Below are 57671 nucleotides of genomic sequence, written 5' to 3' on the forward strand. Positions count from 1 at the left end.
GATAACCAAGACGCAGCCCAGCTTCTTTTTACCTTTTGGTTTGGCTAAAACAGCTTTCATTTCTCCCTCAACGCCCGGATAGCTAATGTTTTCAACTTCAATATCATCGCCTGTGAAATCGGCCGCTGCTACATAATTGTTTTCGAGCAGGGGCAAAATGGTTGCCGCTAAAGCGGTACTGCCGGCAAGAATGGCCAGCTTTTTCATGAAATCTTTTCTGTTTATCTGACTGTGGGTGTACGCATCGTACAGGTTGATTATTTTCTGGTCCATCTTGTTGGTTTTGAATAACTATACAAGATAAATAAGCCTTCTGGAATTTGAGCAAGCCTTGCCTAAAAGTTACAATACAGCGCTTCCCATTTTTTGATGAACCCAACACGTTGTTTTACATACCGTGGCGTTAAAAAAATGTTCGACCAGTCGTCGTAATTATCGTAAAAGAATTTCAAAAAGAAGATATGGAAACAAATGCCCAGATAGGGGATTGCAGCTAATTCATCGCTGCTTAAAGGCCTTACCTGCTGATAAGCTCGTAAAAAGACATCAAAATCTTTTTCAGCCTGCTCTTTAGTGGTTAACTGATTAATCTGGTGGAAAAAGTAATGGTTCAGGAACGACATGTGGTCGTTAATCAGGAAACCCTCGCCGGCAAAATCGAAATCAAAAAAGGTAATCCTTCCCCTTTCATCAAAATGAAAATTCTTTGGGAAGAAATCGTAATGGCAATAACCGGTACTAAATTTAGCAGTATCGAAAGTTTCGAATTTTTTTACCACCTTACCTGCAACCTGGCTCAGGTATTCATATTCCTCGGGCATGGTTTCAAAATGCGGTGCCAAAACCCTCAGCGGTTCAAATAAAGTGGTTTCGAAATTAAATACAGGTCGCGGGTTTTTAAGTTTTACTACCGAAGTAGTTTCGTGGAGTTTGGCAATGTCTTTACCTAACTGGATGAGTTGTTCATTTTCCAGCTCATGAATAACCATTCCTTCTGCAAAGGAGAATAAAACACCATTCCTTAATCCCTCAATGGCATTAAATTGTTGAATTTGCTTACCCTCGCGATCTGTAAAAGGGTAAGAAACCGAATTGCCATTGGCTTTCAGTAAATTAAGGAGCTCAACTTCTGCCTCAATTTCGTTTCTTTTCCGGTGCGCATCGCGGTAAATTTTAAAGATATATTTCTGCTTTTCATTTTCCAGAATATAAGTATCACTAACATTTCTAATCAGCAAGCGGCAGGTTGTGGCCTGATCGAGATCGTATGCCTCAATTAAATAATCTTTTAAAGCTGCGGCAGATAAGGTGGAGTATTGTGCAGGGAAAACGTTTTGCATAAAATGGCGTTGGGATTTTCAAATATAAATTTTCAAAGCGAGATCTAAATCATTAATTAAGATTACCTTACCAAACTTAGGCACGTTGTTATAAGATTAAACCAATCTGGTGGAAAAAATATTTGATTGCCTTATCGATAGTTTTATCGAAGATAAAGTAGGAATTGCCGAGAATTTCCTAAACGTTTCATTAGCTGCCCACCTTAAAAATAACCTGACCAGGTTATTCGAAAATAAAGCACTTTTAAATGCTGGTGTTGGTAATAGTGCAGTTATCAATCAGGATAAATTAATCAGGAGCGATGTAATTTACTGGTTAGACAGAAAACATCAGAACAAACATGAAAATGATTTCTTTGATTTGATGGACGAATTTGTGGAGTATTTGAACCGGACCTGTTATACTGGAATTACAGGTTATGAGTTTCATTACACGCTTTATGAGTCGGGTACATTTTATAAAAAACATATCGATCAGTTTCAAAACAATGGGAGTCGCCAATATTCGATGATTATGTATTTGAACGCCGATTGGAGGATAGAAGATGGTGGAGAATTACGCATTTATCACCAGGATGAAGAACAGGATATTGCGCCTAACAATGGTAAAAGTGTTTTCTTTAAAAGTTCAGATTTGGCGCATGAGGTTTTGCTTACCTATAAACAGCGCATGAGCATTACAGGCTGGCTTAAAATCGGTTAACGTTTAATCTTTAATATCGAGCAACTGTTTAATAATGCTCTTATAGTTTTTGCCAACTGATACCCTTTGTCCGTTTTTAAGAACGATGGTATTTCCTTCCAGATAACTGGCGTATTTTTTATTCAGGATGAAGGATTTATGGATCCGGATGAAATCATCGGCTGGCAGTTGCTCTTCAAAACTGCCCAATGTTCTGGGGGTGAGTAAATATTTGTGATCTTTCCAAACTTTCACATAATTCCCTAAACTTTCTAAAAATTGTATTTCATCCAGCTGCAACAAAATATGCTTTTTATCTGCTTTGATTGAAATTTGTCCATTGCGCTGCTGATCTGGGTTTATGGTTTCAACAGGAGCGCCAGATTGTTTTTTTAATTGTTGAAAGTTTAAAGCACGGTTAACAGCCATTAAAAAACGCTCTAACTTGAAAGGCTTTAACAGGTAATCGCAAACGGCAAGATCGAAACTCGCTAAGGCATATTCTTCATAAGCCGAAGTAATAATAACCTGTGGTTTGTGCTGCAGGGCACGCAGAAAATCGAGGCCGTTTAATTTGGGCATTCTGATGTCGAGAAAAATCAGGTCTACTTCCTGTTTACTTAAAAAATCCAATGCTTCTGTAGCCCGATAACAGTGCGCAGCAATTTCTACAAACGGAATATCTTTGGCATAAGCCACAATGATTTCGTGCGCAAGGGGTTCATCATCTACAATTAAGCAACGTAAACTCATGTAAATTGGAGTTTTAATTCGGCCTTAAAGATATTGCCAATCGTGCTAATATCCAAAGTATGCTTACCGGGATAAAGCAGTTCGAGCCTTTTCCGCAGGTTATCTATCCCAATCCCGCTATTGGGCCCTATCTCTTCAGGATCGAAAGAGTTTTCTGCACAAAAAGTTAAGGTTTGTGTGTTGCTGATTAATGATAATTTTAGGCTTGCTTCTCCATCGGCAGGCTCAATGCCATGTTTAAAAGCATTTTCGATAAACACAACCAGTAAAAGCGGGGCAATTTCAACCTGATCGTTGCTAACCTGCTTTACAAATTCAAAATGTAGTGTTTTGCGCAACCTGATTTGCTGCAACTGGATATAATCCGTAATGTAATCCAGTTCCTGTGCCAGTTTAACCGTTTTTTCTTTCCCTTTGTAAATGGTGTAGCGCATCAGTTCCGATAACTGTAGTATGCTTTCGGGCGTTTTATCCGATTTTTGCAGGCTCAGGGCGTACAGATTATTCAGGGTATTGAAAAAGAAATGCGGATTGAGCTGCTGTTTCAATAAATCGAGTTCGTTTTGCGATTTTTCTTTTTCTAAAGAAAGGATAATGTTATTCTGTTTGCCCCATTGCAGGGCCAATACCACGGGTAAACTGATAAGCATTATGGCAAAAGCACCAAAGGCATTTTCCAGTTCGAAAGGATTGGCTTCGAATATGCTTCTGCCAAATACAGTATTAATGGGTAATAAAATAAGGAGTTGTGCCAGCAAGGGATAAAGTAGGGCAACGGTAGCCGATACGCTTAACAAATAGATTAGCAAGCCTTTTTCTTTCAATATTTTAGGAACAAGCCAACGGCTATTGATGAAAAAAAGGAGGTAACCACACAAATACATAATTAAAAACTGAGAGAAAAAGCTCAGGAAAGCCCCAAAATTGTGTAGCAATTGCCTGATATTAAATTCAAAACCAATAAGCCAGAAGCCTTCTCTTTGATAAACCGGATTGTTTAAACTCGATACCGCCATTATAGAAATACTTAATGCGATTAAAACGATAGAAATAAGTACGGCGTTTTCCAAACCAATTTTCTTTATCCATTTGATATGTTGCACTTTTTTCTGATAATATTGGTTAAGGATGAGCAAAAGCTCGAGTGTTAATGCACCAATAGCTGTAGTAAGCTTATCCGATAAATCGACCGGTTCGGTTTGAAACTGAGTGGCCAGCAACGTAAAAACGGGCAAAAGTATCAAAAAGCAACCGCACCAGTAAAGGATGTACTTTTTGTTGGAGAGTTTTTCCTTTAAAGCCTGTTTAAAAAAAGAAAACATAAGTACAGGCAATAAGCAAAAGCCCAAAGTTAAAATGCAGGTAGCATAAGTAAGCCAAACAGCTGTATGCTGATCGTAGCAGTTGCATATGGCTACCCAAAGTAACAGCCCTGTAAATATGAAAAAGTCCTGGTGTTTATAGTTGGGATTGAAATTTTTTGTATTGGGCATGGTTACGATATAGAAAAGCCTGTTAAAATTAGAAAAGACATTGAAACCATTAAAATATTAATGACGAAGGGCTGGTTTTTGGTGATGAAAGGAAGGAAAGGCATAAAATCAGGTCTAAAGGATGGCTCCTCGTTCTTTCGTCATCACTTTTGTTGCCTTCATCACTTAAATGTGGAAATCAATTTTGGTGAGGTTAATTTGCGGCCATTCTGAAGTTAAAATTCTATGGTACGACTTAAAATACAGCAACTTATAAAAACTTATGGCAATGGCGTAAAAGCACTTGATGAGGTAAGTTTAAATATCCCTAACGGCATGTTTGGTTTATTAGGCCCAAACGGTGCCGGCAAATCGTCGCTTATGCGCACCCTGGCTACCTTGCAGCTGCCCGATAGCGGACAAATCCATTTTGATGGAAACGATGTGTTGCAGAACCCACAGGAAATGCGCAATAAACTGGGCTACTTGCCGCAGGATTTTGGCGTTTATCCTAAAATTTCGGCTGTTGATTTATTAACGCACCTGGCTGTTTTAAAAGGACTGCCCAATACTAACGATCGTAAAGAACAGGTGCTGTCGTTATTGCAGCAAACCAATTTATTCGAGGTGAGAAAAAGATCGGTGGGAACCTTTTCAGGTGGTATGAGACAACGTTTCGGCATTGCACAGGCGCTGTTAGGTAATCCGCAATTGATAATTGTTGATGAGCCGACAGCAGGATTAGACCCACAGGAACGTAACCGTTTTCATGATTTGTTAAGTGAAATAGGCACTGAAAGGGTGGTGATTCTTTCTACACATATTGTAGAAGACGTGAACGACCTATGCCCCGAGATGGCTGTAATGGCCGATGGGAAGCTGATTTTGCAGGGAAAACCTGCCGATCTGACTAAAAACCTGGGCGGAAAAATCTGGAGAAGGGTGATTACCAAAGCCGACCTCGATCAGTATGCTACAGCTTTCGATGTGATTTCGACCCGGATTATTGCCGGCCAGTTAAATGTTTTTGTATTATCGGCTCAACTACCTACAGCAGGATTTGAGCCGGTTTACCCCGGCCTTGAAGAAGTTTATTTTACAGCTTTATTTGGGATAAAAGGCAAAAGGGAGGCTGTAGTATGATTGCTGCATTACTGAAATTTGAACTGAAGTATCATTTTAACCAGATGGCCTTCAAAATAGGGGCAATTCTGTTTCTGGTTTTGGGTATGGTTTGCGTAGCCAAGGGAGGTTTTGGTACCGATGAGGTACACAAGAACTCTCCTTATGTAATTACCAATATCATAGCCTTACTCTCCTTGTTTTCTATATTTTCGAGCACGCTTTTTAGTGCCAACGTAGTGCTTAGAGATGCCATGTACAAAATTGAATCGGTTATATTTACCACTGCTATTACCAAACCTGTATATTTTGTGGTAAGGCTTTTGGGCTTACTTATTGCGGTTTTTACCTTACTGCTCCTGGTTGCCATTGGCATTTTTATCGGTACTTTCTTTGTGGGGGGCGATCAGCTGGGTGCTTTTAATATTGGCTATTTTTTGCATGCGCTTTTGGTGTTTGCTTTACCAAATGTTATTTTTTCGGCTGGTGCCTTGTATTGCACCAGCTTGTTAACCAAAAACGTGCGGGCCATTTACGTAGTGGGTGTGCTGATTTACATTTTGTACATGCTGGCTTCTATATTTGGAAACTCGCCCTTACTGGCTACATCTGCCTTAAAAGGCACCACACCCGATGCTTTGTCTATTCTTTTAGATCCATTTGGCCTGGCTTCGTTTTTCGGCGAAACCAGAACTTGGACAAGTGCACAGCGTAACGGGCAACTCTTTCCTTTAACCGGATTATTTCTGCTTAACAGGTTATTGTGGTTTACTTTTTCGGCTATACTGATGTGGCTAACGTACTGCATTTTTAACTTCAGGGTGCAGCGGCAAAAACAGGCAAAACAGCAAACAATCCCGACGGCAAAGGCTACTCTAATTCCCTTTAAACATTTAGAAGTTAAGCCAAATGGTTTGGGTTATCAACTGACGGCTTTAAAAGCACAATTTAAGCTCGAAATGATCAATCTGTTTAAGAACATTCCGGTTATGGTGATGCTTTTGCTTTGGGTGTTTCTTTTCGGAGTAGAACTGAAAGATGAACTTTTTAGCGGCGTGTACGGCATTCACAGCTATCCTGCAACCGGAATTATTGTAGAAGAAATACGGTCAATTAAATTTGCATTGATACTGATTATCTTTTATGCTGCAGAGAGTATAGCCAGAGAAAAATCGGTTGGTATCCACTCGTTAATTTACAGCACTCCTGTGCGCAGTTGGGTAATGTGGGCAGCTAAAAGTATGAGCCTTTTTGCATTGGTTTTTATCCTTGTTTCTTTAAATATAGGCATCGGCATTACTTTACAGCTAAGTCATGGTTATTTTCATATCGAATTGCCCCTTTACTTTTCTTTATATTATTACAGTGCGTTTCCCTTAATACTCTTTGTAGTGCTTATTGTGTTTATTCAAAATTTGAGCAGCAATAAATATGTAGGCATGATGCTGAGCATGGTTACTGTTTTTATCATGCTTTATGCCGATCGTTTTGGGCTGGAGCATTACCTTTTCCGTTTTGCAACTGTACCAGATTTGCTGCATTCGTACTTTAACGGGTTTGGATATTATGCAACTGCATTTAACTGGTATATGTTGTATTGGGCGGCCTTTGTAACCATTATTGCATTGCTAACCATTGGAATGTGGCAGAATAAGTGCGAAATAAAAGCTAAAAACAGGCTGAAGTCGGTAGGTCTGGTACTTAAGCAGCATAAATGGATCGCTATTTTCGCTTTGCTAACCTGGATTTCAGGTGGTGCATATATCTATTATGAAAGTAATGTAGTTAGCAGGTACCAAAATGCCAAAACCTGGTTAAACTGGCAACTGGCTTACGAGCAGCAATACAAAGCACTGGCCAATATGCCGCAACCTGTTATTAAATCAGTTAAAACCATTGTCGATTTATATCCGGATGAAGGGAAATATACTGTTAAAGGTACTTACCGCTTAAAAAATGAAACAGAGAAACCAATTTCGAAAATATGGATTAGCCTGAACCCCCAGGTAAATTTGTTTGCTGTTGATATTGCCGGAGCGAAGAAAGGCGAGGTAGATGAAAAATTTAAGCAACAGTTTATTACTTTAAACAGCCCTTTGTTACTGGGCGATACCATTAAGATGAGTTTTATCCTCACTGTTTTCAGAAATGGTTTTACTCCTTTTGATAAAGAAAATTCGATAGTAAAGAATGGTAGCTACATTGAACTGGAGAAATTTGTACCACATCTGGGCTACAGTTATAATTTTGAAAGCGATGATAAGCGCTCCCGCAAACAATATGGCTTGACAGAAAAACCCGTTGAGCAAACATTTAGCAGGAACTACGAACTGATTGATTTTGAAACAACCATTTCTACCAATCACGATCAGCAGGTACTTACAGTTGGTGAATTACAAAAAAGCTGGCTTGCCAATAACCGGCGCTATTTCAGCTATAAAACACCCTTGCCTGTAAATTTTATGTTTGCGTTAAGTTCGGCACAGTATGAAGTTAAACAAGAGCAGTACAAAGGTGTTGCCTTAAGTATTTATTATCAGCAAGGGCAGGAATATAACCTAAGGCAAATGTTTAAGGGAATTAAAGATGCATTGGATTACGGAAATGAACATTTTGCAAAGTATCCCCTAAAACAACTTACCCTTGCCGAAATTCCACAATACAAAGGGGCGGCAACGGCTTATCCGGGGATTATCTTTAGTGCAGAGAACATTAATTTTCTGGGTAATTTTAGTCAACAGGGCACTATAGATCACAGTTATGCCATTGCCGGACACGAAACCGCGCACCAATGGTGGGCCAATAAATTGGCTCCGTTTGGTGGACCTGGCTATGCTATGCTTACCGAATCGCTGGCTAAATACACCGAAAATGTATTAATGGAAAAAGCTTTTGGTAAAATGTACCTGCGGCAATATCTCGATTATGATAACCGCCTCTATTTCTTAAACCGCAACAATACCGAAAAAGAATTGCCATTGGCAAAAACACTGGATCAGGCTTATGTAAACTACCAGAAGGGCGGCATAAACATGTACGCGGTTAAGGAGTTAATGGGCGAACAGAAATTCAACGCAGTATTGAAACAGCTGATTGCTGATCATGCCTATCCAAAACCAAAAGCTTCGGCTTCAGACCTGGTTAATGCCTTATTAAAAGAAGCTTTACCTGCACAAAAGAAATTTATCGACGATTGTTTCAACCAGGTGGTAACCTATGATCTTGGCTTGAAAGTACAACAATGCACTTTACTTAAAAATGGAAAGTATCAACTCGAACTTTTGGTAAATGCCGAACGTTTAAGTGCCGGCCCTAAACAATTGCCCGATCTGGAAGTTGAAATTGGTTGTTTTAATCAGCCTGAGCAAGATTGGAGGGTAGAAACCAGGCCTTTTTCTTTGCAGAAGTATCACATTAGCCAAAACCAAACCAGGCTAATACTAATTGTTGACCGTAAACCTAAAACGGTGGCCATAGACCCTTACCGGTATTTGCTTGATGCAGATAAAAGTGATCATGCGGTGGAAGTGAAGTAATACAGGATTCAGCCAGCTGTTAGATAGAAACTCTGTCCTTAGTGTTAAGCGCAGCGTCACTACGGATTATTGAAAGAATGAGTTTTTAAACTCAATAAAAGAACGAGTCAGAGACTCTTTTCTATTCATCATCCGTAGAGCCCTTCGGAACTCTACGGACAGCAAGGGAACTTTACAGACAGGTTGGTCTGCAATTGTTGTGGCAACTTTTACGCACATCAGAAAACTGCCACAAAAATCCTTAGCACCTTTAGGAGCTCTTCGGATAAATACAGACGATTAGATAAATCTAGGTAGTTCTAAAATGCTTGGGTGTACATTGCATCTGGCGTTTAAAAAAGATGTTGAAATTGGCCGGATATTCAAAGCCCAGACAGTAAGCAATTTGTGCGATGTTCCATTCGGTATGTTTCAGCAAGGCTACAGCTTCTGTTGTTACCCGTCTCGAAATATGTTCGGAGGTAGTTTTGCCGGTAACTTCTTTTACGGCATGGTTTAAATGGTTTACATGCACCAGTAATCGGCAGGCAAAATCGTGTGCTGTTTTTAATTCGAGTATTTGCTCGGTAGAGCCAATAGGAAACTGTCTTTCCAGTAATTCGATAAATAAGGCAGTTAAGCGTACCGAGGCGTTATTTTGTTTCAGTAATTCGCCTTGTGGTTTTACTTTTAAAGCTTCGTGAACAATGAGTTGTACATAATTTCTCAGCAAATCATATTTGTGGATGTAATCACCATCCATCTCTTTCATCATTTTTAAGAAAATGTCGGTCAATACGACTTCCTGCTCTTCGTTGATGTGGATAACCGGACTATCGTTAATGCGCCAGAGTAACGAATCGCGCAGGGTTTCGTTGCGGTTATGGATAAAGTTTTCGGTAAACAGGCAAAAGTAGCCCGCAGGCTTTGGCGAAGTGCTTTCCCAGGAGTATGGAATATTGGGGTTGGTAAACAACAAGGCACGCCCCTTTATTTCAATCTCGGCATCGGGGTAATGTAATATCCCATTGCCAATAATTAAAGAAATCTTATAAAAATCTCTCCGGCTAAAAACCGAAGGCACATTGGTACAAACTGTAGTTCGGTTAAAAACGTTAAAGTGCCCAATGTCGTTAATCATCCCTAAGCTAGGCGTAGGAATTTCGGGACGGTTGATTTTTAGTTTATTGTAAAAATCCTCCAGGGTTTCGTTTTTCTGGAGGGTAGAAAGCTCCTGGTTTTTGGTTAACATACTGTAAGTGCTTATATCGTAAAGTTATGGTTTAATCGCCATTCCTTCGTGCATTTCTTCTGTAGGTTCTGCAACTAATTTGTCACCTTCAGCCAAATCGCCAAATACCTCAACACGGTCGTCTGTTTCGCGGCCTTTTTTAACCTCAACTTTTACTGCTTTATTGTTTTGCACTTTTAACACAAATAAACCTTCGCTGGTATCTAACAATGCTTTTTTGTTGATGATAAAAGTACTGGCATTGGCTGGTATCGGAATGCTTACTTCGGCTACCATGCCCGGTAACAATATTTTGCTGGCATTGGGTACGTCCATTTCAATACGTTCGGCGCGCAAGCGTAAATCTAAAGCTCCCGATAAGCGTTTCACTTTTGCTTTAAATATTTGGCTGGGTAAAGACTTAACAGTAAAACTGATTTCGTCGCCCGCTTTCAGGTAACCCGTATAAATTTCGGGGATTGATACCGCTAAACGCAGGTTTTTCTGATCCTGCAAAGTAAAAATAGGCAAATCAGAACCTTTGCCCGATGGACCTACATAAGCCCCTAAATTTACATTCCTGGCAGAAATAATACCGCTAAACGGTGCACGGATGGTAAGGTAATCCTGTACAGAACCAACCTCTTTATAAGCTGCCTTTGCAGCCTCGAGCTGCGCCAAATCGGCGTTCTTTTTCGCCATGGCCTGATCGAGATCGTTGGTAGAAATGGTCCCCGGTGTTTTACTGGTTTCGTACAAACGGTTATAGTTGGCCTTGCTGGCAGTGTAAATGGCTTCCTGGGCTTTAACACGCGATTGGCTGGCCGAAAGTTGCGAGTTCAATTCGGGCGCATCGAGGGTCATTAACAGCTGGCCTTTGCTTACCTCCGAACCGATATCTACCTTTAGTGTACGCACAAAACTGCTTACTTTGGCATATAAATCTACCTGTTGCAATGCAATTAATTCGCCCGGTAAGCTCAGTTTAGTAGATAATTTTTCTTTTTTAAGGTCGAATGTGGCAATAACCGGGGCTTGTTCTTTTTTTACTTCTCCCTTTGATTCGGCATGGCCACAACCATAAATAGCCGTGAGTAACAGGAAACCTGCACTTAATAAACCTGTTGAAAATAGCTTGGTATTCATTTGTGATGATTTTATTCGTTTTCTTCTAAACCTTTAATGTAATGGATGCTGTCTTTATCTTCCGGATCGAGCGACATCGAATCGGTAGTTTGCTTGCCTTGTACCCAGGCAAAAACCAGTGGTAAAATAATAAGTACAGCAAATGTTGAAGCCAGCAAACCGCCAATTACCGCCCTGCCCAGTGGCGAAACTGCCCCGCCGCCTTCTCCGTGGCCAATAGCCATCGGTAACATACCCGCAATCATGGCAATACTCGTCATAATGATGGGACGCAAACGTAAGGCTGCGGCTTCGCGGGCTGATTGGAGCGCATTTCCATTGTGTTTTCTCAACTGTTCTGCATTGGTAATCAGTAATACCGCATTGGCAATAGATACCCCAACCGACATGATAATACCCATGTACGACTGCAGGTTTAGGGTAGAGCCTGTAATGGTTAAGAGCAATAAAGAACCCAAAATAACTGCAGGTACCGTGGCTAAAATTACCAGGGGCACTTTAAACGACTGGAAATTGGCTGCCAGCATTAAAAATATCACTACAATGGCCACAAACAAGCCCGATTGTAAACTATCCAGCGTATCGGTAAGTACTTTGCTCATGCCAATGGCAGCAACATTTAAACCTCTTGGCAGTTCGCCTACACCTTTAATCGCTTTTTCTACATCTTTGGTGGCAGTGCCCAAATCAGTATGGTAAAGGTTTGCAGTAACCGATAAGAAAGGCATAGCGCCAATATTGTCGTTTTCGCCGGCAGTAGTATCGGGTGTAATCTTCGCTACATCGCTCAATACAGGTCTGGCCGAATTTTTCAATAAAGGTATTTCCCCAATATCATCTTTACTGGCCATCTGGTTTAAGGGCACCTGCACCTGAACATTGTAAGGTAAAGCCGCTTTTTCATCCAGCCAGATATTTTTATCGGTGTAACGCGATGATGAAGTAGAGGCAATCAGCGACCTCGAAATGTCGGCCATATCAATCCCAATTTGTGCCGCACGGGTTCTGTCGATTTCGATATTCAATGAAGGGTATTTAATGGGTTGTGCAATCTGAACATCGCGCATGTAAGAAATTTCTTTCAGCTCGGCCACAATTTTATTGGCGTATTGCGCATTCAGCTTTTTGTTTTTGCCCGAAATACGCACCTCTACCGGTGTAGGAGAGCCCTGGCTCAATACTTTATCAGTCAGTTCTATCGGTTCGAATGATAATTTAACATCGGGTAACAGTTGTTTAATTTTTGTCCTGAACTGGTCCTTAAAATCATCCATATCAGCTTCGTAATCTTTTAAGCTTACCTGAAATACAGCTTCGTGCGGGCCAGCCATGAACTGATAAATCGGGTTTACCGAAAACTGTGCAGGGTGTTGCCCCACAAAAACCGAAGATATGCTTACATGTTCTGCACCAACCATTTTTTTAAGTTCGGCCAAAACTACGTTGGCTTTTTCTTCGGTACGCTCCAAACGCGTTCCATCGGGTGCGCGCAAACGCAACTGGAACTGGCTCGAGTTAACGCGTGGTAAAACATCGCGACCTATATTAACCAGTAAAAGGGCTGCTAAACCAATAATAACCATCAGATAAGTTAACACGACAGGTTTCTTATATGGCAATATACGGTCGATAAAGCGCATAAAACGATTACGGAAACGATCGAAAACCCCAATTTTGCCATTGCCACTAAAATCTTCGCGCTCCACCAATACCCTTTTTTGGTTTAGGGTATCTTTTTCCGATTCGAGGGTAATGCCGGTAGCTTTAAAATCAGCTTCATCCTGCGTAATGCCCGGATGGTGTTCGTTACCTTTTTTCGGGTGCGCAATCATCAGCCAGTTGGCCATAATGGGGACAAAAGTTTGCGAAAGCAAGAACGAAACAATCATCGAAAATCCAATGGCCAGTGCCAGGGGTAAAAATAAAGCCCCCGGTATGCCCGACATGGTTAAAGCTGGTGCAAAAACAGCGAGGATACAAAACAGGATCAGTAATTTAGGGAAAGCAATTTCCTTACAGGCATCCCAAATGGCCAGCGCTTTGGGTTTTCCCATATCAAAATGTTGATGTATATTTTCTATCGTAACGGTCGATTCATCTACCAGGATACCAATGGCTAAAGCCAGTCCGCTTAGTGTCATGATGTTGATGGTTTGCCCGAATAATTTCAGGAACAAAACGCCGGCAATAATGGATGTTGGGATGGTGAGGATTACAATCAGTGCCGCACGCTTATCGCCAAGGAAGAGTAAAACCATCAAACCCGTTAAAATTGCGCCGATAGCACCTTCGCTGATCAGACTTTTTACTGCATTAATTACATAAACCGACTGATCGAACTCGTACGAAAGCTTTACATCCTCAGGTAAGGTATTTTGAATGTTGGGTAAGTTTTTCTTTAAGTTTTTTACCACATCCCAGGTAGAGGCATCGCCTGATTTTGCAATACTTAAGTACACTGAGCGCTTACCATTAACTAAAGCATAGCCGGCCACCAAATCGGCACCATCTTTAACGGTAGCTACATCGCGGAGCTGTAAATTCTGTACACTGCCTTTAAACAGGGGAATGTTCTCAAAATCTTTAACTTTTTTAATGGTATAGTTGGTAGGTGTAAGGTAGTTTTTATCGCCAATGCGCACATTACCTGATGGAGCAGTTTGGTTATTGAGGCGGATGGCTTCAACCACCTGATCGACCGTTAAGTTGTGCGAACGCAGTAATGAGGGATTAACATTAATTTCTATCGTACGCGGACTACCACCAAAAGGGGCTGGAGACAGCAAGCCCGGAATAGATGAGAAGCTGGGGCGCACATAAGTGTTGGCCAAATCCTGCAGTTCGTTGTTGGTGCGGATAGGGCTGCTCAACACCAGCTGACCAACAGGAAGCGAAGAGGCATCGAAACGGATTACGAAAGGCGGTTGCGAACCCGGCGGGAAAATGGCCTGTGCCCGCGTAGAGAGCGCGCTCAGCTCGGCTGCGGCCTGGGCCATATTGGTGCCTTCGTAATAGGTAAGTTTCATGAGCATTAAGCCTTGCGTATTTTTGGTTTCGATACTTTTGATACCGTTGGCAAAAAGCAGGATGTTTACATACTGCTTGCCGAAATATGCTTCCATTTGATCGGGCGTATAACCACCAAAAGGGTGGGCAATGTAAATTACCGGCAGGTTCATTTGCGGCAGGATATCAACCTTAACCTGGTTGATGGCTCCTATACCAAAAAAGAACAGCCCGGCAACTAAAACCAGTATGGAAATGGGTTTGCGGAGTGCGAAACGTATTAAATTCATGTATTGGGGCAGATTAAAATTCGTTGATAAATAGGTCGTAGTTGCCAAGAGCTGCCGATTTTAACAGCAAAGCCTGCCAAACATTGGTATAGGCAATATCGCGGTCGGTTTCGGCGCGGTTGAGTGTAAAAAGTGCCTGGGTTAAATCAACCATGGTGGTTAAGCCATTCTTATATAAGGTGCTTTTTTGCAGGTAGGCATCCGAAGCGGCCTTTACCTGTACAGGTGCTTCGCGGTAATTGGCCATGGCATTGGTGAGTTTGGTTTCTGCCAGTGCCAGCTGGGCTTTTAATTGCTGATCGACCAGGTTGTATTCTGCTTTTAAGCCCTCGCTAATGTATGCCTGCGCGCGTACCTGGGGACGGTTTTTAAGCAAGGTAGAGAGGTTCCACGTTATTCCTATGCCAATCAAATAGTTACCCCTGGTTGGGTTGATCCCATCCAAATAGCTCGATGAAAAGGCAGTCTGATCTAAAGCATAACCCGAACTAAAACCCGAACCACGGCCCTGCATTACACCAAATAAAGAAAGGGTAGGGTAATAAAGTTTCTTAAAATAATTGCCCTGTTCCTCACTTACCGCGATCCGGTTTTGGTAAAACTTTAAAAGCGGGTGGGCACTGTTAATGCTATCGCCTAGCAGATTTTTTGGAATGCGTGTAATCGATGCAGTATCTAAATCGTAAGTGGTGGCGGTTAGCCCCATTAAAACGCCTAAGCGGTTGGCTTGTTCCTGCTCTAAATCTTTGGCCTTGGTTAAGGCAATTTTAGCATTCGAAACTTCGGCTTTGGCCAGCGATGAATCTACTCCGGCAATCAAGCCGTTTTTAGCCCTGATTATAGCCGTATTTTGAAAGGTAATGGCACGGTCTAAATTCTTTTGCTGCGATTTGGTTAAGCGTTGTGCAGCCAGTAAATTAAGGTATGCTGCAGAAACGCGGATTTCCTGCTGAAATTTTTCCTGCTCCAGGTCGTTTTTATCCCGGTTGTAGGTAGCACTGGCAATTTTTACCCTTTCCTTAATTTTTCCGAAGGTGAAGAAATCCCAGTTAATGTTGGCCAGGTAAAGTGCACCAAAGGCCGCATTCCAGTTTTGCTTATCGAGCGCGGGCCCTGCCGATGCTGTACCCAAACCACCAAAGCCATACTGTGGGCCATTTTGGCCGTTAATGGTGCCGTAATCTTGCTGCGCACTAAGACTAAAATTGGGTAGGTATTCTCTTTTGGCTAGCTGGATGATTGATTTGGATGCATTTGCATAACTATCTTTAGCTTTAATGGTGCCGTAATTGGTTAAGGCCGTATTAACAGCCTGTTTTAAGCTGAGTGTTTGGGCATTTGCACCCGTGTACACATTAATAAATAGGAATAACGATAGTAGAAATAAAGATATACGATACATAGTGTATAATTTACACGGCAAATGTAAATTATGGTCACAATATCAAAGTATTCGGTTCAAATCAAAAATTATGCGAATCAAATAATAATCGAATTGTTACTGTAGGATTATTTTGGGATGATAAATTGCGTAAAAATGGCATATTCCTTACAGATCGGGTTAACCTGTAAGGAATATAGCTGAGCATTAAGATTCTTCGGTATATTTTTTAAAATTATCCAGAATGGCTTGCCAGCCGCCACGTTGCATTTCAATCGGGTTGGTACCTTCCGGATCGAAAGTTTCGGTAACTCTGGTACCTTCGCTTAGTGCATCGAAAATGATGCTTACCTTGCGGCCATCGCCCAGGGTGTATTCTATTTTTTTAAGCAAATCAACGGTGGTATAAGTACCTCCGAAATCAAAGCTCATGCTGCCATCTTTAGCGGCCATGGTGCTTTTAAATTCGCCACCAACCCTTAAATCGTTATCGGCATAAGGCGTATGCCAATCGGGCGAAGCAAAACTCCATTTGGTAATGTGTTCAGGATTGGTCCAAAAGTCCCAAACTTTTTCAACAGGACTATTTACAGTGGTTTCTACAGTAATTGCATTGTTTTCCATTTTTTTTTGGTTTAAATTGTTAATCAAAGTTATTGTAACTTTTACAACCTGAAAAGTGCAATTGCGACAAATATAAGGGGTGAAATACCCCCGCACTGATTAGGCCGCCTAATTGGCGTTTACCAAAAAGTAAGCAATACGGCAGGCATAACCCGCTGATTTTTGGTTATGATACTCGCTAATGCGTACACTTAATTTGTGTTCGCCACCACCCAGCTCATCGCCAAGCAGCAAATACCAGGGTAAATGCAGGCTTGTACTCCATTGACTAAACAAATCGATCGTTTTTTCTGCTCCATTATCAATGCGGTAATGCAGCATACCCGCGTCGGGACCTGATAGAACAGCAATACCCACAGCATTGCCTTTAAAAATTAAATCGAAAGTACTGTTTCGGGTAGTGCTTTCGAGCACGGGGATATTTACAAAACCAGGCCGTGTTTCCAGGGCATCATTTGGTTTCCAGCTTTTGTTGATGTTAAAGGTGTTTAAATTTTCGGCGGCAGTAACGTTAACGTATTGGCCTTTGGTATAGGCAAACTTATCCAAAATTTTAGGGCTGCCACCAGTAGCTTTCTTAGCGGTATTTTTCTGGTTTTCTTCCAGATAGGTTTTAATGGTGTTAAAGTACAGCTGCTGCCCAAAGGGCGAAGGGTGCAAGTTTTTGAAATCACCAGCCCAGCTAAATTCTTTGTTGGCAATGCGTTTATCTACTTCTAGTGCAAGGTTAATAAATGGCAGGTGGTAATATTCGGCTAAATCGCTGTGTACTTTTACCTCTGTTGGTACCTTGCCTTTATCGAAATCATCATTTTTATCTTCGTCGGCAAAAGCCATCAATACGATATTGGTTTTTGAGTTTTTGCTCAATGTATGTCTGATAATGCCTTCTAATGCACGGCGCTGTGTCTTTTCTGCAGTTTGGTTTACATGGTCGTTAACCGCCGACTCGATAAACAGGAGGTCTATTTTTCCACTGTCCAGCACATCGCGCTGAAGGCGGAAACTATGCGGCAAACTACCCAACGACGGGATACCAGCATTGATAAATTTAAATTTGCTTTGCGGGTAGGTTTTAGACAGGTAATTGCAAACCATTGCGCGCCAGCCTTCCATATTGGTAATCGATCCGCCTAAAAAAGCAACGGTTACAGGTTCGCTTTTTTGAAGTTTTTCAGCGAAATTGTTGCTGTAGCCATTAAAAGTAATGAAGTTGGCAGCTTGCAGCTTATTTTGTGCAATACTTTTAGTCATAATTGTGGTTACCAGCATGGTAACACAAAGAAAAGAGGTCAGTTTCATTTTTGATTAGAAATAAACCAAAAGTAATAAAATTAACACCTGGCAAAGAATGTAGCTTAATTTTATAAATTTAGCATCATATTATAACCTCATTAAAAATAACGCATGAAAAATAGCTTTTTAGTAGCCATTTGTTTATTCCTGTTTACCTGTGTTGCTAACGCCGCCGAAGTAGATACTGCTGTAACGTATAGCAAATCGATGAAAAAAAATATTAAGGCCGTGGTTATTAAACCAGATAGCTATAAAAGCGGAAAATCGTACCCTGTGGTTTACCTGTTACATGGTGCCGGAGGCAGTTATGCCGAATGGGTTAAAAAAGTGCCGGGAATTAAAAACCTGGCCGATCAATACCAGTTTATCATTGTATGCCCCGATGGTAATGTAACCAGCTGGTATTTCGATAGCCCGGTAGACCCAGAATGGAAATACGAAACCTATGTGGCTACCGAGCTGGTGAGCTACATTGATGAGCACTATAAAACCATTGCCGAAAAGAAGGGTAGGGCCATAACCGGTTTAAGTATGGGCGGCCATGGTGCATTTTACCTGGCCATTAAGCATCAGGATGTATATGGGGCTGTGGGGAGCATGAGCGGTGGGGTAGATATTAAACCTTTCCCTAACGGATGGAATATTTCGAAAAGATTGGGTAAACAGGATGAGTTTCCGGAACGCTGGAAACAGAATAGTGTAATTGATATGATTTATCTGATTAAGCCCGGATCGCTTGCTATAGCGTTTGAATGTGGGTAGACGATTTTTTCTATAAAGCCAATATACGCCTGCACGATGAATTGCTGTACAACAACATTCCACACGATTTTACCACCAGGCCCGGTGTACACAATTGGGATTACTGGGCAAATGCAATTAAATTTCAAAGTGTTTTTTTAAGTAATTATTTTAACCCGAAACCTTAAACCGGTTGCGGGCTGCCGGTTCGAATAATTAATCCGTTTTGTTGTTGATAAACAGTGTTTTATAAGTTGTATTGCTGCTGAAAGTGCTGTTGTGTGGCCAAAATCATACGTTTCGAATTGAAATTGATACATGATTTACCCAAAAAATTAACTTTTAGATTACATGAAAAATACAGACTTACCATATTTTTGACCGTTCGCGTAATCTTATTTATAAAGCGGGAAACAAAGATTTAAAACAAAAATGAAATACTTAGTCAAAGAAATAAGTGAGGGAAACTGCGATATCACTTTATTGCCAGAAAACTTAAATGACCGAAATCTTTTAGCCGAAACAGCCAAACACCTTCAGGGCGATTATCAGGAAGCTATTCAAACACACTATGAGCACGCATTAAAAAACGAAGTTCACAACGGTGCAGCTTTTGTTTCGTTAAACAACGAGCAAAGCAATTATCCGAAAAGAGTAAATGTAAATTACCAGATCATTTTAAGCTAAGCAGCTTAATTTGTTGTAAAAGGCTTTCTTTAATGGTAAAGAAAGCCTTTTTTGTTTTTAAATATAAGGTAAGCTAAGGCAATTGAAGTACCTGGCCGTTTACCTGAAAATCGTTAAGCCCCACCAGTAAATTACCACTGGTTGCCGTGGCACCATAGGCATATAACCTGAAAGTAACGGCTGTATTGATATTGGTAAGAGCTGCTGCATTGAACGATATGAGCGTAGGCGTCGTGGTACCGCTAATGCTAACCGGTGCAGAAATGTTGCTGGCATAATTATCTACACTGGAGCGCAGTACAAACTGATTGGGGTGCGTAGTGCTGCCCCTAAGTACCGTAAACTTAATATCGCTAAAATTAAAATAATAACCACTTTTTGGCTCTAAACGGAATTCGTAATATTCGGTAAGATCGAGCACGGTTGGTGTACTGGCCGATGATGCATTTGCCCAGCCACCCAACAAATAACGTCCGCTTGGGCCAGGGGTACTGCCCGACATGCCCGATGCAGCGAGCGTAGACCGCGAAAAATCAGACCAGGGCGTACCCACCACATTATCGGCAGGGTTTGGCGCCGGACTTGTGCTGTTAACATATACAATGTTTTGCGGGTCCTGATACTTAATATAAGGATGCTGGTAAATGTTGCTGGTGTTGTTATAACTGGCAGGCAGGCTTACGGTACCCGCTTTGGTATAGGGGCCATCCAAATAAGCCGGGTTAGCATCCGGAACACTGTTTCCCCAAATCAGGCCATTACTGGTAGGCGGGTAGTTCAGGTTAATAATCCGTAAATCATCGTGGTATACAATACGTGTAAGGTTAGGTGGCACTACGTAAACACCCCATTTAACATAACCAACGTTTCCGCTGCCTACATCGCCGGTAAAAGTAACGGCATTGTTCCTTTCATTGGCTAAGGTAAAATCTGTTTGCCCGGGCAATTTCATGTAAATTTTCATAGATCCGGTTGCAGTAGTGGCCCATTTTACATCTACCCTGAACTGTATCCACTGGTTTACCGATGGGCGTATATCGCTAAGGATGTCTACCATAGTTTTGGTATTATCCATATTGCCATAAACCACGCGCATTGCATTCCGTTGCGTGCGGATTTGGAGTGGAACGGCTTCGCCTCCCGACATTTTTAGCTGAAAAATATTGGTTTCATTAGTGGGGTCGCCAGTATTCCAGGCTGTCCAGTCTTTTAATAGTACACTAAACTCATACCGGCGTTCCTCGCCAGGCAAATAGCAGCTTACAGGTACACCATTGCTTGCTGCTTCGCTGCGCCAGTTGCCATCAGAGTAATAGGTAGAATCGCCATAGGTTACTTTGTGTGCAATGGCATAATTTCCGGTAGCGCCTGATGATACAATGTATGCCGCATCGGCCGCTGTGGCATTGGTAGCTGTTAGGCCGGTAATGCCCGAGTTAAGTGTGCCGCTTTCGTAATTGATGTTTAAAATGGTATCGCCGTAGCCATAGCTTGCGGGAGCGCTTCCACTCATTCTGGAAATTGGTTTAAACGTTGTCGTGCTTTTTTCGCTTTGGATTTTACTGCACGCACCCGCTAAAAATAATACGGCAATAGCCATATACTTTTTAAAATAGACTGTTTTTTTTCTCATATGTTTTTTGGTTAGTAAGGCTTGGTTGTAATTTTTTATATCATCTTATTTTTTTTATCTGTAAATAAAAAGAGGTAACATATAACCATTACCTCTTAACTTTAATCACTATGGAGTGGTGTTGCCACCGTTCAGTTTTGCTTTTAGTACACTTGTTTTGCCGTTAATGCTAACTGAGATATTGATGTTGCCATTTATATAATCGTTACCGGCATTTTCTTTAACCTTTATTTCTGGTGCTTTGCTGCCATTGTACGGATAAACTATGCTTATAAATTGCTGTGTTTTATCGTCGCTTTTTGGTTTTTCGAATACAAATGCCGGACGTTTAATTTCTTTACCATATTCGTAAGAAACTTTTCCCTCCTCCTCGTGTAAAGTAATTTTATCAGTATTAAGCGATTGGATTAACAGGTTATTGCCGTCGGTATAAGTGGTAAAAACCTTGTTGTTTGCTTCATCAAATACCGGTTTGCTATCTTCTTTGAGTTGGAAATGCACACCCAGGTTACCAGTAGCGGTGCCCAGGGCCTCATCAAGCACTAAAAAATATTTTTGATCGATGAACATTACCGTTCTGCGGTGGTCTAAATTTTTGTAACTCGGATTGGTAAAGGTTAAAATATCCAGGTTTTTACTGCTTTGCCATTTGTTTTGTACGGCATTCGTAATCAGCATATTCTGGTTATCCAAAGTTAGCGTGCTGTGTACGCGGGTTTGGCGGTACCAGTTGCGTTGTTTCATAATTTCGGCATCGCCACTGTAAACAAAGCAGCCCGCATCAGGGGTAAAATTGCGGCCATTTACCCAAAGCTCAAAAGTGCCGTTATCTGGCTGCGCATGAAATTCGGCCGGAGGACTTGCTTTGAGCATTAAAATAGTAGAGGTACTATCCCAACCGTTGCGGAAAGTATAAAAACCAGCGTTGCTTAATGCGTTCGATAACCAGTTTGGTTTTTTACCTGCCTGGCCATCGCTGGCAAAATATTGAATAAAGGGATTTTCGGGAATCATGGCTGCCCACGATTGAAACTGCTTTAAACGAAGCTTTTTCTCCCTAATCCACGAGTCGCCAAACATGGGCTGGTTATAGTTAGGGAAGGTGATGTTGATAAAAGCCATGGCCATTTTTTCGATGGTTTGTTTGTAGCTGGCCGGAAACTCGCCCGCTACGCCTGCTTTTTGCGCGCCCTGATAAGCTTTAATAAAAATATCAATCGCTGCGGCATGGTAAACCGGCGATAGTTCATACTGTACACCATCGGCCAGTACCTGCTTTTTAATCTCTGCATTTAACACATCGATGCCGCTTTTACGCCAGGCTGGTGCATTTTTAAATTCGGGTAACGATGCACCTGCAAATAAGGTACGTTGGGCTTCAAATAAGCGGTGATTACCCTCTGCAGCATAATTTTTAGGCAGGTAATCGGCCTGCTGACCGTAGCTTTTTAAAAAGGTTAATAAAAATGCCGGAGTAAAATTGGGCGAGTTGATGAAAAAACTCAGTGTAGGTATTAAACTTTGAATGCGGTCTGATACTTCAAGCGGACGCCAGGCATACTTATCATTATCGGCCGATAAGCCCTGGGGATTTTTTTTCATCCAGTCTTCAAACTGGAACATCCATTCTTTGGCATATTGCTCATTGTGGGTATAACGATAAGTTATCGCCATGGGCATCCACCATTTAACACGGTGTAGCTGCCAACGCACTTCGTTATCTTTTACTGGCCAAAGCTGCCAGTTAATATCCTGCCCAAAATCGAAATAGCCATAACTTTCCTGCGTTTTAAAAAGATGTTTCAGGGCATTATCAGCAGTTTCTTTAGTTTTAGGGCTAACTTACCCGTATCTATTGGTGTTTCCAGATTACTTAAATCGGGTTTAGCACCCAGTTTATTTCTGTAGTAACGCAAAAGCACTTTGCCAGCTTCCTCATATTGGCCGGCTTCTACCGCTTTTTTTACCTGCTCCAGGCCCGGATAGCCCAGGTTAATCAGGTCAAAGCTTTCTTTGCTAATGTTACTTTGGGCCTTTGCAAGCGTACCGGAGAGGAGAAAGGCACAAAAGAAAATTTTTGCTTTAAAACGTATCATGTTTATGTTGCTAAGGTGTAATTAGAGTTGTTGTTTAATGGTTTTTTCCTTGCCGTTTATGGTTAAGGTCAGGTCTATTTTTCCGGTTTCGAAATTATTGCCTGCATTTTCTTTTAACCATGCTTTAGGGGCGTTGGTGCCGGTATAGGGCATTACCAGGCTTACAAAAGTACCCGGCTTGCCTGTAAGCTTCTCTTGCTCAAAAACAAATGCGGGGCGCGCAGCCTCTTTCTGGTATTCGTAAGAAACAAAGCTTTCTTCTTCTTTAAGGTTAATACCAGTTTTGTTTAATACCTGTATGCTCAGGTTGTTGCCATCAGCATAAGTGGTATTAAACTGAAGGTTGTTTTTATCTACACCAGCTTTCGCATCCTCAGTAAGCACATAATGGATGCCCAATTTACCGGTTAATGCACCACTGGCCTTGTCGATAATGATAAAGTACGACTGATCGATAAAAAGGAAGGTACGCTGATGATTTAAACCCTTATAGCCCGGATTGCTGTAGCTCAGTACCTGTACATCGCCAACAGGTTGCCACTTTATTAATTTGGCGTTATTTTCAATGGTTTTATCATCAAGGGTGAGGGTTTGATGCGCTTTGGTACTGCGGTACCAGTCTCTTTTACTGTTTTCCTGATTGCCTACATTGGCATAAATAAAGCTGCCGGCATCGGGCGTAAAATTGCGTCCCTTAACCCAAAGTACAAAGTTGCCATTATCGGGGTGTGAGTGAAATTCGGCTGGTGGCCCTGCCTTGATTTGCATTACGGTAGCTTTTTGGTTCCAACCATTTCTAAAAGCGTAGAAACCTGCGTTGTTTAGCGCACTGGATAAATATGCAGGTTGAGCGCCCGATTTGCCACCTGTAGCAAAATAGGCTATTTCGCTATTCTCAGGAAACACTTCAGCCCAGGCCTGGTAGTTCTTCATCATCTGTGTTTTGTTGGTGATAAACGAATTGCCATACAAGGGGAAAGTATAATCTGGAAACGAAAATTTAGGCACTGCCGTACACATTTTCTCTACCAGGTTGCGGTAACTCTGAGGGAAATCGCTTGCAATTCCGGCATCTTTGGCCATTTTTAAGGCACGTAAAAATGTGCTAATGGTACCAATATGATAAGAGGGCGACAACTCGAAGTGTACACCATCGGGGTAAACCTGTTTCGTAATTTCGGCATTTAGTACCGTTATACCACTTTTGCGCCAGGTATTGGCCTGGTTAAATTCAGGAAAACTGGTGCCTGCCAAAAGCAAATGTTCTGCTTCGTACAACCGGTGATTGCCCATATCGGTATAGTTGGCCATTACATAATTGGCTTGTTCGTTATAAGCATTTAGAAATGCCAATAAAAATTTTGGGGTAAAATTTGGCGAATTAATAAACTGGTTAAAGAAAGTAGCCCAATTGTTTAACCTAAACGAAACTACAAAAGCTTTCCAGGCGTAGTCTTTATCATCGGCATAAGCGCCTTGTTTGTTCTTACTAATCCAGTCTTGCACCTCAAAAACCCATTCTTTGGCGTAACGTTCATCACCTGTGGCTAAATAAACGGTACCCAGCGATTCCCAGAAAGTTGTGCGGTGCAAAAAAGTGCTCAGCAACTGGTCTTTAACCGGACGAAACTGCCAGTTAATATCTTTCCCGTAATCAAATGTGCCGTAACCTTTGTGCGGTTTAAATTTGTGCAGCAAAATATCATCGGCAAGTTGTTGCGTATTGGGGTTTACCTTTTGGGTAGTTTGGCCAGGGCTTAATGCAGCTTTGCTTTTGCGGAAATAAGCCAGCAACTGTGTGGCGGCTTTTTCGTAGTCGTTTTTAGCCATAGCCTTGGCCACATTTTTGAGGCCGGGGTGCGACAGATTTATACTGCCGAAGCTATTGCTGCCTAAAGGTTGCTCCTGGGCATATAAAACAACGCCCGAAAGGCAAAAAAGGCAAGCCGTTAACAATAATTTCTTTAACATCATCTTTATGGGCTTTGTTAACCTTTAATTTTTTTATAACGATTTAAGGCCTCCAGGTAATAATAGTCGGCATAATCAAGAGGAGTATCTATTTCCGAATTGTATAAAAATGCACCTACACTGTGTTTCAGGATAAAATATTGGTTTTCTCCTGGTTTAGCCAAATAAGCATCGGATGATAGCGTTTTCAAAATATCTTCGGCGTAGTTAAAATATTTTTGACCGTCTTTTACCTGGGTGCTTAAATCGAGCAGGGCCGAGGCAATTACTGCAGCGGCTGAAGCATCGCGTGGAGCTGCACCGTCGGTATCCAAATCATCGGCGTTGTGTACATCTAAATCCCATGCCGGAATCTTATCTTTCTGTAAGCTGGGGTGGTTCATAATAAATTTGGCAATGTTTTCGGCCTGTGTTAAAAACGCCGGGTTTTTACTGTTTTTATAACACATGGTATAGCCGTATAAACCCCAGGCTTGTCCGCGGGCCCAGGCCGATTCGTCTGTTAAGCCCTGGTGGGTGGCTTTTTTCAATACTTTTCCTGTTGCTGCATCGTAATCTACCACATGGTAAGAACTAAAATCTTTGCGGTAATGGTTTTTCATGGTGGTGGTAGCGTGTGCATTGGCTATAGCAGCATAGTTAGGGCTGTTAAATGTTTTGGCGCCCCAATATAAATATTCGAGGTTCATCATATTATCGATAATTACAGGGTAATGCCACCAGGCGAAATCCCACGAACGGATTACCCCAACTTTAGGGTTAAACCTTGCTGCAAGGTGTTTTGCCCCATCGGCTAATGCCGGTAAATAGGCTTTATCGCCGGTTAGCCTAAAAGCATTGCCGTACGAGCAGTAAAGCATAAAACCCAAATCGTGCGTATTGGTAATGCTGCGGATCGAATCTAGCGCCAGTGTAAATTTTTTAGCTTCATCTGCCAGGTTCTGATCGCCGGTAAGCTCGTATCCATACCATAAACTACCCGGAAAAAAACCGGTGGTCCAATCGGTTAAGCCAGCAATCCTAACGGTTCCATTTGGATTTACAGAACGCGGATTTTGGCCTGGTTTATAGGTTTGGCTGGCCTTGTTCAACTGAAATGCAATGATATCAGTGGTTTTTTTTAGCCAGCTTGCCGGCGGGTCGTTTTGTACGGGCGCAGCGTAACCATTTAATAAGAGTGTAGTAGCCAGCACTATTAAGCAAAAAGCTTTTTTCATTGTGTTAAGGTTTGAATCTTTGATATTTGTTGATAATTGTTTTATAATTGTGAAATTAGGGGCATCGGTACATAAACACTTTTGATTATTACCATAAATATTTTGAATTTGATTAAAACCTCATTTTTATGGGCTGATTAATACATTCGAAATGAAATCGTGTTTTTTTTGAAGGGTAGGATAGTAGTCGTTAACCAATGTTAAAATATTTTGAGCCAAAACCTAAGCCCTTAAAGCACACCGCGTTTTATTTTTAGCCCTGATTAAAAAGGATAAATATGGTGTCGGTTCAATGGCAGGGAGCAAAAATGCTGAGCAGGAATAATGCTTAGGCAAGGCTGCCAGCCAGAGCAGGGTTTAGAATTGACAAAATTACCCTGAAACAAAAACAGAAAGACTAAAACCACAAACAAATGATAACTTTAAACAATACCAACATGGATCAATCTTATGCCATTGGAATTGATGTTGGCGGCTCGTCGCTAAAATGCGGGGTAGTAAACCAGCAGGGAGAAATTTTATATTCCACATTAATTTCGTTAAAAAAGGCAAAAACACAAGGTGCAATTATTGCACTTATTGTGGAGGCGATCCAAACCTGCGCGTCAAAAGTTAAGCACCCTATTCTGGGTGTTGGAATAGGATTTCCGGGAACGATATACAACAATAAAATTATTGCCGGTGCCGACAATTTACCAGGCTTTAAGCAACTGGCCCTGGGCGAAATTTTGCAGGATGTAACCCGTTACAACATTATAATGGATAATGATGCCAATTTGATGGGGCTTGGCGAAATGACTTATGGCGCAGCGAAAGATTGCAGTGATGTTGTTTTTCTTACGGTAGGCACAGGAGTAGGAGGGGCTGTTATGATCGATAACAAGTTGTATGGTGGGTTTAGAAACAGAGGAACGGAATTGGGACATATTATTGTGCAACACAACGGTTTAGCCTGTGCATGTGGCGCAAAAGGATGTTTAGAAGCCTATGCTTCGGTAACTGCTTTGTTGAAACACTACCAGTTTATTCATCCGGGGATACCCGAAACAGACGAAGTTGATGGCAGGTACATTATAGAAAAGTATTTGGAAGGAGAAGAATATGCGGTTAAAGCAATGGAACTACATTTCGATTACCTGGCTACAGGTATTACCAGCTTTATCAACATCTTTAGTCCCGAAAAAATTGTAATAGGTGGCGGCATAAGTGAAGCTGGCGCTTTTTATACCAGAGAGATAGAACGGAGAATTAAAACATTAGCCGTACCGGTTGCATCAGTTAATGCATTGGTTGTGCCGGCTAAACTGGGTAACAAAGCCGGTTTGCTGGGCTGTGCCGCTAACGTTTTTCAAAAATTTAAAGTATTTGATTACGCCACGAAATAATAGTGCCGGGGCTGGTATTTAGAAAAAATATAAAAATTGTTTTTTAAGCCCTGCTTTATACTGTGACAACTTTTACTGTGACAATAAAAACTGTCACAACAAAAGTTGTCACAAATTTGTGTGCAAATTTTAATAAAGGTTAAAAAGTGCCACAATTAAAACACATTAGTTTAGTTAATGTGATCTATACTTTTCTTCTACTTTTATTCCACGATCAGTTACCAACTTAAACATCTTGTCTGAATTAAAGTAATCGCCTTGATTGTGGTATATCATACCCAATAAGTAGTAGGCATCATAAACTGATCTGCTTTTTTGAGCAAGATAAAGTGGAATGGACTTTTGCCAAACCTTATGGCATTTTTCTGGTCTTTAGCATAATAGTATACCGTCATTAAATTATAGTAACTTTCAGGATCATTGGGGTATTCTTTTAAATATTGCTTGCCCTTCATTATTGCTATATCATACTTTTTTTGATACAAGTAACAGATCATGATATTCCTTTTCGACGATGAATCACGAGGATTAATGGCAAGCGCTAAATGAAAATTTTCAATGGCCTTAACATAATCAGGTATATGCATATATGCCCAGCCGATTCCAGATTTAATCATTGAATTATTATTCTCTAAAGAATCTGCTTTTTCAAAGAGCGCTAAACCTTTTGTGTACTGAACCATGCTAAACAGTTCTCCGGCTTCTACACACAAACTCTCAACTACTTTATTATCTGAATATTTTATTCTAACTGACTTATGTACCTCCAGGTTTGCTGTATCTAATATTTGGCCGTAGGCAAAAGAGTAGCTAAATAAAGCAATGGCCGTAAAATATATGCTAATATTCATTTTTTGCTAGTACAAATGTTAATGCCATAAAATTTAACTTGGAATAATCTATGAGTTCAAAGCTCATTTGCAGACATATACATATAGTTATTTTTAACAAAAGCTATTAAATAACTATGCCATGTTCTAATTAAGAATTGCAAAGCTGTGCATTTCTTTGTTTTAACCCTTTTTAAGCATGTTTTTTTTAGCCCCCTGGTTTTTTATTGAAGCCTTAAATGAGGAAATAATTCCCCGTTTTGGGGTTATTTGTAGAATTATTTCCCCACATCTGATTAACCGGTTTGGTTTGGCTTGGCTTTTTAATCTTTTCTCTTCACAGCGCGTTTTAAGCCCGCTTTTAAAGTATTAAGTAAGCAGATTTTTTTGTGGTCGCTTTTTTGAAGAGGAGCAGTGTGTTTAATTCAAATAAACTATGAACATCTGCAATGAAATGATGGTGTTGGAGCTAATGTTTAGCGAAAATTGAAAAATTGTTTTTTTAAATCCGATTTACATTGTGACAATTTTTGTTGTGACAAAAAAAAATGTCACAACAAAAGTTGTCACACATTTGTGGGCAAATTTTAACAGATACAAAAAAATACCACAATAGAAACTGTTACAACACTGCATAGATTTTATGCTGATCAAGAAATGAAAAACATTAGAGAAAAATTAGGGCTTTCGCAAGATGAAATGAGCAACCTACTGGGGATGAACAGAAGCACTGCCGGTATGTACGAAATTGGTTCGCGGAGCCTTAGCACCTGGCAGCTTAAAATACTTTCTAAAATAGAAATGTTGTTGCAGGCTGAGTTGGAAATAGCGCCCTCCGAAAAAATTAAAATTAAAGAGCAGGAGAGTACAGTTTTAATGATCAAAAACATGGAGCAACGAATAGAGAAGGCTGCATTTGTTTGTTTAAGGCTGAAGCGGAGATTAAAAGCATTAACTCAGGCTTATACCAAAACACAAACTTTATGGACGATTATTAAACAGTTAAGGCTCGAAGCGCATGAATCGACACAACTGATGGCTTATTTGGATCTGCTCGAAATAAGTTGTTTAGAAAAGATAGAAAGCTGCGGCCCACATTTGCAGGCTCAACTTTCTTTTCGCATTAAAAAGCTGGAGCACGAACAGAAAGTTGCGCAAATGATTATTGATGAAGCAAAAATAGATTGATACAGATAATGATAAATACATTAGTATTTTGCTTATATTAATTGTTAACCTGCACCTTAGCCGAGAAACAGAAGTTCACTTCGTAAACATCAATCCACTGTTTTCTAAGATCAAAACCATTTTGTCCGAGACTGTAGCTTTTACTGTTCCTTTTCTTTTGGGTCCAAAAAAAAGCAGGTAGTTTATTTCTGAGCTGGCCTGATTGAGATTTTACAAAACCTTCATCATAATATTCTGCCGTTAAAGTTTCTGCTACTATAAAAAAACCAGTTTTAGGTACTTCTAAATTATATTTACTAATATCTACAACAACATTAACTTTTCCCTCTGGATTATGAACAATTACATCATCATTAATTAATGCTACTCCAGGTTTTCCCAAATCCGTTTTTGAATAGATATTAACTTTTAGGGGCATTCGCTGCCCTTTACCGCGGTCGCTAATTTTTAATTGAACACTTTTAAACAATCCAGCAAAATTTGTTTCATAAGGCACAAATAGAGCATACTTTGAATTCGTAAAAGTCATAAAACCAGTAAAGTAGGCTGTGTGCGTATTTCCAATTTCAATTAGCTTTGACTTCTTTTTTGCTGAAATGTTTACCTCAAAAAGTTGAGCGTTTTCATTAGCCATTGTAATTGTGGTAGGCAATATGCTCAATTTTGAAATTATAAAAATTTTGGAGGAGTAACCGATATGGGAGAAACGTAAGGTATCGCCTGATTTTATATTTTTATTTTCTAAAACAATTTCCCCTTTGAATCTGCTGTAAAGTACTTGTTTCCGTTAATTGATACAGTTGCATTGCTTAATGGTAATTTATTAAGGCTATCAATAAGCTTAATTTTATAAGAATTTTGCTGTGCAAAGGTTACTTGTAATGAAATGAAAAAAAAGAGATGAATTTTATAAAACAAAAGCATAAGTTAAAATAGTTCGTTGTTGTATTCTGCAATTACATTTGTTTCGGAACCACATTCAGTACCCCAAATTTACCGCACCCGGTAGTTTCCATCTCCCTTAGAGAGAAATTTTCGCCATGTTTAGATTAGCTATTTAAACAAATATGTAGTTTAATTTTATTTAGAAAGTGATACTTTTCTTTACATTGATGATATTTTTTTTACATAATACCTATTTATTATATATTAGTCCCATCCCGAAATTATATTTATAATCATGTATTAGTATGAATAAAAGGTTAGGGAAAACTTTAAAACAATTCAGACAGAAATCTGGACTTACACAACAAGAGATTGCAGAAATATTATTCGTTAGCAGGCCAACCTATATTAAATGGGAAAACGATATAGGTACACCAAGTTTCCTGCATGTGTATGCATTGATACTGCATTACAACATTACTTTCGAAGATTTTATAGGCGATGTGGTTAAAAATTTAACTCCTAATAGTCCTCGTTTGTAACGAGGACTATTGAGCCGTGCATTTGTAATGCACATTAAACGCGGTTGAATTTTTCCGTCAAAAACACCATACGGACAGGTTTTACTTCCATTATAAATCAAGTGCCAGTCTAATTTGATTAATGTAAGTAGTGCCGGAAATGATTTTTGTATCGTTGCTATCATTCATTAAAATAATTAGCCGGTTATTGAAATACCGGTTAATTTCTAGTATTTTTTCAGTATTGATAATATAAGAACGTTGTACCCTTAAAAAGTTGGAGGGAAGTTTATCTTCTAGTTCAGATAGTGTAAGTTCTGTTAAAAATTTCTCTCCATTATCTGTATAAATGATAACATAGCCCTGTTCGGCCAGTAAGTATGATATTTTACTTAAGCGTACCAGAATAATTTTATCTTTTATTTTAATCGGTATTGCTGTAATCATTTTTTTAGGTTGCAAATGATCAAAAAACTGCTTCAAACTATTAAAATCAATAACCTGCGGTGTAGCATTTACAAAGTGCCTGAGCTTTACAATACATTTGTCAAATCTGGCATCTTCAATGGGTTTTAAAAGATAATCAACGGCATGCTCCTCAAAGGCTTTTATAGCATATTGCTCATAAGCGGTTGTAAAAACTACCATAGGTTTATGATTAAGCTTAAGGAGCATAGTAAATGCCTCCATGTCAGGCATCTGAATATCTAAGAATATGAGGTCAGGTTTTAAACTATTGATCAGTTTAATTGCCGATTTACCATTTTCTGCTTCGCCAATAACCTCAATCAGATCCAAATGCTTACTAATCAATTCTTTCATCATTAGCCTGGCTGGGTATTCATCATCTACAATGATGGTTTTGAATCTTTTACTCATTATATTTTTTTGTGTTCACCGATAGTAATATTTACCTGTTTGGGATGATTTTCAAAAGCAATCTCATATTGCCCTGAAGTTAAAAGATCGAGTTTATCGTACAATGATTTTATGCCATAGCCCGGGCTAAAATCCTGATCGAATGGTTTACCGTTATCGGCAACCTGTAGTACGATATTTTTTTCATCCTTTTTCATTACGATATTTATTTCTAAATTATCTGTCTGGCCACCATGTTTTACCGCATTTTCGACCAATGGCTGCAAAATATGTCGGGGAATCAGCTCGTCTTCCAGTTCATTGGGTATATTATAACTGTAATTCAAACGCTCATCAAACCTTATTTTTTCAATCTCTAAGTAAGTTAATACCATTTCCATTTCTTCGCTTACACTTACATAGTTACTCTCTTCTTTGTTAACATTATACCTAAAAAATTTGGAAAGTGCAATAGCCATGCTTCTCGTCTTTAAACCGTCGGATGTGGCTAAGCCGGCAATAGAATTTAAAGCGTTGTACAAAAAATGAGGGTTTATTTTTGATGATAGAGCATCTAACTGCGATTGCGAAAGCTGCTGTTGCAAGCGGACAATCTGTAATTCCTTTTCACGGAATTTAAGCCTGTTGTTATAAATGTAATAATTATAAAAAGCGAAAGCCAGCGCACAACCAGTTGGTCCGGGAATCCAGATGGATAGCGATACAAGTATATTATTGAAGCCCAAAATAAATACTTGAGTGATTACCATAGTTCCCATACTGAGGATAAAGGCAAAAGCGCCTTCAATAATCATAATTTTTACAATATCCTTCACTGATCGTTTCCAATAGCTACTTGCCCAGAGATAAAGAACGAATAGTAATGCAAGTACTATTGGAGCTAATATTATAAACCTTATATCACCAATTTTAATGTGAAAATTTGCTGAATCATCAAATCTTATATGCCTGATAAAACTTGCGAGATTCTGTGCAGATTGCACTGTAATGATTATGACCAACACAGCAAGCCAAGCGGTTAGAACAGAATTAAGCCACCTATTCATATTTACCCGTAACATATACTTTCTAAGAAAATAAAAGCAGAATAGAAAGGCCAGTGTGTACAATCCGCAACGGAGGGTACTTTCACTAAATAGATTACTTAATGTTCTTAGAAACGGGTTATTGTCCATGAGATTTTGATGTTTAAATATTGTTCAAATAGACATACTTTAATTATCTGATCAAATAGAAATTTCTTAAACCTGAAAATTTTGTCACTGAACTTAGATAAGTTGATCATGAGCAACGAAAATATCTGGATAGTTCTCGTTTGTAACGAGGATTATTGAACCCTGAGTTTGTAATGCACATTAAAGGCGGTTCAATATCCCGGTCAAAAATTCCAATATTTATTATTTTGTAGTATTTATACGTCCACTTATTTTAATAAAAAGTGCTTCGCTATTTTCTGTTTTTAATATAAAAAGGGCTTAATATGTGCATTTTTGCGGGTATTAGTCAAATTTGATAGTATTTTAAACAAATTCGAAACCCAGTTTTTATATCGATTGCTAAATTCGTTTCCGTCGATTTAACCAGATAGGTAAAAACTTAAACTAGGCAGGTTTCTAATAACTACCTGAAAGGAAAAAATGAGTAAACACAATTGTAAGTGTTTAACAAAGGTTTAAGCGATAACCAACAAATTAAAATAACTAACCAAACAATGGCAGGAGATCATGAAAAAACTGAAAATATCGCCTTAATTTTCTTAGCAGATAAGATGCGGCGATGGCAATTTTTTAAATACAAAGGAATTACCAAAACTATAATCTAAACTAACTTACGCTTGCACTTTATTTCCAACTAACCAAAACCAAAAATGAAAAGGATTATAATATTAATAGGCTTACTCTGCTTTTTTAAGGGATTACATGCACAAAATGTAATTACCGTAAAAGGAGTGGTAAGAGATGGATCCAACCAGCCAATTCCCGGGCTACCATAACCGAAAAAGGGACTAAAAACATTACGGTTTCTTCTAATTTCGGAACTTATCAAATTAATGTGAAAACCGATGCTGTATTGGTTTTTAGTTATTTAGGTACGAAAACAGTAGAACAGAAAATAAACGGCCGTACTACAATTGATGTAAAATTACAGGACGATGCCAACAACCTGAATGATGTAGTGGTAATTGGTTATGGGCAAACCGTACAACGTAAAGATTTAACGGGAGCCATTGCATCTTTAAAAGGGAGCGAAATTGCAAAGACACCGGTAGCTAATGTTGCCCAGGCCTTACAAGGCCGTATGGCAGGCGTACAGGTAACCATGCCAAGTGGCGATCCGGGTTCTACACCGCAGATTAAAATACGTGGAGGTTCGTCAATTACACAGAGCAACGAACCGCTGTATGTGGTAGATGGTGTGCCTCAAACCGATGGTTTGGCGTTTTTAGATCCAACCGATATTGAGTCGGTTGATGTGATGAAAGATGCTGCATCAACAGCTGTTTACGGCGCCAGGGGAGCTAATGGTGTAATTCTAATTACCACAAAACAATCGAAAGGCGGAAAAACCACCATCAGTTACGATGGTTATGTAGGAGTGCAAAAAGCGCCTAAGTTTTTACCTGTATTGAGTCCGTATGAATATATGCTGTATACCTACGAAAACTCTACACGAGATGCAACCAGGGCACAAAAGTTTTTAACCAGTTTTGGTACTTTCGAATCGCTCGCCACCACTTATGGCAATAGAGAAGGGATTAACTGGCAGGATGAAATATTTGGTGGATCAGCCTCAAGCCAGTATCATAAAATTGGTATAAACGGCGGGAGTGGCGATACCAAATATAATTTATTTTATTCGCGCAATATTAACGATGGTTTGATGCTTAAAAGTGGTGCCAACCGCGATATCGCTAAGCTAGCGGTAACCAATAATCCCAGCAAAAAAATAAAGTTGAACGGGATTGTTAATTATTCTAATCAGAAAATATATGGTTCGGGTGGTACACAGGAAGGTGGCAATGCACGCTTAAGCATGTTACAAACTTTACTGCAATACCGTCCGGTAAATTTACCAAATGTTTCGGATGTAGGCCTGATTGACGATGTTTTAGACCCATTGGATGATGCAGGTAACCCTGCTTTTCAAAGCCCAATTGTAACCATAAATACCCGTTTGCGCGATCAACGTATCCGTTCGTTAAATGCTAACGCTACAGCCAGGTATGCCATTAGCAATAAATTTACCTATAACGGATTGGTAGGTTTTACCAATACCTCGCGGGTTGATAAAACTTTTAACGATTCGGAATCGATTACCGCAATCCGGAATAAAGGAGCTTCGGGAGGCATAATTACTACTTTTAATAACCGGTTTAACTATAATAATACCCTTACTTATAGCGATGTTTATGGTAAAGACCATAAGTTCGATATTACTATAGGTCAGGAGTATATTTATAACTATTCGGAAAGCGTAAATGCAAATGCTACTAATTTTCCGAATGTAAATAGCGGCTGGAATAATCTGGGTTTGGGTACCGTTGCAGGTTTCCCTTCTTCTTTTGCCGAAGAAGATAAGCTATTGTCGTTCTTTACACGCGCCAATTACAGCTACAAGGGCAGGTATATTTTTGCCGGAACATTAAGGGCCGATGGTTCTTCTAAGTTTGGAGAGGAAAACAGATGGGGTTATTTCCCTTCAGGGTCTTTTGCCTGGAAAGTAACCGAAGAAAACTTCATGAAATCGTTAAACTTTTTATCTGATTTGAAATTAAGGGCCAGTTATGGTACCTCTGGTAATAACAGGATTGCCAATTATGCCGCATTGGGCATTTTTACTTCAGGCCAATACGCTTCGAATACCAGTATTTTACCAACTGTGTTTCAAAATAGTTTAGCTAACCCTTTTCTTAAATGGGAGGCGGTTAAAGCAACCAACATTGGTTTGGATATCGGTTTATTGAAACAACGCATTGCCTTAACGGTTGATTGGTTCGATAACCGTTCTAAAGACCTGTTGTACAACACCCGGATTCCGGCAAGTGCTGGTTTTACCCGTCAGTTTCAAAATATTGGCTCTACATCAAGCAAGGGGATCGAGTTTACTTTAAATACGGTAAACATTAAAAAAAGTGACTTTAACTGGAGTACCAATTTCAATATTACCTTCAATAAAACTAAAGTATTGAAATTGAGTGATGGCGAAAATTCATTAATGACCAGCAGTTACAACAATAGCTATCAGGATTACATTTTACAGGTTGGCCAGCCGGTAGGTACCATGTTTGGTTATCAGCAGGATGGGCTTTACCAGGTTAGCGATTTTAATTATGATGCCACTGCCAAAACCTATAGCTTAAAACAAGGCGTTGTACAAGATGCCATTGCCGTACAGCCGGGCTATATTAAATTTAAAGACCTTAACGGCGACGGCAAAATTACCGATGCCGACCGTACCATTATTGGTAATGCCAATCCTAAATTTTCGGGCGGTATTAACAATACCTTTGCTTATAAGGGTTTTGATTTGAGCATATTCCTGAACTTTACGCAAGGCAATAAAATTTTTAACGCCAATGTTAAAAATAACTTAGCCATTGCCAGCGACTTTAGTAATAACCTGGCTTTCCAGGCTGATAGATGGAGAACCATTAATGCAGCAGGGCAGGTGGTTACCGATCCGGCCGAACTAACGGCACTTAATCAGGGTAGAAACTCGGTAGCATCTATATTGGGCAATACCAGCGGCCGCATGTACGACAATGTAATTGAAGATGGTTCTTTTTTGAGAATCAGCAATGTAAATCTGGGTTATACTTTCCCGAAAAGATGGCTTGAAAAGGTTAAAATAGCCAACGCCAGGATATATGTTACCGCTTATAACCTTCACGTATTTACCAATTACTCGGGCTACGATCCGGAGGTTAGTGTTATCGATAATGCGATTACACCGGGTGTAGATTTTAGTGCCTACCCAAGACCGCGATCATTTGTAGCGGGAATTAATCTCTCTCTATAACCAAAACTGTATTCCGTTATGAAAATTTTAACATCAAAAATAAAAACATGTGCCTTAGCAACAGCGTTATTGGCCGTGTCGTTTACCTCGTGTAAAAAAGCTACAGAGGCCACTCCATACTCTTATTTTACTACAGCCAATTTTTTTAGTACTGTAGATGAGGCCCAACTGGCTACTACCGGGGTTTACGAAATTATGAAATACCCGTCTACTTATGCCTGGTATGTACCGCTTATATATGATAATGATTCAGACATCCAGTTTATTAGTGATGGTGTTACGCCCGACTGGAGAATTATTCCGCACTATTTAGGAATTCCTGAAACCCCGTTCTTGTACGAAACCTGGAGTGCCTATTACAATGGTATAGACAGGGCAAACCTGGTAATAGACCGTATTCCGAAAATGAATTTGTACAATAATGGCAGCAGCGAACAAAAAACAGCGCTGAACAGGATGCTGGGCGAAGCTAAATTTTTACGTGGTTTCTACTATGCTGAATTGGTGAGGTTATGGGGCGATGTGCCTTTTAAACTTAAAAATTCGGAAACTGGCGATGATTTAAAACTGCCATTAACCGATCGTTATCAAATTTATACGCAGATTATTAAAGACATGCAGGAAGGAGCCGATTTGCTGCCTGCTGCACTGCCAACCGATGAACGTATAAATAAATATGGTGCCAAAGCCATGCTGGCCAGGGTTGCCTTAGCTGCCGGAGGCTTTTCGTTAAGGGCAGATGGAACCATGCAACGACCTGCAGACTATAAAGATTATTACAAACTGGCGCAAACACAAATTAACGATGTAGTGGGTTCGGGCTTGTACGCCCTTAACCCCGATTATTCGATGGTTTTTAAAAATCAAAGCATACAAAAGTTTGAGCCAAAAGAAAGTCTTTTCGAAGCAGGTGTTTATACCCCCACACTGGCCACAACCAATCAATCCAGTTATGGAACATTTAATGCACCACAAACCGCCAGCAATGCCACTTCTCCTTATGGTAATACGCAAAACCGTTGCTTTGTAACCAAAACTTTTTACGATACTTTTAAAGATGGCGATTTAAGAAGGGATTTTTCGATTGCGAAATACAGTATTGATGCCAGCGGTAACCGGCTTAGCCTGCTTACCAACAACCGGATTTGGGCACCAGCCAAATGGAGCAGGGAATACCAGAACAACTCTAATTTAGAAAGGGTAAATACGAACATTAATACTGTATTAATGTGTTATTCGGATGTACTGCTAATGCGGGCAGAGGTTGAAAATGAATTAAACGGAGGCCCTAATACTTTGGCTTACGATGCCATTAACACTGTACGCCGCCGTGCTTACGGACAGGCGCTTGGTGGTAGCAGGGTTACCGTTGCGCTTACCAATGGTGGTACCGGTTATACTACTATTCCGGTAATTAAATTTACAGGCGGGGGCGGTACCGATGCATCTGCGGTGGCTACCATTAGTGCTGGCAAAATAACCGCCATTACTATGCTGAATAATGGTTTTGCTTATACTACTGCACCCTCAATTACCATTACCAATACCGGAACCAGCACAGGTAGTGGCGCAGTAGCTACTGTTACTTTAATGACAGGTGCTACCGGTGTTGATTTGCCCCCTGCTTTAAGTCAAACTGCTTTCTTTCAGGCTATACAAGATGAACGTGCCTGGGAGTTGTGTTTTGAAGGCACCAGGAAAGCCGATTTAATCAGATGGAACTTGTTAGGCGATAAGATTAAGGCAACCCAGGCTGCGTTAAAAATTATCAATACAGCTTATCCATATAATGCAGCCAATAATTTTGTTTCGGGCAAGCACGAATTATATCCTATTCCACAAAATGAAAGAGATGTAAACAGTGGCATTACCAGGAATAATCCTAAATATTAAAATTTAGTTAATCAAAGTGAAGCAGCTATCTCTAAAGTGAAAGATTGATATCGCCCGTGATGTTATGAGATAGTTCGCTTCATTAGGTTACGTATATTCATACTATGAAATTCATCCTCGTTTACCTAAGCTTTTTTATTTGCCTGCATACGGTTTCTGCGCAACAGCAATCGCGGCCCAATATCCTCATTATCATGACCGACCAGCAAACGGCCGAAGCCATGAGTATTGCCGGTAACAAGGACCTGAATACCCCGGCTATGGATAAGCTGGCCAAAAATGGTGTGCGGTTTACCAAAGCTTATTGTGCACAGCCTTTATGTACACCATCGCGTACGGCCATTTTTAGTGGTAAAATGCCTTTCGAAACCGGCTTTGTTGGTAATGCACCCGAAAAAGACGGGCAATGGTCTGATAGCTTGCTCATGATGGGTAAAATATTTCAACAAGGAGGTTATCAAACAGGTTACGTAGGCAAATGGCATTTACCGGTACCCACAAAAAAAGTAAGTCAGCATGGCTTTACCTATATCGAAAACACCAGTTTTTTAGACTATAATGATGGTGCAACACCTTCATTTTGCGCACGTTTTATAAAAGAAAACAAAGCAAAACCATTCTTGCTGGTGGCATCGTTCCTTAACCCGCACGATATTTGCGAGTGGGCGCGCGATGAAGATTTGAAAATGGATGTGCTGGAAAATGCACCACCGCCCGATCAATGCCCCGCACTGCCGGCCAACTGGCAAATTCCGGCCAGCGAGCCTCAAATTGTACGCGATCAGCAAAAAACAGTTGGTTTACGTACCTATCCATCGGTAAATTATACACCCGAAAAATGGCGGCAATACCGCTGGGCCTATAACCGTTTGGTAGAAAAAGTAGACCAGTATATCGAACAGGTACTTTACTCGCTCGAAAAATATGGCGTAGAAAAAAATACCATCATTATTTTTACTGCCGACCATGGCGATGGTTATGCGGGCCACAGCTGGAACCAAAAACAGATTTTGTACGAAGAGGCGGCTAAGGTGCCTTTCATTGTCGCCAAAATGGATGGCTCGTTGAAACCGAGAACCGATGAGATGTTGGTTTGCAACGGAACAGATATTATTCCTACCATTTGCGGCTTAACCGGTGTACAAAAACCAGCTTATTTAAAAGGTGTTGATATTAGCAAACGGTTAACCAATCCGGGGCAAAACCTGCGCGATACACTTGTTATCGAAACCGATTTTGCAGATAATGAGCAACTACTTGGCATTAATGGCCGGGCGGTAATTACTAAAGATTTCAAATACATTGTTTACAATAAAGGAGAGATTAAGGAGCAGTTATTTAATTTAACCAATGATCCGGGCGAGATCAAAAACCTGGCCGTAGATAAAACTTATAGAAAGCAGCTCATCGCCATGCGCAACTACCTGAAACGCTGGTGCAAAAACAATGGAGATAAATTTACGGTAGCGCTATAATTTTTATTTTTCAAGAATCACAACCATGAAATATTTTTTGATGTTAACATTTTGTGTGCTCACCTTAGGTGTGTATGCACAATACCCTGCTGTAATAACCCTTAATGCCGATAGGCTCCATGCCCGTGTGCGCGAATGGCCTTATCCTGCAAACGGCATTACCGTGCCCACCAATGCGCCCGCACTAATGTGGCCTGCAAGCAATGGCAAAACCAATGTTTTGCCGATGGAAAGCGGCAGCGAGGTACCCGAAGATGTGAATATTGGCAATGTGCGCTACCAGGTAGTACTGACCATGGATAAAGCATTTACAAAAAACACCATAAAGAGTGGTGTACAAGCCTGGGCAGTGTATCCACTCCATCAGGCTTTGCAGCCGGGCAAATGGTTTTGGAAATATGGTTACGCATTAAAAGGTACCAGCCAATGGAGCTGGAGCCCTGTATACGATTTTGTGGTCGATGCCAAATATGCAGGCGATAAAGTTTCGCCACAGGTAAGTGAAGTGCTGAAACGCAACGAAGGTGCTCATCCACACCTCTGGAATCTACATCAGATAAAAAACGACTTTTACCAAAACAACCTGAATAATACAGAAGCCAGGAGTTTTATCTCGTTCGCAGAAAAACTCATGAAAGCGCCGCTACCCGAAGAAAAACCAATCCGCGATATAGATACTACCGGGAAAAAGGGTAAAGAACTGGAAGGCTTGATTGATAGGATGTACCATGGCTTTGGCGATATGGTGGGTAACCCTGTGCGTAATCTTTGTATAGCTTACTATTTAACCCACGATAAGCGTTTTATAGATGATGCAAAACGAAGGGCTGTTAATTTGGTTAAAATGGATCCGGAAAAGAACCTGGCCACCAGCAGCGATTTTAATAACGGCGCAGTACTTGAGGCATTGGGCTGGTTTTACGATTTAGGCTACAACGATATCAATGCAGAAGAAAAAGCACTTTTTAGAAAGGTGATGACACAAAGGGCAAGGAAAATTTACGATCACCTGCCAAACCGTTTCGAATTGCATGTAAGCGATAACCATGTGTGGCAAATTACCCTACGCCAGCTGGCCATAGCCACTGTAGCTTTAATGGGCGATGAACCTGCAGCCAAAGAATGGCTTACTTACATATACGAGGTTTGGAGCGCAAGGTTTCCTGTTTTGGGTACTACCGATGGTGGCTGGCACGAAGGTAACGGCTATTTTGTAGTAAACTTCCGCTCTACCATTTACCTGTCGCAGTTGTTTAGCGATTTTTCTGGTGTCGATTATTTTAAGCTGCCATGGATGCAGAACCTGCCCTGGTATTTGTTGTATAGTTACCCACCTGCCGGTACCTCAACCGCTTATGGCGATCAGTGGGAAAACTTACGCGGTGGAATAAATGCGGGTTATGCCTTGTTTGCCGATGCGCTAACCTATAAAATAAACAATCCTTATCTCAACTGGTACGTACAACAAATAAAGGCAGATCATCCCGACTTTTTTAAAGGCACCGACGATTATCTGTTTTTCCGCTTGCTTAATTATAATCCCAAACGTAATCTAAAAGCTGAATCGCCCGAAAAGCTGCCCCGCACTAAAACCTTTGCCGATATTGGATTGGCTGCCATGACCGACAACCTGGCTAAAGCAGGCGAAAATATTTGCAGTTATCTCATCAGTAATCCTTTTGGCTCATCGGGCCATGGGCACGCCGGGCAAAATGCCTTTACCATTAATTACAAAGGTAAAACCCTTTTTGGCGCCAGTGGGTATTACAGTAATTTTAGCGATAGGCACAATTTATTGGATTACCGCAACACCCGTGCGTTTTGCACCATACTGGCCGATAGCCTGAGTCAGAAAATAGGCGAAGAAGGATATGGCTGGATACCCCGCTCTATGAGTGGTTTAAAAATACAATATGCCCTGGGCGATGCCAGTAATGCTTATGGCAATATCGAAAGTACTTTCTGGCTAAACCGTTTCGATCAGATTAAAACCAGGGCCGATTTGGCAAATGGCTTTGGCGATTCCGGCGTTACACTTTACCGCAGGCACATGCTGCAATTAGAAGGCGGTTATATTGTGCTGTACGATGAACTCGAAGCTAAAAAGCCGGTAAAATGGACTACCCAGTTTCATACCCCTTTTTACCGGATTGCAGGTAATAAAACCGATAAAAGTAACCGGCAGGATTTTGAAGTAAAAACGGATTTGGGGAAAGTAACTGCGGCTGTTTTTGCTGCAGCTCCCTTACAAATGACCGTTACAGATCAGTTTGCCGAACCTGCTGTAAACTGGATGAAGTTAACCGATGGAGATAAATTGCGGGAATACACCAACCAATGGCATGCAGCAATTACCTCGGCACCAGCTCAAAAGTTCAGGTATTTAACCGTTATTCAAATAAAGGATGGTAAAACTGAAGTAATCAGGAACCTATCTGCCACCAACGGATTGTATGATTTGCAGGTGGGAAGCTGGAATATTAAAGCCCAGTTAGATGGCAGCAAAGAAGCGGCCTTGCAAATTGTTAACGAACAGGCTAAATCTATGTTTAGCTATGGCAATTTGCCTGTGCAGTTTTTGGGTAAAACCTATCAGCACGATCGCAAAAAAAGCTCCATGTTGTTAGAAAACAACGGAACAAAGCTGAACAAAACAGAAGTAACCGATAGCCTGCCCGATGTGGCGCGATTTGATTATAAAAAATAGAAAGGTTAAAATGTGTAATTTTAATCTTTAACAACCATTTAACGGTTTTGAGAAGCAGGTGTTGGGATATAAACCAGAAAAAAATGAAAATATTAAATAAACGTTTGGTTACGCTTTTTTGTAGTTTACTGTTGCTGGTTCAACTGGTAAACGCGCAGGAGGGTAACAAATATTTTAGGAATATTTCTGTAGAAAAAGGTTTATCGCAAAGTACTGTTTTTTCCATCAAACAAGATAGCCTGGGTTTTATCTGGATGGCCACGCAAGATGGCTTAAACCGCTACGATAGTAAAGGTTTTAAAGTTTACCGCCCGGTTGATGGGATAAGAACGGACTGCAATCGCACTATATCCGATGCCTGTTTGTCGATCATAAAGGGGTAATGTGGATTGGCGGCAACCAGGGTGTTAGCCGTTATAACTATGCTTCCGATGATTTTGTAAATTATAAACTTCCGGGCAGCCTGGGCGAGTGGTATATCTCATCAATAACAGAAGATGCCGCACACAGTATCTGGGCAACCACCATAACAGGCAGTGTGTTTAGGCTTAGCACCGGTGCGTCGCAGTTTAAGCAGGTTAATTTTGATGCCGTAGAGCATGGCATAAAAAAAATCACCTACATCAGTGCCTGGAACAAAAATATGTTAATAGGTACCGATGTTGGCCTTTTTGAATTTAACGGACAAGGCCGTCGCCTTAAAAAGCTAAATTTAGGTATAGATAAGCCTGCTATAAACGATGTAAATATAGATGGCAGTAATTTATGGGCAGCTACAGAAGGGAACGGACTAATTAAATACGAAACCCCAAATGGTAAGCTTACCTTTTTTAACCACCAGTCGGCCAAAAATAGCATTGTCGATAACAACGTAAGGTGCGTAGGGAAAGATGATGCAGGTAACTTCTGGCTGGGTACTTTTAAAGGCTTATCCATTCTGAACCCCAATACTAATACTTTAGAAAATTATTTTCATCAAATTTCCCAGCCATACACCATCAGTCAGAATTCGGTGCGTTGTTTTTTTAAAGACCGGCAAAATGGCATTTGGTTAGGTACTTTTTATGGTGGGGTTAGCTATTATCATATAAACGATATCAAATTTAACCTGTTAAGTCAAAATACAGGTCGGTTATCTTTAAATGATGAGGTAATTAGTGTAATTAAGGAAGATGCGAGCGGTAATTTTTGGATCGGAACCAATGATAAGGGGCTAAATTACTGGAACAGGGCAGCCAATACCATCAGCTATTTTACCAGCAATGAAAACAATGCCAATAGCTTAAGTTCGAACAACATTAAAGCCATTGCTTTTGATGATAACCAAAATCTGCTGATAGGCATGCACAATGGTGGTTTTAACATCTTAAACCCTGCAACGAGTAACGTAAAAAGGTATCGCCATAACGAGCACGATCCGAATAGTATAGCCGGCGATCTGGTATATGGTATTTTGAAAGATTATAAAAGCCGAATCTGGATCGGAACACGCTCGGGCCTGGATCAGTTTAATCCCCAAAGTCAGACTTTTACGCACATTCATTTAGACAGGGCGGGCAAACGGCCGGCATCTGATGATATTACTTATCTTTTTGAAGACAGTAAACACCGGATCTGGATTGGTACTACCAATGGTATTACACTTTTCTATCCCGATAACATGCTGTTTGATAATGAGCTGGCCAGGCTGTTGCACGAAGAAGTAATTAGTTGCATTACAGAAGATAAGCAGGGTAGGGTGTGGATTGGCTCGCGCGAAGGACTAATTTTGTACCAGGAGGCCCAGCAAACATTTGTAACCTATAAAGACCGCAAAGATTTTGTAAAAGGCACCATTTATGGTTTGCAGCCCGATAACGAAGGCAATTTGTGGATTTCTACCAATAGGGGGCTCATTCGCTACAATCCAGATACCAAAACAGCACAGGCTTTTGATGAAAGCGACGGCTTACAGAACAATCAGTTTAACGATTATGCTTTTTGCAAAGCCAGCGATGGTATGCTGTTGTTTGGCGGCATTAAAGGGCTTTCTTATTTCTATCCATCGGGCATTAAGCAGCAGCAGTTACCCTTAAAACTAACTTTTACGGGCTTAGCTGTTTTTAATAAGAACGTAACCAGTGGCGATGATACCAAAATACTCGAAAACCATATCGATCAGAGTACCAGACTTAAATTTGCAGCCGAGTATAAACAATTTACCATCCATTTCAATACCTTCAATTACATTTCGGCCAACAGGACCAGATACCTGTATAAATTAGATGGTTTGGATAAAGACTGGCAAAGTACCGAAGACTTAAAAATAACCTATAACAACCTGAGGGCAGGCAGCTATAATTTTTTAATTAAAGCAGTAGGCCCTAACGGCGAAAACAGTGCCGTTCGATCGTTAAAAATTATAATTTCTCCGCCATGGTACAATGCTACCTGGTTTTATTTGCTCTTGTTAGCTATTGCAGCTACGGGTAGTTATATTGCGTACCGCATTATTTCTGAAAGGATTAAGGCTTTACAGCAGCTTAAACTGGAGCGGGTTGATAAAGAACGGGTTCGTTACATCAATCAGGTGAAAATGGATTTCTTTACCAATGTTTCTCACGAATTAAGAACCCCGCTTACCCTGATTCTGGCACCTTTAGAGGAGCTGATTAAAAAACCTTCTGACGATAAGCTGGTAACAAAACGGCATGAAATGATGCTGATCAATGCTAAACGCTTGTATAACCTGGTTGATCAGTTATTCGAATTTAGAAAAACAGAAACAGGTACGCGGAAACTCAAAGTGGGCAAAAGCGATATTGTGAGCTTTATACATGAGATTTACGAGTCGTTTAAGCCACTCTCAGAAAAAAATCAGATACAATATACTTACCACTCAACTGAGGCTAAATTATCTTTCTATTTCGATAATGATGCCATGGAGAAAATATTGTTCAATCTCTTATCCAACGCATTTAAATATACGCGGGCGCATAACAAAATCAATGTCGAATTGGCTACGCAAAACAACTTTGCCATTATTACCGTAACCGATACGGGTGTGGGTATTGCCGCCAATGAGATTGCAAAGGTTTTCGATCGTTTTTATCAGGTTAACAATCAGGAGATGAATTTAGGCTCGGGTGTTGGCCTGGCTTTTACCAAACGCCTGGTAGAGCTTCACCACGGGACTATTAAAGCCGAAAGTGAGCTTGGTAATGGAAGTTGCTTTACCATTGCCATTCCAATGGATGATACCGTTTATAATGATGATGTAAGGACCGAAACTACCCGTTACGAACTATCGATTGTAACAGATGAAGAAGCCCTTGCCGAAAATAACCAGATTTACGCCGAGCAAACGCTAACAACCGGCCCAGTAGAAAACGAAGGGCAAAGAAGCAGGTTGCTCTTAGTTGATGATAACAAGGAAATTTTAGACTACCTGCAGGATTATTTTAAAGAAAGTTATGAAATTACCACTGCTTTTGATGGTAAGATGGCGCTCGATATTTTAGAGAAAGAACAATTCGATTTGGTAGTGAGTGATGTGATGATGCCTGAATTGGATGGATTGCACTTTTGTAAAAGATTGAAGCAGAATATTAATACTTCGCATATTCCGGTTGTGCTGCTCACCGCCAAAACAGAAGTTAGCCAGCAAATTAAAGGCCTGGAGATGGGTGCCGACGATTACATTACCAAGCCTTTTTCTATAGATATGCTGGGCGCTAAAATAGCCAGTCTGTTAAAATCGCGCAAACGTTTAAAAGAATATTACAGCGGAAGCAGAGAGGTTGTGCCGCAAAATTTAGCCTTTAACGCGCTCGACGAAGAATTTTTAAAAGAAGCAATTGAGATTGTAGAAAAATACCTGGCCGATTCTGACTTTTCTGTAGATAAATTTAGCCGGGAGATAGGCATGAGCCGTTCAAACCTTTATTTGAAGTTTAAGGCTATAACAGGCGAGTCGGCAACCGATTTTATTAAAAGGATCAGGTTTAATAAAGCAGTCGAACTGATGCAAAGCAAACGATACACCATTGCACAAATTACCTATATGTGCGGTTTTAATTCGCCATCTTATTTCTCTACTGCATTTAAGCAGTATTATGGCTGTATGCCTAGCGAATATTTTGAAAAGAAAAGTTAAGCAGAAATAGGCGGTAGAAACGTTAAATTATTCTTTTTTCTACTGGCTGGTGTCCGCACCTGCCAACTTCAGGTTACCTGTTTCGGTCGGTGAGACACCAACCGGTAGATTGCGGATATTTGAAGCCTGTTTAACGAAATAGCCGCAAAACAGAAAAGCCTCGATTTTCATCAAGGCTTTTTGTTCGATTTTTGTTGTACTCGGGGCGGGAATCGAACCCGCACGCCTTTGAAAGCACAGGATTTTAAGTCCTGCGTGTCTACCAGTTCCACCACCCGAGCATTAGCCGCTACCGATCTCCATCGGCTTGGTTAACTTTAAAATAAATGCCTTCGGTTAGGAAGGCATTTGGAGCGAAAGACGAGATTCGAACTCGCGACCCCGACCTTGGCAAGGTCGTGCTCTACCAACTGAGCTACTTTCGCAATTGAATACTGATGTGTTGTATTCCGTTGGGGTTGCAAATATAGAAATATAAATATCACTTTCAAAAATAATTTTATTTTTTTTGCGCTGATTGGTAAACTGAGGGGCTTTTTGCCCTAAATTAACAAGGGTGAGCCCTTATGTTTTTCTCTAATTTTTGATCTAAAATTTAAAGATTATCAGCGAGTTAAAAGCTGGCTTAACGAACGCAAATGTATGGGCTTATCAAGCTTGAAAAAAAATGAAATTATTTTTTTAGCCTGGTAAAAAGAACCGAAAATTTGTTCCGCTGTTTAGCGCATTTGCAACAATTGGTAGTTTTTTGAGTAATATTGGTGCCTTTGAATGATCAATATCTGTTAAAAAAACTAAAATAAATTAACCAGCCATGAAATACCATACCGTTGTTAAAGCCTTTTACGATTTAAGCCCGGATGAACTTTATCAGATTATGCGGCTTCGGATTGAGGTTTTTGTAATCGAACAACAGTGCTTTTATCAGGATGCCGATAACAAAGACCAGCATTGCCACCACTTAATGCTTTTGAAAGATAACGAACTGGTAGCCTATGCGAGGATTGTTCCGGCAGGGCTTTCATTTGAAGAAGCCTCTATTGGAAGGGTAATTACCAGTGCGCAGGTGAGGGGTACCGGAGCAGGAAAAATATTAATGAAAGTAGCAATTCAAACCTGCAGGCAGCTTTTCGGTAATGTTCCGATCCGTATTGGTGCCCAAACTTATGCCAAAGCATTTTATGCGTCGCTGGGTTTTGAAGCATCGGGTAGTGAGTTTATGGAAGATGGGATACCACATATCGAAATGGTGACTAAACCGCTATAAAGGCTTTTGTTTGGTGGTTTGATTGCCTTTATCACCAAATACCTTATTAACAGAAAGATTCTCTAACCATGTAGAATATTTATGGACTACAATAAAGTATATCCCTTTATATAATTAGTATTTTTATTCATGCTTATCTGTTGCTGCCCAGGCAGTAAACCTGAGGATGGAGTTTAATAAATAGCTAAGATTATGGTAAAAAATAAATTACTACGAATGGACAATGTGGGCATTGTTGTAGAATCACTGGATAATGCCATCTCATTTTTTTCTGAATTAGGCCTTAAGCTCGAAGGGCGGGGTATGGTAGAAGGAGAGTGGGCAGGGAATGTTACCGGGCTGGGGTCTCAAAGTGTTGAGATTGCAATGATGGTTACTCCTGATGGTCACAGTAGGCTTGAAATTTCGCGGTTTCTTAGTCCGCCTACTATTGCCGATCACCGAACTGCTCCTGTAAATGCGCTCGGTTACTTACGCGTTATGTTTACTGTTGAAAATATTGATGAGGTAGTTTCCAGACTCATTAAGCACGGTGCTGAGCTGGTTGGCGAGATCGTGCAGTACGAAAATTCTTATCGCCTTTGCTACATCCGGGGAACTGAAGGAATACTCATAGGTCTGGCCGAACAGCTGGGTAATAAATAAGCTGTTACCTACTGGCTGGTGTCTGCACCTGCCAGCTTCAGGTTGTCTGTTTTGGTCGGTGAGACACCAACCGATAGGGCACGGATATTTGAATGTTGTTCAGGCATGGAGAAAGTTTGTTCTATGTACCTACTGGCTGGTGTCTGCAGCTGCCAGCTTTAGGTTGCCTGTTTCGGTCGGTGAGACACCAACCGATAGGGCACGGATATTTGAATGTTGTTTAGGCCCGGCGAAAATCTGTTCGATGCATCTACTGGCTGGTGTCCACACCTGCCAGCTTCAGGTTATCTACTTCGGTCGGTGAGACACCGACCAATAGATCGAAAACGGCTATAAAACACAAAAGCCTTGATTTTCATCAAGGCTTTTAGTTCGATTCTTTTGTTGTACTCGGGCGGGAATCGAACCCGCACGCCTTTGAAAGCACAGGATTTTAAGTCCTGCGTGTCTACCAGTTCCACCACCCGAGCATTAGCCGCTGCCGATATCCATCGGCTTGGTTAACTTTAAAATTAAATGCCTTCTGGTAGGAAGGCATTTTTTTTGGAGCGAAAGACGAGATTCGAACTCGCGACCCCGACCTTGGCAAGGTCGTGCTCTACCAACTGAGCTACTTTCGCATTTACAAAACTGATGTTGTTGTTTCGTTTTGGTGATGCAAATATAGGCAGATTTATATATCTGTCAAGAGATTTTTTATTAAAAATTTAATATTTAGTTTAAATTGCTGGCTTTCAGTACTAGTAAAATTAAATCAGTTTCAAATCCTTTTGCCTGAAGGTAGCTCATCAGCTTCATTTTTCTTTTAAAGGGATCATTTTCGCTCAAACTTTCTGCTTTTTTTACCGCTAGTTTTTCTAAAGTAAGCAGGTAATCGTCTTCATCCAAACTATAAATTGCTTTTTGCAGCATCTTATCCGGAACGCCTTTCAGCTTTAAACCCTGTTTAATTTTTACCCGGCCCCAATGTTTAATGTTAAATTTACCCGAAGCATAATTGAGAGCAAACCTTTCTTCATTTAAAAAATTATTTAAAATAAGCTCGGTAATTATTTCTTCCAGCTCGTCGCCCCGCATGCCCAGGTCTAACAATTTGCTACGCACTTCCTTTTGTGAGCGTTCCTGGTAGGCGCAAAAACTTTCGGCCTTGGCCAATGCCTGCTTTTTATCTAATATTATGGTGTCTTGTTTACCGCTTTTCATAATTAATTACTGAAATTCGTAAAAATATAAACGATTACCCTATTTTCTGAATAAAAATAGCATGCAAAACCCGATATACACCATTGCCAGAATAGCCGAAATTTTAAATGCAGATGCCAAATTGATTGACAAAGAGGTGCTTATCCAGTATTTGGTAATCGATAGCCGCTCCGTGCTCGTTCCGGAAAATTCTATATTTTTTGCCCTCGCCGCGCATCGCGATGGCCATGAGTTTATAAAAGATGCTTATGCTAAAGAGATCCGTAATTTCGTAATTACTGACGAAAAGTATATTTCACAATATCCAGATTGCAATTTTTTAAAGGTTAACGATGCACTGGCAGCCTTGCAACAACTGGCAATTGAACACCGCAGGCAATTTAACCTTAAAACCATTGGTATTACCGGCAGTAACGGCAAAACCATTGTGAAAGAATGGCTGTACCAGCTCCTGGCCGCCGATTTTAATATTGTTAAAAGCCCTAAAAGTTATAATTCGCAAATTGGTGTACCGCTTTCGGTATGGCAAATTGAGGAGAGTCATACTTTAGGCATTTTTGAAGCAGGTATTTCTGCCGTAAATGAAATGGAAAGTCTGGCAAAGATTATTCAGCCCCAAATTGGGATTTTAACCAATATTGGCGAAGCACATGCCGAAGGTTTTAGTTCGAAAAAGGAAAAGCTGACTGAAAAACTCAGGCTTTTTAAAGATAGTGAGCTTTTTATCTATTCGCCCGAGTATGTAAGCGAAGTGAGTTTTAAAGAGTTGCCCGGGAAAAAACAATTTAGCTGGAGCAGTAAACAAGCTGCCGATTTACAGATAATTGCGGTAGAACCTATTAAAGGTAACTGTTACTTAAGGGCCATTTACCAGGATAGGGAAATAGAATGCATGCTGCCTTTTAAAGATAAGGCTTCGATTGAGAACGGCATGATTTGCTGGGCTACTTTGCTTGCTTTGGGCTACACGCCCGAACAGGCCGATTTGCGTTTAGAGAAACTGAGCCATGTGAGCATGCGCCTCGAACTGAAGAATGGCATTAACCAGTGTTCCATTATCGACGATTCGTACAGTGCCGATATTTCTTCGCTTGCCATTGCCCTCGATTTTCTGAACCAACAGAACCAACATGCACGGAAAACTGTTATTCTTTCCGAATTATTCGAAACCGGAAGAGATGACCTCGATTTATATACCGAAATAGCCGAATTGCTATTGCAGAAAAAGGTAAATCGCTTAATCGGGATCGGAACACACATTGCACGTTTTGCCGATCTTTTTAAGTTCGAAACCCAGTTTTTTGACTATACCAATGCCTTTGTTGAAGCTTTTCCAGGCTTGCAGTTTAGTCACGAAACCATTTTGGTAAAAGGAGCGAGGCGCTTCGAATTTGGCCGGATTAGTAAACTCCTCACGCAGAAAATACACGATACGGTTTTAGAGATCGATTTGAACGCCATGGTGGGTAACCTCCAGTTTTACCGCTCTAAAATTAAACCTGGCGTTAAAATGATGGCCATGGTAAAAGCCTTTTCGTATGGTAGCGGTAGTTTTGAGATTGCCAACTTACTGCAATTTCATAAAGTAGATTACCTGGCGGTAGCTTACGCTGATGAGGGTATAGCCCTGCGCAAAGCAGGAATTACTTTGCCGATTATGGTAATGAGTCCCGAAGAATCTGCTTTCGAAGCCATTATTAAACATCGGCTAGAGCCCGAAATTTACAGCATCGAAATTCTGAACAGTTTTATAAATGTGCTTTCTGATTACGATTTCGATTATCCCATTCACATTAAGATTGATAGCGGGATGCACCGTTTAGGTTTCGATCAAGCAGAAATTACCACCTTAACCGGCTTGTTAAAAGATAATGCTAAAGTAAAAGTACAAAGCATTTTCTCACATCTCGTGGCCAGTGGAGAGGCCGAGCATGATGGTTTTACCCAACAGCAAATAGCGCGGTTTAAAGAAATGGCCAAACAATTAACCGATGTTTTAATTTACAAACCTCTATTGCATATCGCCAATACCTCGGGCATTTCGCGCTGGCCCGAAGGCCAAATGGATATGGTACGCCTGGGCATTGGTTTGTATGGCTTCGATTCTGCATTGCCCAATAATCGTGGCCTGCAAACCGTTATGGTGCTTAAAACTACGGTTAGTCAGGTAAAAACACTCGAACCCGGCGAAACAGTAGGTTATAGCCGGAAAGGAATTATGCCTGAGGGTGGAAAGATTGCAACCGTAAAAATTGGCTATGCCGATGGTTATAGCAGGGCTTTTGGTAATGGGGTAGGTAAAATGCTCATTAATGGTAATCTGGTGCCCACAATAGGTTCTATTTGCATGGATATGACCATGCTCGATATTACAGGGATTGATGTTAAAGCCGGCGATGAAGCCATCGTATTTAATAAAGAGCACACCATTATGCAGTTAGCCAGCGAGGTAAATACCATTCCCTACGAGATTTTAACCAACATTTCGCAAAGGGTTAAGCGTGTTTATTTTTACGAATAGTTTATTGGTTCACTTGTTCATTGGTGCCAGGCAAAATGCCACATAGGGTACCTTTTAGCCCTTCCTGTATCGTCATTTCGAGCGAAGTGCAACGTAGTCGAGAAATCTGTATCTATAGATTTCTCTCAGTCTGTACTGGGAGGTATTCTGCCAAATGTATCGTCCACGTTTGTAACGTGGACGGGAGAGACAAGCGATTGTATCGCTTTATATGGCCCTTTTTGTTCATCTGTTTCGGTCGGTGAGACACCAACCGATAGGGTGGGACTATGGGTTTCACTAATGAACCAATGCCTAATGAACCAATGAACAAACAGGGATAGCGCGTGGGGTTTCACTATTTTTACCTAAATTTGCCGCATGAACAAAGTAGGGAAAGCCATTTTAAACTATCTGATTAAAGGTTTATTAATAGTTGTGCCTATTGCTGTAAGTATTTTTATTGTAGTTTGGGCGGTTACAACTGTTGATAGCTGGTTAAACGTAAAGAATATACTTGGTGTAAATCCGCTAACAGGCGAAAGTAGAAACATACCTGGTCTGGGTTTGTTAACCGTTGTTACCATTATTTTGCTGGCGGGTATTTTTGTAACCAATTTGGTTACTGAACCCATGTACAATTGGTTTCAGCGGATGATGCACCGCCTGCCTTTGCTTAATTTCATTTACTCTTCGATAAAAGATTTAACCGAAGCTTTTGTGGGCGACGAAAAGAAATTTAACCATCCCGTATTGGTAGAGGTAGAAGGAGGTTTAAAGAAGATTGGTTTTTTAACCCAGAACGATTTGCATAAATTGGATTTGCCCGATGAGGTAGCGGTTTATTTTCCGCTTTCCTATTCATTTGCCGGGCAGTTGTGTATTGTACAACGCAATAAGGTTACCGATTTAAAAATGACTGCTGCCGATGCCATGAAGCTGGTAGTAAGCGGTGGTGTAAGCGGATTATAAACAGCATTCATAATGATTACCATTTATCACAATAACAGGTGCACCAAAAGCCGTTGCGCTTTACAGGAACTCGAAAAAAGTGGAAAAGCCTTTGAAGTAGTGTACTACCTGGATACCCCACCAAACAAGGCCGAACTTACAGCAATTGTAGCCAAACTCGGTATTAAACCACTGAAACTGATTAGGAAAGGAGAGGCCGTTTTTGTTGAAAACTACAAAGGCAAAACACTAACGGACGAGGAGTGGATTGAAGCCATGGTTAAGCACCCTATTTTAATTGAACGACCAATCGTTATTTCTGGCGACCAGGCCGTTATTGCCCGCCCAACCGAGAAAATACAGGAAATTTTAGGGTAGCTTACGAAGTTTAAAGGGGAGCGAACGGAGAAAGACTTTTTAAGTCTTAGCTTGGCCGTTGAACCTAAAAAATATTTCTACAGCTGATCAGGATGATTATCAAAATGATCATGCCAAACAGTAGTCTCGAATAATACTCACGGATAAAAAGCCCGGTAAGTACCAGCATATCATCGTTTACATTGCTGTGGATGTTTCCGTTTCCGGCCGATGCACTGAACAGGATCTGTTTATCTTTGAGGTTGTTGAGCGACCAGCGGCTTAACCAGCTATTCTGGTAACGCCAGTCTAATGTTTCGCCTGAGGCAAAAACAACCCTGGCCTTAAACCCAAGCCAATCATAGGTAATGGTAGCCAAAGTCTCGTTCTGGTTATTTAGAATCCTGGTTTCAGGCTTTGAAAAACCCTCGCTCTTTAGGAGGTAAATTCCGCTTTGCGTAGTGGCAATGGCAGAGTTTTGCCAAGAACTAAAATTCATCGAAAATTTCAGCTGCTGCTCATAAAATACCTGATAGTTGCTATCAAATAAACCTTTTCTCCAATATAATACCTGTTCCATCGCCAAAAAGATTAATTAATGCCTAACCGTGGTGACGGGTAAGGGTTGCGGTAATAACTGGAACCAAACAAGCCACCATTACCGCTGTTTTCTTATTGTAAATCTGTTTAATAAACAAACCCGAAACAATTAATAAACTGTTGTCTGCTTCGGTAGAAATAGCACCAGTATTGCTCGAAGCCTGGTAATAAATGTGCGTGTCTTTGTTGTTCGAAACCGTCCATTCTGAGCGCCATGAACTGGTTGCTTTCCACTCATATTGCTCACCCGATTTTAAACTGATAATGGCTTTCGATTTCCAGCCGTCGTAAGTGATGATGGCTACCACTTCATTCGTTTTACGGTCGGTTACCGTTGTAGTTCTTTGCCAGAAACCTTTATTTTCAAAAGCATAGTCTTTATCCTCGAATAAGGTATAGGCATTGCTTTTCCACATTTCAAATGTTAAAGCACCCTTCTGAATCCCGTCAACAAACAGTTGTAAGTTGCCGTTCAACCAGTCCCTTTTCCAATTAATAAACTTTGCCATATGTATGCTGTTTTATTTTAGATGGCAAGAGACTTAAGTTGTTACAATTTATTTGGGCATAAAAAAAGTGCTCATCTTGTGAACACCTCTTTATTAATATTCAATAACCAGTTATCAGTTTTAAGTTAGCTTAATGGATATTGGCTATCAACCATAAGCCATCGACTATTGAGCAATTACTCCTGGATAATGGAAGCCCTGCTATAGATTATTAGCCATGAACTTCTATGAACTAGAAATTTGGCTTCAGCACATACTTATCGTAGAAACGGAAGATATGTTCAGCAGCTTCTTCGGCAGTATCAACCAAGCGGAAAAGGTTTAAATCTTCTTCGTGGATATTGTGCTCTTTTTGCAGCATAGTGCCTTTAATCCATTCAATTAATCCGCCCCAATAATCAATGCCTACCAATACAATTGGGAAACGGGCAATTTTACCGGTCTGGATCAGGGTTAAGGCTTCGAAAAGCTCGTCCATAGTGCCAAAACCACCAGGTAACACCACAAACCCCTGACTGTATTTCATAAACATTACCTTGCGTACAAAAAAGTAATCGAACTCCAGTAATTTGTTATGATCGATATATTTATTGTGGAATTGCTCAAAAGGTAGTTCGATGTTTAAACCAACCGATTTACCACCATTGGTATGTGCACCTTTGTTACCTGCTTCCATAATACCAGGACCACCGCCTGTAATTACACCGTAACCGCGGTCGGTTAATAATTTACCACACTGCTCTGCCAATTGGTAGTAGCGGTGGGTTTGGGCGGTACGGGCCGACCCGTAAATTGTAACACATGGGCCAATTTTAGCCAGTTTCTCAAAACCATCTACAAACTCGGCCATAATTTTAAAAATTTGCCAGGAGTCTGTTACTTTAATTTCCTGCCAGTCTTTATTCTCAAAAGCGCTTCTTATTTTTTCTTCACTCGTCATATACGTAATGCTAAATATTAAAACCTGGTTTGCGCATCAGTTTTTTTGCTAATGAATAACAAACCTATAAATGTGATTAAACCGTTAATTAAAATCAGTTCAACACTAAAAACATATCCGCCCAATATTGCAGCCGAATTGCTTGCAAGCAAGTAACATAAAAAAGGCGATAATATGCAAACTATCGGTACTAATTTATCGTGAAGTCCGCGTTTTTTTACAAACAATCCAAAACTATACAAGCCTAAAAGCGGACCATAGGTATAAGAGGCAATGGTGAAAATTAAGCTCACAACCGACGAACTGTTTAATGCATTAATTACAATAATGACCAAAAACATTAAAACTGAAAAAGCCACGTGCACGGTATGGCGCTTTTTAACCGCACTTTTTTCGTCTATGTTTTTGGCTTTATCCATGCCTAAAAAGTCTACACAAAACGAAGTGGTTAGGGCGGTCAAGGCCGAATCGGTAGTGGCAAAGGTAGCGGCTGTTAAACCCAGCATAAAAATAATGGCGGGTACCGAACCCAGGTTATTCAGGGCAATTTCAGGAAACAGTAAATCTGTTCGCGGTTTGCCTGTAATGTGATCTAAAGGGATATCGATACCGTTTTTACTTGCGAAAATGTATAACAATGCACCTACACTTAAAAAGAAAACATTTAAGATCACAAATACCCCTGTAAAGGTGAACATGTTTTTCTGCGCTTCCTTAATGGTGCTCATGCTCAGATTTTTCTGCATTAAATCCTGATCAAGACCAGTCATGGCGATGGTTACGAAAATACCGCCTATAAACTGTTTGCTGAAATAGAACTTGTTGGTAAGGAAATCATCCAGAAAGAATATTTTAGAATAACTGCTGTTTTTTATGGTTTCAAACGCTTGTGGAATGCTGAAATCGAGACTATTACAAATAAAATAAATAGTTAAAAAAACAGATAATACCAGGAAAAACGTTTGCAGGGTATCGGTAATAATAATGGTTTTTAAGCCTCCTTTAAAGGTGTACGACCAGATTAAGGCCAGTGAAATTAAAACCGTTAACCAAAACGGAATACCATAATTATCAAATATAAAGCGTTGTAATACAATTACTACCAGATAAAGCCGCGTGGCCGATCCAAGTGTTCTGCTTAACAGAAATATCGATGCAGCTGTTTTGTAACTGTAATGGCCCAACCGTTTTTCGATATAACTGTAAATAGAAGTTAAATTCATCCGGTAGTAAAGCGGCAACAAAACAGTGGCAATAATGATAAAGCCCACCGCATTGCCCAGTACAAACTGAAAATACTGAAACTGGTTTCCGCTGGGCGCGCCAACCTCGCCGGGTACCGAAATAAAAGTTACCCCCGAAAGCGCCGTTCCAATCATGCCAAAGGCTACTAAATACCATTTAGAGTTTCTGTTGGCAACAAAGAACGTATTATTGTCTGACGATTTTTGAGACGTTACAAACGAAATGATAATCAGTAGCAGGAAGTAACCAATTAGAAAACACAAGAGGATGGTTGGTGACATAGTTTTGTTTTAAGCTGATAAATGTAATAAATTCAAAGTTAAAGTCAATGGCT

45 protein-coding genes and 4 tRNA genes (1 of these 49 cut by a window edge) are annotated in these 57671 nt (G+C 40.4%); 21 read left to right on the top strand and 28 right to left on the bottom strand.

Annotation, left to right across the window (positions count from 1 at the left end):
- Together G7074_RS19355 and G7074_RS19360 are read right to left on the bottom strand one after the other, a co-directional pair.
- Positions 1-273, bottom strand: partial view of a dienelactone hydrolase family protein gene (locus G7074_RS19355; protein ID WP_124559663.1) — the start only. Its footprint begins 579 nt before the window's first position; only the first 273 of its 852 coding nucleotides appear in the window; it begins with the start codon at positions 271-273; its stop codon lies beyond the left edge, outside the window.
- A 62-nt stretch (positions 274-335) separates the two neighbouring features.
- Complete coding sequence (locus tag G7074_RS19360; RefSeq protein WP_124559664.1) at positions 336-1340, bottom strand: phosphotransferase enzyme family protein; 1005 nt, start codon at positions 1338-1340, stop codon at positions 336-338.
- A 109-nt stretch (positions 1341-1449) separates the two neighbouring features.
- On the opposite strand from G7074_RS19360, the gene G7074_RS19365 reads away from it, so the two are divergent.
- Positions 1450-2043 carry a 2OG-Fe(II) oxygenase gene (locus tag G7074_RS19365; RefSeq protein ID WP_124559665.1) on the top strand — a complete coding sequence of 198 codons (594 nt, stop codon included), beginning with the start codon at positions 1450-1452 and terminating at the stop codon, positions 2041-2043.
- 3 nt (positions 2044-2046) lie between these two features.
- On the opposite strand, the gene G7074_RS19370 is transcribed toward G7074_RS19365, so the two are convergent.
- Complete coding sequence (locus tag G7074_RS19370) at positions 2047-2775, bottom strand: LytTR family DNA-binding domain-containing protein (RefSeq protein WP_166210665.1); 729 nt, start codon at positions 2773-2775, stop codon at positions 2047-2049.
- The gene (locus G7074_RS19375; protein ID WP_166210668.1) at positions 2772-4268 is read right to left on the bottom strand and encodes a sensor histidine kinase; all 1497 of its coding nucleotides are present in this window, start codon (positions 4266-4268) and stop codon (positions 2772-2774) included. The genes G7074_RS19370 and G7074_RS19375 overlap by 4 nt, the downstream gene beginning before the upstream one ends.
- 225 nt (positions 4269-4493) lie before the next feature.
- Between G7074_RS19375 and G7074_RS19380 the strand changes: the two genes are divergently transcribed.
- Positions 4494-5390 (top strand): ABC transporter ATP-binding protein, encoded by an 897-nt coding sequence (locus G7074_RS19380; protein ID WP_166210671.1) that lies wholly within the window; start codon positions 4494-4496, stop codon positions 5388-5390.
- Entirely contained in the window at positions 5387-8905 is a 3519-nt protein-coding gene (locus G7074_RS19385) for a M1 family aminopeptidase (RefSeq protein WP_166210674.1), read from the top strand. Before G7074_RS19380 ends, G7074_RS19385 begins: the two co-directional genes overlap by 4 nt.
- Positions 8906-9194: 289 nt before the next feature.
- On the opposite strand, the gene G7074_RS19390 is transcribed toward G7074_RS19385, so the two are convergent.
- From G7074_RS19390 to G7074_RS19415, 6 genes are all read right to left on the bottom strand, one after another.
- Positions 9195-10136, bottom strand: coding sequence for an AraC family transcriptional regulator (locus tag G7074_RS19390; protein WP_124559670.1), 942 nt, complete (start codon positions 10134-10136; stop codon positions 9195-9197).
- 24 nt (positions 10137-10160) lie between these two features.
- A complete protein-coding gene (locus G7074_RS19395) occupies positions 10161-11261 on the bottom strand; it encodes an efflux RND transporter periplasmic adaptor subunit (RefSeq protein WP_166210677.1) in 1101 nt (366 codons plus the stop codon).
- Positions 11262-11272: 11 nt separating this feature from the next.
- Positions 11273-14557, bottom strand: coding sequence for an efflux RND transporter permease subunit (locus G7074_RS19400; RefSeq protein WP_166210680.1), 3285 nt, complete (start codon positions 14555-14557; stop codon positions 11273-11275).
- Between the two features lie 13 nt (positions 14558-14570).
- Positions 14571-15959: a TolC family protein gene (locus G7074_RS19405; protein ID WP_166210683.1), complete on the bottom strand. Its 1389-nt coding sequence runs from the start codon at positions 15957-15959 to the stop codon at positions 14571-14573.
- A gap of 186 nt (positions 15960-16145) precedes the next feature.
- Positions 16146-16562, bottom strand: coding sequence for an SRPBCC family protein (locus G7074_RS19410; protein ID WP_166210686.1), 417 nt, complete (start codon positions 16560-16562; stop codon positions 16146-16148).
- A 108-nt stretch (positions 16563-16670) separates the two neighbouring features.
- Positions 16671-17864, bottom strand: coding sequence for a GDSL-type esterase/lipase family protein (locus tag G7074_RS19415; protein ID WP_166210689.1), 1194 nt, complete (start codon positions 17862-17864; stop codon positions 16671-16673).
- A 105-nt stretch (positions 17865-17969) separates the two neighbouring features.
- On the opposite strand from G7074_RS19415, the gene G7074_RS19420 reads away from it, so the two are divergent.
- The 3 genes from G7074_RS19420 to G7074_RS19425 all read left to right on the top strand — a co-directional run bounded on the left by G7074_RS19420 (position 17970) and on the right by G7074_RS19425 (position 19286).
- Positions 17970-18620, top strand: coding sequence for an alpha/beta hydrolase family protein (locus tag G7074_RS19420; protein WP_240916355.1), 651 nt, complete (start codon positions 17970-17972; stop codon positions 18618-18620).
- Complete coding sequence (locus tag G7074_RS27310) at positions 18611-18787, top strand: hypothetical protein (protein ID WP_240916356.1); 177 nt, start codon at positions 18611-18613, stop codon at positions 18785-18787. Before G7074_RS19420 ends, G7074_RS27310 begins: the two co-directional genes overlap by 10 nt.
- Positions 18788-19031: 244 nt before the next feature.
- Positions 19032-19286, top strand: coding sequence for a hypothetical protein (locus tag G7074_RS19425; RefSeq protein WP_124559680.1), 255 nt, complete (start codon positions 19032-19034; stop codon positions 19284-19286).
- Positions 19287-19359: 73 nt separating this feature from the next.
- Here the strand turns inward: G7074_RS19425 and G7074_RS19430 are convergent, their stop codons facing one another.
- From G7074_RS19430 to G7074_RS19445, 5 genes are all read right to left on the bottom strand, one after another.
- Entirely contained in the window at positions 19360-20919 is a 1560-nt protein-coding gene (locus G7074_RS19430) for a heparin lyase I family protein (RefSeq protein WP_166210692.1), read from the bottom strand.
- 108 nt (positions 20920-21027) lie between these two features.
- Positions 21028-22725 carry a heparin-sulfate lyase HepC gene (gene hepC / locus G7074_RS27665; RefSeq protein ID WP_255456815.1) on the bottom strand — a complete coding sequence of 566 codons (1698 nt, stop codon included), beginning with the start codon at positions 22723-22725 and terminating at the stop codon, positions 21028-21030.
- Positions 22722-23015, bottom strand: coding sequence for a heparinase II/III family protein (locus tag G7074_RS27670; protein ID WP_255456744.1), 294 nt, complete (start codon positions 23013-23015; stop codon positions 22722-22724). The genes hepC (G7074_RS27665) and G7074_RS27670 overlap by 4 nt, the downstream gene beginning before the upstream one ends.
- 21 nt (positions 23016-23036) lie before the next feature.
- Positions 23037-24989, bottom strand: coding sequence for a heparin-sulfate lyase HepC (gene hepC / locus G7074_RS19440; RefSeq protein ID WP_166210695.1), 1953 nt, complete (start codon positions 24987-24989; stop codon positions 23037-23039).
- A gap of 14 nt (positions 24990-25003) precedes the next feature.
- Positions 25004-26203: a glycoside hydrolase family 88 protein gene (locus G7074_RS19445; RefSeq protein ID WP_166210698.1), complete on the bottom strand. Its 1200-nt coding sequence runs from the start codon at positions 26201-26203 to the stop codon at positions 25004-25006.
- A gap of 413 nt (positions 26204-26616) precedes the next feature.
- Between G7074_RS19445 and G7074_RS19450 the strand changes: the two genes are divergently transcribed.
- Positions 26617-27588: an ROK family protein gene (locus G7074_RS19450; protein WP_233603849.1), complete on the top strand. Its 972-nt coding sequence runs from the start codon at positions 26617-26619 to the stop codon at positions 27586-27588.
- Between the two features lie 272 nt (positions 27589-27860).
- Here the strand turns inward: G7074_RS19450 and G7074_RS19455 are convergent, their stop codons facing one another.
- Positions 27861-28439: a M48 family metallopeptidase gene (locus G7074_RS19455; RefSeq protein ID WP_166210701.1), complete on the bottom strand. Its 579-nt coding sequence runs from the start codon at positions 28437-28439 to the stop codon at positions 27861-27863.
- 636 nt (positions 28440-29075) lie between these two features.
- Between G7074_RS19455 and G7074_RS19460 the strand changes: the two genes are divergently transcribed.
- On the top strand, positions 29076-29606 hold the full coding sequence (locus G7074_RS19460) for a DNA-binding transcriptional regulator (RefSeq protein ID WP_166210704.1): 531 nt from the start codon (positions 29076-29078) through the stop codon (positions 29604-29606).
- Positions 29607-29643: 37 nt separating this feature from the next.
- Here G7074_RS19460 and G7074_RS19465 read toward each other — a convergent pair whose 3' ends face one another.
- Positions 29644-30240, bottom strand: a complete 597-nt coding sequence (locus tag G7074_RS19465) for a hypothetical protein (protein WP_166210707.1) — start codon at positions 30238-30240, stop codon at positions 29644-29646.
- A 556-nt stretch (positions 30241-30796) separates the two neighbouring features.
- Between G7074_RS19465 and G7074_RS19470 the strand changes: the two genes are divergently transcribed.
- Complete coding sequence (locus tag G7074_RS19470) at positions 30797-31033, top strand: helix-turn-helix transcriptional regulator (protein ID WP_166210710.1); 237 nt, start codon at positions 30797-30799, stop codon at positions 31031-31033.
- Between the two features lie 90 nt (positions 31034-31123).
- Here G7074_RS19470 and G7074_RS19475 read toward each other — a convergent pair whose 3' ends face one another.
- Both G7074_RS19475 and G7074_RS19480 read right to left on the bottom strand, forming a co-directional pair.
- Positions 31124-31891, bottom strand: coding sequence for a LytTR family DNA-binding domain-containing protein (locus G7074_RS19475; RefSeq protein ID WP_166210713.1), 768 nt, complete (start codon positions 31889-31891; stop codon positions 31124-31126).
- Entirely contained in the window at positions 31891-32685 is a 795-nt protein-coding gene (locus G7074_RS19480) for a sensor histidine kinase (protein ID WP_158674024.1), read from the bottom strand. Before G7074_RS19480 ends, G7074_RS19475 begins: the two co-directional genes overlap by 1 nt.
- A gap of 1073 nt (positions 32686-33758) precedes the next feature.
- Between G7074_RS19480 and G7074_RS27675 the strand changes: the two genes are divergently transcribed.
- From G7074_RS27675 to G7074_RS19505, 7 genes are all read left to right on the top strand, one after another.
- Complete coding sequence (locus G7074_RS27675) at positions 33759-33884, top strand: hypothetical protein (protein WP_255456745.1); 126 nt, start codon at positions 33759-33761, stop codon at positions 33882-33884.
- Between the two features lie 20 nt (positions 33885-33904).
- A complete protein-coding gene (locus G7074_RS19485; protein WP_240916567.1) occupies positions 33905-36910 on the top strand; it encodes a TonB-dependent receptor in 3006 nt (1001 codons plus the stop codon).
- 18 nt (positions 36911-36928) lie between these two features.
- The gene (locus tag G7074_RS19490) at positions 36929-38803 is read left to right on the top strand and encodes a RagB/SusD family nutrient uptake outer membrane protein (RefSeq protein ID WP_166210716.1); all 1875 of its coding nucleotides are present in this window, start codon (positions 36929-36931) and stop codon (positions 38801-38803) included.
- Between the two features lie 104 nt (positions 38804-38907).
- Entirely contained in the window at positions 38908-40278 is a 1371-nt protein-coding gene (locus G7074_RS19495) for a sulfatase (protein ID WP_124559691.1), read from the top strand.
- Positions 40279-40318: 40 nt separating this feature from the next.
- Positions 40319-42985, top strand: coding sequence for a DUF4962 domain-containing protein (locus G7074_RS19500; protein WP_240916357.1), 2667 nt, complete (start codon positions 40319-40321; stop codon positions 42983-42985).
- Positions 42986-43068: 83 nt separating this feature from the next.
- A complete protein-coding gene (locus G7074_RS27325) occupies positions 43069-43368 on the top strand; it encodes a hypothetical protein (protein WP_240916358.1) in 300 nt (99 codons plus the stop codon).
- Positions 43344-47120: a hybrid sensor histidine kinase/response regulator transcription factor gene (locus G7074_RS19505; protein WP_240916568.1), complete on the top strand. Its 3777-nt coding sequence runs from the start codon at positions 43344-43346 to the stop codon at positions 47118-47120. Before G7074_RS27325 ends, G7074_RS19505 begins: the two co-directional genes overlap by 25 nt.
- A gap of 197 nt (positions 47121-47317) precedes the next feature.
- Here G7074_RS19505 and G7074_RS19510 read toward each other — a convergent pair.
- Positions 47318-47401 (bottom strand) — tRNA-Leu (locus G7074_RS19510).
- A gap of 68 nt (positions 47402-47469) precedes the next feature.
- Positions 47470-47545, bottom strand: a tRNA-Gly gene (locus G7074_RS19515).
- Between the two features lie 389 nt (positions 47546-47934).
- On the opposite strand from G7074_RS19515, the gene G7074_RS19520 reads away from it, so the two are divergent.
- Both G7074_RS19520 and G7074_RS19525 read left to right on the top strand, forming a co-directional pair.
- Complete coding sequence (locus G7074_RS19520) at positions 47935-48387, top strand: GNAT family N-acetyltransferase (RefSeq protein ID WP_166210722.1); 453 nt, start codon at positions 47935-47937, stop codon at positions 48385-48387.
- 216 nt (positions 48388-48603) lie between these two features.
- Entirely contained in the window at positions 48604-49032 is a 429-nt protein-coding gene (locus G7074_RS19525) for a VOC family protein (protein ID WP_240916359.1), read from the top strand.
- A 386-nt stretch (positions 49033-49418) separates the two neighbouring features.
- Here the strand turns inward: G7074_RS19525 and G7074_RS19530 are convergent.
- The 3 genes from G7074_RS19530 to G7074_RS19540 all read right to left on the bottom strand — a co-directional run bounded on the left by G7074_RS19530 (position 49419) and on the right by G7074_RS19540 (position 50235).
- Positions 49419-49503: transfer RNA gene (locus tag G7074_RS19530), tRNA-Leu, on the bottom strand.
- Positions 49504-49576: 73 nt separating this feature from the next.
- Positions 49577-49652: transfer RNA gene (locus tag G7074_RS19535), tRNA-Gly, on the bottom strand.
- A gap of 94 nt (positions 49653-49746) precedes the next feature.
- Complete coding sequence (locus G7074_RS19540) at positions 49747-50235, bottom strand: regulatory protein RecX (protein WP_124559696.1); 489 nt, start codon at positions 50233-50235, stop codon at positions 49747-49749.
- Between the two features lie 61 nt (positions 50236-50296).
- Between G7074_RS19540 and G7074_RS19545 the strand changes: the two genes are divergently transcribed.
- From G7074_RS19545 to arsC, 3 genes are all read left to right on the top strand, one after another.
- Positions 50297-52756, top strand: a complete 2460-nt coding sequence (locus G7074_RS19545) for a bifunctional UDP-N-acetylmuramoyl-tripeptide:D-alanyl-D-alanine ligase/alanine racemase (RefSeq protein ID WP_124559697.1) — start codon at positions 50297-50299, stop codon at positions 52754-52756.
- Between the two features lie 360 nt (positions 52757-53116).
- Positions 53117-53707 (top strand): DUF502 domain-containing protein, encoded by a 591-nt coding sequence (locus G7074_RS19550; protein WP_124559698.1) that lies wholly within the window; start codon positions 53117-53119, stop codon positions 53705-53707.
- A 12-nt stretch (positions 53708-53719) separates the two neighbouring features.
- Positions 53720-54064, top strand: coding sequence for an arsenate reductase (glutaredoxin) (gene arsC / locus G7074_RS19555; RefSeq protein ID WP_124559699.1), 345 nt, complete (start codon positions 53720-53722; stop codon positions 54062-54064).
- A gap of 64 nt (positions 54065-54128) precedes the next feature.
- On the opposite strand, the gene G7074_RS19560 is transcribed toward arsC, so the two are convergent.
- The 4 genes from G7074_RS19560 to G7074_RS19575 all read right to left on the bottom strand — a co-directional run bounded on the left by G7074_RS19560 (position 54129) and on the right by G7074_RS19575 (position 57618).
- Entirely contained in the window at positions 54129-54623 is a 495-nt protein-coding gene (locus G7074_RS19560) for a hypothetical protein (RefSeq protein ID WP_124559700.1), read from the bottom strand.
- A 22-nt stretch (positions 54624-54645) separates the two neighbouring features.
- Positions 54646-55152, bottom strand: coding sequence for a hypothetical protein (locus G7074_RS19565; RefSeq protein WP_166210728.1), 507 nt, complete (start codon positions 55150-55152; stop codon positions 54646-54648).
- A 232-nt stretch (positions 55153-55384) separates the two neighbouring features.
- Positions 55385-56092 (bottom strand): TIGR00730 family Rossman fold protein, encoded by a 708-nt coding sequence (locus G7074_RS19570; RefSeq protein ID WP_124559702.1) that lies wholly within the window; start codon positions 56090-56092, stop codon positions 55385-55387.
- 17 nt (positions 56093-56109) lie between these two features.
- The gene (locus G7074_RS19575; RefSeq protein ID WP_124559703.1) at positions 56110-57618 is read right to left on the bottom strand and encodes a sodium:solute symporter; all 1509 of its coding nucleotides are present in this window, start codon (positions 57616-57618) and stop codon (positions 56110-56112) included.
- Positions 57619-57671 lie beyond the last annotated feature (53 nt).

This window comes from Pedobacter sp. HDW13, from assembly GCF_011303555.1.
In the GTDB taxonomy this organism is placed as follows: Bacteria; Bacteroidota; Bacteroidia; order Sphingobacteriales; family Sphingobacteriaceae; genus Pedobacter.

Coding starts and splice junctions, on each gene's coding strand:
- G7074_RS19460 (WP_166210704.1), top strand. CDS start 29,076: ATGAAAAACATTAGAGAAAAATTAGGGCTTTCGCAAGATGAAATGAGC.
- G7074_RS19390 (WP_124559670.1), bottom strand. CDS start 10,136: ATGTTAACCAAAAACCAGGAGCTTTCTACCCTCCAGAAAAACGAAACC.
- G7074_RS19500 (WP_240916357.1), top strand. CDS start 40,319: ATGTTAACATTTTGTGTGCTCACCTTAGGTGTGTATGCACAATACCCT.
- G7074_RS19575 (WP_124559703.1), bottom strand. CDS start 57,618: ATGTCACCAACCATCCTCTTGTGTTTTCTAATTGGTTACTTCCTGCTA.
- G7074_RS19360 (WP_124559664.1), bottom strand. CDS start 1,340: ATGCAAAACGTTTTCCCTGCACAATACTCCACCTTATCTGCCGCAGCT.
- G7074_RS19520 (WP_166210722.1), top strand. CDS start 47,935: ATGAAATACCATACCGTTGTTAAAGCCTTTTACGATTTAAGCCCGGAT.
- G7074_RS19415 (WP_166210689.1), bottom strand. CDS start 17,864: ATGAAACTGACCTCTTTTCTTTGTGTTACCATGCTGGTAACCACAATT.
- G7074_RS27670 (WP_255456744.1), bottom strand. CDS start 23,015: ATGATACGTTTTAAAGCAAAAATTTTCTTTTGTGCCTTTCTCCTCTCC.
- hepC (WP_166210695.1), bottom strand. CDS start 24,989: ATGATGTTAAAGAAATTATTGTTAACGGCTTGCCTTTTTTGCCTTTCG.
- G7074_RS27675 (WP_255456745.1), top strand. CDS start 33,759: ATGAAAAGGATTATAATATTAATAGGCTTACTCTGCTTTTTTAAGGGA.
- G7074_RS19480 (WP_158674024.1), bottom strand. CDS start 32,685: ATGATTATTGAAGGCGCTTTTGCCTTTATCCTCAGTATGGGAACTATG.
- G7074_RS19425 (WP_124559680.1), top strand. CDS start 19,032: ATGAAATACTTAGTCAAAGAAATAAGTGAGGGAAACTGCGATATCACT.
- arsC (WP_124559699.1), top strand. CDS start 53,720: ATGATTACCATTTATCACAATAACAGGTGCACCAAAAGCCGTTGCGCT.
- G7074_RS19410 (WP_166210686.1), bottom strand. CDS start 16,562: ATGGAAAACAATGCAATTACTGTAGAAACCACTGTAAATAGTCCTGTT.
- G7074_RS19565 (WP_166210728.1), bottom strand. CDS start 55,152: ATGGCAAAGTTTATTAATTGGAAAAGGGACTGGTTGAACGGCAACTTA.
- G7074_RS19420 (WP_240916355.1), top strand. CDS start 17,970: ATGAAAAATAGCTTTTTAGTAGCCATTTGTTTATTCCTGTTTACCTGT.
- G7074_RS19405 (WP_166210683.1), bottom strand. CDS start 15,959: ATGTATCGTATATCTTTATTTCTACTATCGTTATTCCTATTTATTAAT.
- G7074_RS19540 (WP_124559696.1), bottom strand. CDS start 50,235: ATGAAAAGCGGTAAACAAGACACCATAATATTAGATAAAAAGCAGGCA.
- G7074_RS19490 (WP_166210716.1), top strand. CDS start 36,929: ATGAAAATTTTAACATCAAAAATAAAAACATGTGCCTTAGCAACAGCG.
- G7074_RS19385 (WP_166210674.1), top strand. CDS start 5,387: ATGATTGCTGCATTACTGAAATTTGAACTGAAGTATCATTTTAACCAG.
- G7074_RS19550 (WP_124559698.1), top strand. CDS start 53,117: ATGAACAAAGTAGGGAAAGCCATTTTAAACTATCTGATTAAAGGTTTA.
- G7074_RS19470 (WP_166210710.1), top strand. CDS start 30,797: ATGAATAAAAGGTTAGGGAAAACTTTAAAACAATTCAGACAGAAATCT.
- G7074_RS19495 (WP_124559691.1), top strand. CDS start 38,908: ATGAAATTCATCCTCGTTTACCTAAGCTTTTTTATTTGCCTGCATACG.
- G7074_RS19430 (WP_166210692.1), bottom strand. CDS start 20,919: ATGAGAAAAAAAACAGTCTATTTTAAAAAGTATATGGCTATTGCCGTA.
- G7074_RS19395 (WP_166210677.1), bottom strand. CDS start 11,261: ATGAATACCAAGCTATTTTCAACAGGTTTATTAAGTGCAGGTTTCCTG.
- G7074_RS19445 (WP_166210698.1), bottom strand. CDS start 26,203: ATGAAAAAAGCTTTTTGCTTAATAGTGCTGGCTACTACACTCTTATTA.
- G7074_RS27310 (WP_240916356.1), top strand. CDS start 18,611: ATGTGGGTAGACGATTTTTTCTATAAAGCCAATATACGCCTGCACGAT.
- G7074_RS19545 (WP_124559697.1), top strand. CDS start 50,297: ATGCAAAACCCGATATACACCATTGCCAGAATAGCCGAAATTTTAAAT.
- G7074_RS19570 (WP_124559702.1), bottom strand. CDS start 56,092: ATGACGAGTGAAGAAAAAATAAGAAGCGCTTTTGAGAATAAAGACTGG.
- G7074_RS19475 (WP_166210713.1), bottom strand. CDS start 31,891: ATGAGTAAAAGATTCAAAACCATCATTGTAGATGATGAATACCCAGCC.
- G7074_RS27325 (WP_240916358.1), top strand. CDS start 43,069: ATGAAAATATTAAATAAACGTTTGGTTACGCTTTTTTGTAGTTTACTG.
- G7074_RS19370 (WP_166210665.1), bottom strand. CDS start 2,775: ATGAGTTTACGTTGCTTAATTGTAGATGATGAACCCCTTGCGCACGAA.
- G7074_RS19455 (WP_166210701.1), bottom strand. CDS start 28,439: ATGAATATTAGCATATATTTTACGGCCATTGCTTTATTTAGCTACTCT.
- G7074_RS19465 (WP_166210707.1), bottom strand. CDS start 30,240: ATGGCTAATGAAAACGCTCAACTTTTTGAGGTAAACATTTCAGCAAAA.
- G7074_RS19400 (WP_166210680.1), bottom strand. CDS start 14,557: ATGAATTTAATACGTTTCGCACTCCGCAAACCCATTTCCATACTGGTT.
- G7074_RS19525 (WP_240916359.1), top strand. CDS start 48,604: ATGGACAATGTGGGCATTGTTGTAGAATCACTGGATAATGCCATCTCA.
- G7074_RS19560 (WP_124559700.1), bottom strand. CDS start 54,623: ATGGAACAGGTATTATATTGGAGAAAAGGTTTATTTGATAGCAACTAT.
- G7074_RS19380 (WP_166210671.1), top strand. CDS start 4,494: ATGGTACGACTTAAAATACAGCAACTTATAAAAACTTATGGCAATGGC.
- G7074_RS19375 (WP_166210668.1), bottom strand. CDS start 4,268: ATGCCCAATACAAAAAATTTCAATCCCAACTATAAACACCAGGACTTT.
- G7074_RS19450 (WP_233603849.1), top strand. CDS start 26,617: ATGATAACTTTAAACAATACCAACATGGATCAATCTTATGCCATTGGA.